The sequence below is a fragment of the Nocardia anaemiae NBRC 100462 genome (assembly GCF_001612725.1).
GTDB lineage: Bacteria > Actinomycetota > Actinomycetes > Mycobacteriales > Mycobacteriaceae > Nocardia > Nocardia anaemiae.
Window position 1 is genome coordinate 114,567 of the sequence record NZ_BDAZ01000019.1, and the last position, 41,436, is coordinate 156,002.

Below are 41,436 nucleotides of genomic sequence, written 5' to 3' on the forward strand. Positions count from 1 at the left end.
CAACTGGTCGGGGTCCAGACCACGGCGTCGAACTGATGCAGCCGATCGTTGTGGAACAGACTGCAATTCACCGTGGCGACGCCGTGCGGGCTGACCGGATCCTTCCAGGTGCGCAGCCAGTCGATCAGCGCCCGCTCGGCATTGGTGCCTGCCGGGTTCTGTACTCGCACGAGCATTCGCGACCGCCCTTCACGTCATCACTCGATGGTGGCAAGGATACGGACAACACGGCCCGCTTCGCCGCGCCTATGACCAGACGCGGCGTGTCACTGCGGTTGTTCGGCGTCGATCTTTCCAGCCCGCACCGCATCGACCAATTCGGCGTGGTCGGCCTCGGTTCGATCGGCATAGCGAACGGCGAAGCGTGCGATGGCATCCTCGAACGCCTCGTCACCGTCGAAATACCCGGCGAGCAGGCGCGGATCGAGGGAACGCGAATGTGCCCTGGCCAGCAGCGCACCGGCCAGCCTGCCGTAATCGTCGAGATCGTCCGAAGACAGCTCCGCCGGATCGATACTGCCCTTCATATTGCGGAACTGGCGCACCGTGAACGGCAGTTCGTCGGTCGGCAAGCGCAGTGTGGTCCAGCCGAGCAGAATATCGGTCTCGGATTGAACCAGTCTGGCGCCCTGCACGATTCGCTCACCCTCATGCGCTGGCGGCGGTGCGGGCAGGAATGGCGCAAGGGCCGAAGGGTTTGCCTGTTTCAGCTGCAGCACCAGCGCCTCGCCATCATTGCCGTGCAGCAGCGCCACATAGCTGTGCAGTCCTACGCTTCCGGTGCCGACAATGCGGAAGGCGGTGTCGGACACCGCAAATCGGGCCAGCAGATTGCGTCGGGACTCGCGCAGGGTTTCGCCGTAGCGCTCCAACCCATCGATGATCTCCTCGGCGACCTCTGGGTCGACCGGCGTGAGAATCGGTGGGTCACTGACGAATCGGTGCCTGCTGATTCCGGTCTCGTGGTCCTCGAGATGTTCGGTCCACTTTTCGACCACCTTGGCGCTGGTGTTCTTGCGCGCCTTCTTCGCGGCCTTCTTGAAGTCGTCGAGCAGATCATCGGCCCTGGCCCTGCTGATGATCGATTCGTCAGGCAGCGCGCTCCACGATTCCATGAACGGTTGCTCGGCCAGATGATCGATGGCGAGGCGGTAGGACCGGGCCGCATCCCGCGCGGCTCGCAGGCAATCGTCCTCTGCCGCACCGCCTTCGCGGCCCGCCAGCACCAGACTGGCCGCAAGGCGCTCCAGATCCCACTCCCACGGGCCGACGATCGTTTCGTCGAAATCATTGATGTCCATGACGATTTCGCCGCGCGGCGTGCCGTACAGACCGAAATTCGCGGCGTGCGCGTCACCGCAGATCTGCGCGGGCACCCCGGTGTCCGGACTGCCCGCGAGATCGGCGGCCATCAGCCCGGCCGCACCGCGATAGAAGGTGAACGGCGAGGCGAGCATCCGACCGATCCGCAGCGGTATCAGATGCGGCAACCGACCGGCATTGCTCGCGGCAATGAAGTCGAGCACCTCCGGTCGCGTCGACCAGGTCACCGCTCGATCCCGGGCACTGACCGGAACCCGCTGACGCAGCGCCCGCCCGCGGGCGCGGACGTCCTCGGCAGGAACATACGAGCGTAGATCGATACCACTGTCCAACACTGTGTTTATTTTGCAGCGCCTGCGGCGCTGCGTGTTCGCGGCCCCCTATGTCTCGCGTCCGAGCCGTCGAGACTCGCGCCTGCGGCGCATGCGCTTCGACGGCTCGGACGCGAGACGGGCCGCGAACTCCTCGCTCGTAAGATTCGCTCCGTGGTGGTCGCGGAGGCGGGTATCGGTGCTTCTGATGTATCCGGATCGGTCAGGTAGCTGGCACTGCGGGATCGACCGGTGTGATCGGCAGTCGCAGCGCACCCGGGGCGGAGGCGGGCACCGTTGGATGCTTCGGCGCGACGGGGGAGATCCGCTGATACACCGAACCCAGTTCCGGGCGCGGATCGGCCTCGTCCTTATTGGGCCAGAAGGCCATCGCGCGCTCGGCCTGTGCGGTGATCGTCAGCGACGGATTGACACCGAGGTTCGCGGTCACCGCCGAACCGTCCGCGACATGCAAGCCAGGATGTCCGAATACCCGCTGGTACGGATCGACCACACCGGCCTGTGGATCCTCGCCGATCACACAACCGCCGATGTAATGCGCGGTGGCCGGGATATTCAGCACATCCATGATCAGGCCGTGCGTATCGCCGTTCACCTTGGCGCCGAACCGGCGGCCGATATCGTGCGCCAGCGGAATCCAGGTCGGATTCGGTTCGCCGGTGCCCTGTTTGGTTTTCAACTGCCCGCGCTTGCGGTAGGAGGTCAGCGAATTGTCCAGCGACTGCATCACCAGCAGGATCACCGACTTCTCCGAGGCATGGCGAGCATTGAGGCTGCGCAGGAATACCAACGGGTGCAAAACGATTGCCAGCAGGAAGCGCAGGAATCGGAACGCGCCGCCGTCCACGATCGGCACCGACATCGGGAACAGCGCATTCTGGCCTTTCCCGTAGTGGCAGACCTCGATGTGGGTATCGGCCTCGGGATGGATCGAGGACGTGATCGCGATGCCCTCGGCAAAATCGCGGCGCGAGCGGCTGACCACATTGAGGATCGCCTCGGAATTACTGCGGGTCAATTCACCGAGGCGCGGAGACAGATTCGGCAGTATCGCCTCGTCGCGCATCTTGTGCAGCAACTTCTGCGTGCCGAGCGCCGCACCGGCGAATACCACCTGTTCGGCGGTGAAGGTATTGCGCTGCTTGCGGATCCAGCGATCCGAACGCTCGGTGTCGACCGCATAGCCGCCGCCGGACAGCGGCCGAACCGCGGTCGCGGTGGTCAGCGGATGTACCTCGGCTCCGGCCTTTTCGGCCAGATACAGGTAATTCGTCGTGGTGGTGTTCTTGGCATTGTTCGGGCAGCCGGTGAAACATTGCGCGCAATGCACGCAGCCGCGCCGGTGCGGACCCGCGCCGCCGAAGTACGGATCCTCGACCTCGGCGCCCGGATCGGCCTCGTTGAAGAAGACGCCCACATTGGTCGGGTGGAAGGTATTGCCTACGCCGAGATCGTCGGCGATCTCCTTGATCACCTCGTCGGCAGGCGTCATCCGCGGATTCGGGGCCACGCCGAGCATCCGCTGCGCCTGGTCGTAATACGGCGCCAGTTCGGCCTTCCAGTCGGTGATATGGGCCCACTGCTTATCGGTGTAGAAGTTCGGCAGTGGCTCGTAGAGGGTATTGCCGTAGATCAGCGAACCACCGCCGACACCCGCACCGGAGAAGACCGCGCATTTACCGAGCACACTGATCCGCTGCGGTCCGGTCAAGCCGAGTCGCGGAGCCCAGATCGATTTGCGCACATTCCAATTCGTCTTCGGAATATCCTCGGCGGGCCAGCGCCGCCCGGCCTCGAGCACCCCGACCCGGTAGCCCTTCTCGGTCAAGCGCAGCGCACTGACGCTGCCGCCGAATCCGGAGCCGATCACTACCACGTCGTAGTCGAATGCTGGCATGGTTTCCCTCTCTGAACCGTGCGACAACCATGTGAGATGGTTTCGCACTCATTCTGTCATCCCGGTCGGTGCGGCGTATCACACAGCAGGTCGGTACCCGAGAGTGTGCGCGACGGCGTGCCCGGATGGCGTAAACCGGGTCGGTGCGGTATGCACGGGCTGTGACAACCGAATCGGGGCAAACGGAACCGGGCGAGCGCGCCGGCTCCGGCGCGGACAACCCGGGAAATGCGGGCGATCCGGCCGCGGGCGGCGTCTTCGCCGACCGCATCTTCACCGTCCCCAACATCCTGAGCGTGTTGCGACTGGCCGGTGTGCCGCTGTTTCTGTGGTTGCTGCTGGTGGTGCGCGCCGACGGCTGGGCATTCGCCCTGCTGGTGCTCAGCGGCGTCACCGACTTCCTGGACGGGAAGCTGGCCCGCCTGCTCGACCAGTCGTCGCGACTGGGCGCACTGCTCGACCCGTTCGTGGATCGGCTGTACCTGGTGACCACCCTGGCCGCATTCGTGATCCGCGGTTTGCTGCCCTGGTGGGTCGCAGTGATCCTGATCGCCCGTGACGCCGTCCTCGCCTTGACTCTTTCGGTGTACAAACGCCGTGACCTGGACCCACCCGAGGTCATCTACCTGGGTAAAGCCGCCACCTTCAGTTTGATGTCGGCGCTGCCGTGGTTGCTGGCCGGTCAGATGGATTGGGCGCTGGCAGGTTTCGGCCGCGCCTTCGGTGGGGCATTCCTGGTCTGGGGCACGGCGGTGTATGTGTGGACCGGCGTGCTCTACATCTGGAAGGCTTTCGCCGTCGCGCGAGCGATACCGGCTGTGCCACACCGTGGTGAGTAGCGATTAGAGTTGCGTCGAGTCGACGACGAAAGGACGGCCTGTGACCCAGACCCCCGAGGATCTGCGCTACACCGAGGAGCACGAATGGGTGCGGCGGATCGGGCCGACCCGGGTTCGGGTGGGCATCACCGACTACGCCCAGTCTCAACTCGGTGACGTTGTGTTCGTGCAGTTGCCCGAAGTCGACAAAGAGGTGGCCGCCGCGGACAGCATCGCCGAGGTGGAGTCGACCAAGAGTGTGTCCGATATCTACGCCCCGCTCGCCGCGAAAGTCGTTGCGGTGAACGATGTTCTGGACTCGGCGCCGGAAACGCTGAACACCGATCCCTACGGCGATGGGTGGATCTTCGAGCTCGAATTGAGCGACGAGACGAGCGTGGATGCCGCGCTCGGTGAACTGCTGGATGCCGCCGGTTATCAAGGAGTTATCGGGGGCTGACCCAGCCTTCCCAGTTCTACCTGCACGGGTACGCCCTAGCAGGGTACGGTCAATGCCAACAGATGTGCCGGTGCTTGGCAGCCGGTGTTCTAGCGCCAGGATCCCCAGGTCGTGGCGGTGAAGGCAGCACCTGCTTGCATGGATAATCAGGTTCGAGGAGGAGAGAAACGGTGAGCGAGAACAAAGACCCGGGTTACGGGGAGACCGCGGCCGAGACGACGTCGGTCTTCCGCGCGGATTTCCTGAACGAGGTCGACGCGTCGCGCTCCGCTGAGGCGACCGGCGAACAGCCGGTCCAAGGGGTCGAGGGTCTGCCGGTTGGTGCTGCCCTCTTGGTCGTGAAGCGAGGCCCGAATGCGGGCTCGCGGTTCCTGCTCGATCAGCCGACCACGTCGGCGGGCCGCCATCCCGACAGTGACATCTTTCTCGATGATGTCACCGTCAGCCGTCGGCATGCCGAATTCCGGCAGGACGACGATTCCTTCCAGGTGGTCGACGTGGGCAGCCTCAACGGCACCTATGTCAACCGGGAGCCGGTGGACTCTTCGGAGTTGCAGAACGGTGACGAGGTACAGATCGGCAAGTTCCGCCTCGTGTTCCTCACCGGTCCGCGGGTCGAGTCGAGCGATTCGTCGGCAGGTGCGGGCAGCCTGTGACATCAACGGCACGGATTTCGCGTGTCGGGACTGTTGACAGGGAAGAACGCTGTGTCATGAAAGACTCGGTGCTATGACGGGCGCGGCGCAGTGGGCTCGCGGAGGCATGTCGATCGGCTCCGTGCTCGACCTGCTGCGACCGGACTTTCCGGATATCACCATCTCGAAGATCCGTTTCCTCGAGGCCGAGGGGCTGATCCGACCCGAGCGCACACCGTCGGGTTATCGCAGGTTCTCGATCGCGGACTGCGAGCGGCTCAGATTCGTGCTGACCGCCCAACGTGATCAGTACCTGCCCTTGAAGGTGATCAAGGAGCAGCTCGAAGCGATCGACAGCGGTGCGGCGACGCTCGGTGTGCGGGAAGCCCGCGCCCGAGCGCACTCCGGCCGCAACGGTGCGCCGGAGTCCGGGCACCCGCTGCTCGACTCCGAGTCCACCGCCGCACCCGCGGCGCACAGTTCCGCACGTGCCGCGGTGCCGCGCAGACTCGGTGTCGTGCCCGGTGAAATCTCGCCCGACGAGCTGCGATTCGATCACGAAATCCGGCTCACCCGGTCCGATCTGCTCGCCAGGGCCGAGATCGATGAGAAGTTCCTCGCCGATCTGATCCGGGCCAATCTGATCACGCCGGGCGCCGCTGGTTTCTTCGACGAGGATGCGGTGACGCTGGCCAAGACCGCCAAGGCGATGGCCGAATTCGGCCTGGAGGCAAGGCATTTGCGGGCCTTCAAGCTGGCGGCGGATCGTGAGGCCGCACTGGTGGCGCAGATCGCCGCCCCGATCGCCAAGAGTCGTGATGCCGGTGCGCGGGCCCGTGCGGAGGAGACGGTGCGCGAGTTGGCCGCATTGTCGCTGACACTGCACACCTGCCTGGTGAAAGCGTCGGTGCGATCCTCGCTCGGCGGCTGAGTTCGGCGGGTGCCTGGGAAGTTCGTTTTGCGTTCCAGACGGACAACACGCCGATTTCGGCTGTGCACAGGGAATGCTGCACGCCTCGGGCTTCGCTTAGACTCGTGGTACGGCGAGCTCTGCAGCGGTCATGCCGGGCGGCCGGCGAGTCATTGGGAGGCAGTGCGATGAGTGAGATGCGCGTTATCGGCATTCGTGTCGAGCAGCCACAGAACCAGCCCGTGCTGTTGCTCCGCGAGGTGTCCGGAGACAGGTATCTGCCGATCTGGATCGGGCAGGCCGAGGCGACCGCGATCGTGCTCGAACAAGAGGGGGTGACCCCGATCCGTCCGCTGACTCACGATCTGATCAAGATCTTGATCGCCGACCTCGGGCACACCCTCAAGGAAGTGCGAATCGTGGATCTGCAGGAGGGCACCTTCTACGCGGATCTGGTCTTCGACAACGATCTGCGGATCTCGGCGCGGCCATCGGATTCGGTAGCGATCGCTTTGCGGGTCGGTTGCCCGATCTATGCCGAGGAGCCGGTGCTCGAGGAGGCGGGGCTGGTCATGCCGGACGAACGCGAGGATGAGGTGGAGAAGTTCAAGGAGTTCCTCGAGTCGGTCTCGCCGGACGATTTCAAGGCCACCGATAGCTGAGTTCTCTTGGCAGACTGGCGTTGTCGGTCCGGCGTGCCCATATTTCTGCTCGCTCTAAAGTAGAGGTCGAGACTCTTACCGCGCGTCGCGTTTGGTCGGATGATGCGGCTCCCGGGAGAATCAGGGGGAGTAATCTCGATAGTTGGGCCACGTCCGTTATGGCCGGTCGTTGGTCGTTACGGAGCCGGGTCATCGATGAGGCAAGGCGTCGGCGAAGCAAGGGAGTGGTCAGTGGCAGAGCAATCGCAGGATGTGGTACAGCCAGGCCTGTTCCCGGATGATTCGGTACCCGACGATTTGGTCGGCTACCGTGTGCCAAGCGCATGCCAGGTGGCCGGGATCACCTACCGCCAGCTCGACTATTGGGCGCGGACCGGACTGGTCGTGCCCTCCATTCGAGGTGCGGCGGGGTCGGGCAGTCAACGGCTGTATTCGTTCAAGGACATTCTGGTCCTGAAAATCGTGAAGCGACTATTGGACGCTGGCATCTCGCTGCAGAACATCCGCATCGCGGTCGATCACCTGCGCAGCCGCGGCGTGCAGGATCTGGCGGGTATCACGCTGTTCTCCGATGGCACGTCGGTGTACGAATGCACCTCGCCCGAGGAGGTAGTCGATTTACTGCAGGGTGGGCAGGGCGTCTTCGGAATCGCGGTCAGCGGCGCCATGCGGGAACTGACCGGAGCCATCGCCAACTTCCCGGCCGAGCGCGCGGTGAGCGGCAGTGCGAGCGAACGTCCGGAGGACGAACTGTCCTTCCGGCGTAAGGCTCGGATGAACCGGAAGACCGGCTAGATCTCGTCTCGAGTGCCCGTCGCTATCGCGGCGGGCACTTGTCATATTTACCGGAGTGATGAGCGCTACACGCCATTCCGGGGTCCGGTGGCGTCATTCGTTGCGCGCGCGACATAAACTGGCGATGCGTCGCCGCCGTGCGGGAGAGTTCCGGACTTCACAAGAGTTCGGGCGCCGAAGGAGCAGCACCTCCCCGTCAATCTCTCAGGCAAACGGACCGTACGGGCTTCGACGTCTCTGGAAAGTGGTGTTTGGCGCACAACGCGGCGATCGCCCGCCCATGGGGAAAGGGGTCCCGGGCCCTGTCCGTTCGAGACAGGGTGTCGCGGCGTCCGAATCTCTCAGGCTCCACGACAGAGGGGGAGGGCTGGTACCCGTCGACCGCGTTGGTCGACCCCGCCCGACCTTGGAGCTGCCGTGACTCGATCATTCGCCGACCGCCATATCGGACCCGACCGGGCTGAACTCGCCCGGATTCTGGACGTCGTCGGCGTCGGCTCGCTGGACGAGCTCGCTGCCGCGGCGCTGCCGGCGAGCATTCTGGACGGCTCCGGCCTGGAGGTGCTGCCGCCCGCGGCCACCGAGCACGAGGTGCTCGCCGAACTCGCGGAGCTCGCGCACGCCAATTCCGTCGCCACCTCGATGATCGGGCTCGGCTACTACGACACGCTCACCCCGCCGGTGCTGGTGCGCAGCCTGCTGGAGAATCCGGCCTGGTACACCGCCTACACGCCGTACCAGCCCGAGATCAGCCAGGGGCGGCTCGAGGCGCTGCTCAACTTCCAGACCATGGTCTCGGATCTCACCGGGATGGAGGTGGCCAATGCGTCCATGTTGGACGAGGCCACCGCCGCCGCCGAGGCGATGACCCTGCTGCGCCGCGCGGGTAAGTCCAAGTCCGCGCGTCTGCTCATCGACGACGATCTGTTCCCGCAGACCAAGACCGTGCTCTACACCCGGGCCGAGCCGCTGGGCATCGAGATCGTCTCGGCGGATCTATCCGATGGTGAGTTGCCCGATGGCGAGTTCTTCGGCGTGCTGGTTCAGGTTCCGGGTGCGTCCGGCCGGATCGTGGACTGGCGGCCGGTGATCGAGGCGGCGCACGAGCGTGGTGCATTGGTGGCGGTGGGCGCGGATCTGCTTGCGCTGACATTGATTACGCCGCCGGGGGAGCAGGGCGCCGACGTATGTTTCGGCACCACACAGCGTTTCGGTGTCCCGATGGGCTTCGGCGGTCCGCATGCCGGATATCTGTCGGTGCACACCAAACATGCGCGGCAGCTGCCCGGCCGGTTGGTCGGGGTGTCCGTGGACGTTGATGGCAACAAGGCGTACCGGCTCGCGCTGCAGACCCGGGAGCAGCACATTCGCCGGGAGAAGGCGACCTCGAATATCTGTACCGCACAGGTGCTGCTGGCCATTGTCGCCGCGATGTACGCGAGTTATCACGGCGCCGACGGGCTACGTGCGATCGCCCGCCGCGTTCATGCCCGCGCCGCCGCCATCGCGGCCGGGCTCGATGGTGTTGTGGTGTACGAGAATTTCTTCGACACCCTGCTGGTGCGCGTGCCCGGCGGTGCGGAATCTGTTGTCGCGAAGGCGAAGTCGAGCGGGATCAATCTGCGGCTGGTGGATGCCGATCACGTCGGCATCGCCTGCGACGAGGCCACCACCGAGGCGCATGTCACCGCGGTGCTGGAATCCTTCAGCACCGGACTGCCATCGGGCGTCGGCGATCCGGGCGATGCGCCGAGCGTACCCGACGGTTCGATCGAGACCCGCACCTCGGAATTCCTCACCCACCCGGCCTTCACCAGCTATCACACCGAAACCGCGATGCTGCGCTATCTGCGCAGACTCTCCGATAAGGACATCGCGCTCGATCGCAGCATGATTCCGCTGGGCTCCTGCACCATGAAGCTCAATGCCACCGCGGAGATGGAGGCCATCACCTGGCCCGGTTTCGCGCGGATACATCCGTACGCGCCGGTCGAGGATGCGCCCGGACTGCTGCGGGTGATCACCGATCTGGAGGACTGGCTCTCGGCCATCACCGGGTACGACCAGGTGAGCCTGCAGCCGAACGCGGGCAGTCAGGGCGAGTACGCCGGACTGCTGGCCATTCGGCGCTATCACCTGGACCGTGGTGATACCCACCGGGATACCTGCCTCATTCCGTCCAGTGCGCACGGCACCAACGCGGCCTCGGCCACCATGGCCGGATTGCGCGTGGAGGTCGTGAAGTGCCGGGAGAACGGCGATGTGGACCTCGATGATCTGCGCGCCAAGATCGCCGACCACGCCGACCGGCTGGCCTGCATCATGATCACCTACCCGTCCACGCACGGGGTGTACGAGCACGAGGTCGCCGAGTTGTGCGCGCTGGTGCACGATGCGGGCGGTCAGGTGTATGTCGATGGTGCGAATCTGAATGCCCTTGTCGGCCTTGCCCGTCCGGGACGATTCGGCGGCGATGTCAGCCATCTGAACCTGCACAAGACCTTCTGCATTCCGCATGGCGGCGGCGGGCCGGGCGTTGGTCCGGTTGCGGTGCGCTCGCATCTGGCGCCGTATCTGCCCGGTGACCCGCTCGAGCAGGGTTCGCACGCGGTGTCGGCGGCGAAGTACGGTTCCGCGTCGATCCTGCCGATCACCTGGGCCTATATCCGGATGATGGGTGCGGATGGTCTGCGCAAGGCCACGTTGACCGCGATCGCCTCGGCCAACTACATCGCGCGCCGGTTGAACGAGCATTTCCCGGTGCTGTACACCGGTGAGAATTCGATGGTCGCGCACGAATGCATTCTGGATCTACGCGAGATCAGCAAGCACACCGGTGTGACCGTCGATGATGTGGCAAAGCGGTTGGCCGACTATGGATTCCACGCGCCGACCATGAGCTTCCCGGTGGCTGGCACGCTGATGGTGGAGCCCACCGAGAGCGAAAACCTGGCCGAGCTCGACGAATTCGTCCTCGCTATGACGGCGATCCGTGCCGAGATCGATCAGGTCGCCGCGGGTGTGTGGCCGGTGGAAGACAACCCGCTGCGCGGTGCTCCGCATACCGCGGCCTGCCTGGTCGGGGAGTGGGAGCACCCGTACAGCCGGGAGGTCGCGGTGTATCCGCAGGGGCTGGATCCGGCGCGGGGCAAGGTGTGGCCCCCGGTCCGGCGCATCGACGGCGCCTACGGTGACCGCAATCTCGTCTGCTCCTGCCCGCCGCTGGACGCGTACTGAAGGCTACCGAGCCGCACCTCGACCCCGTTGCAGGTGCGGCTCGGCAGCCACCTTCACTGTGCCGCAGCCGCTTTGGCGTAGGTATTGACCAGATCCGGCCAGCCGCCCTCGCTCTGCACGCTGTCGCGCATGGATTCCCAACCCGCGCCGTGCTTTTCGAAGCCAGAATGCACCAGGGTGACGGCTGTGCGGTCGGCGGTGACGGCTGCGAAGGTGACATCGACGCGGCTGGCGCGGTCCGGATCGGTTTCGTGCTGCCAGGCCAGGCTGATCTCCCAGGAGAACGCGAAATGCCGCGGTGGATCCCAGACGAGCACGGTTCCCCAAGGACATTCGGTGCCGTCGGCTTCCCTGCCGAAACAGCGCCCGCCCTCGCGCGGCTCGATAACCTCCTGTGCGAGTTCGCCCTTGCCGATGTGATGTGCTCGCGGCCACCAACTGTCGATCCCATTGGTGAATACGTCGTACGCCTTCTCGATCGGTGCGTCGACGACGAGTTCGACCCGAACTTCCTTATCGCTCAATTGCTGTGTCATGACTTCTCCTTCGCGGAGGTGTCCGCCGTTCGCTCGGTCGCGACCCGCCGGTTCACCTCGTCCTGAAAGGCCGACATCGCCGTCGACCAGAACTGCGTGAAGTACTCCCGAAGTCCATCGATTCCCTGCGGGTTCAGCCGATACACCCGCCTGGTTCCCACCGCTACATCGGTAACCAGCCCCGCCGCCTTGAGCACCTTCAAATGCTGGGAAACCGCGGGCCGACTGACCGGCAATCCCTCAGCCAGTTCCCCAACCGAACACGGCCCTTCCCCGAGCCGCTCGAAGATCGCGCGCCGCATCGGATCCCCCAGGGCATCCAACGCGGCATCTCGGTAAGCCTCCACGAACCGTAAGTTTACGCTTACGGAAGGTGTGGCTGTCCACTGCCTTCGAGTGGCTCCATGCCGGAGGTCGTGGCCGAATCCGAGCCGCCCCGAGCGGGGTCAGGCCGGGTCCGGCACCGACTCGGGTTCGATTTCCGGGATCTCGCTGAGGGCTTCGATTCCCAGTTCCGACCGCGTTGCGTCGATGACGGCGCGTTCGTCCTGGACGGTATTAGCAATTGCCTTGTGCCACAGTGCGCGGATCGCGTTGACGTCGTCCATGGTTGCCTCGTGGTCGAGTTCGACCTTGAGGCGCTGCACGGTGATGCTCTGGGCCGCGGTGAGGGTGCGGAGCAGATCTTCGCAGCGCGCCGGGATCTTGGGGTTCGACAGGACGCGCAGCCGGGTGATGTAGCCGTTGCACGCGGAGATGCTCTGCTGTACTTCCTTGCCGAAACTGTCCACCTCCTCGACGGATTCGGCTTTCCAATCGAGGGTGTCCCACAGGGTTTGGCGGACGTCGGCGGCGGCGAGCAGCACCGAGGAGATCGCGGTCAGAATCGAGTCGCGTCGCCATTTGTCCTGTTCGCGGCGTTCTGCGGCGGCGTTGGCGTTGTCGATGTTGCGTTGCGCGGCGGCGTGGGTTGCCTCGATATTCTGCTGTGCGGCATCGAGTGTGGTCCGGTTGCGCTCGTCGGCTGCGGTGATCGCGTTGCGGTTCGTCCGGTTGTTGATCAGGACGCCGATGAGCGCCGCGGCGGCGACGATGAGCGAGCTGAGAAGCGGAAGCCAGGAAGTCACCGGGTCATCATTGCATTGCGGGGTGCTCCACTGTGCCCCGATCGGTGCTCGAGAGCCACCACCGCGTGCCGCGTCCGGTCCGGCATCACCCGCAAGGACCGTGTATTGCGTGGTCAGCGGTTCGGTCGGGTAGCAGATCGGCGCCACGGGAGGCGAGCAATCTGCGTGAAAACAGTTTGCCGCACAAGCAGTTCCTACCTCGCACAACGTATACCTTGTGCGCGATAGCCAATGTCTATGCGAGGCAATCGATACGACCGATGCTCACGGGGTGGTCAGCGCGTGCATTATCGCGGTTCCGAAGCTGACGTCGTCGGAGGTGGGCAGCCGGGTGTATGTGCCTCCGGTTCGCTGAGCGGCGGTTTGGAGGGTCTCGGTGCCATTGCCGCCGATGACGATCACATCGATGCGAACCGGGTGGGCCGGATCGGCGGCGGAGGTCAGCTCGGTCAGCAGTTTCGCTCCGGTGATGGTCGAGTCGTCATCCGGGCCGTCGGTAATGAGCAGGACCGAATTGGTCAGCCCCGCGGTGTATCCGCGAATAGCTGAGCGGTAGGCGGCGATCAGTGACGGATATGCCTGGTCGGTGCGCGATTCGGTGGGCTTGACCGCCTCCAGCGCCGTATCCAACGCAGTGCGCTGCTGATTGTTCAGTGGCGCGGTGGGAGTGTGGATCTTGTACGGCGTTGTCCCGTCGAGGTTTTTGCCGAATGTCCACACGCCGAGTCCGAAGTCCGGCGGCATCACATTCATCGTGGAGCGGATCGCGCCGAGTGCGTTAGCGAGCCGGGTGACGGACCCGTCGCTATTGCCCATCGAGGACGATACGTCCAGCAACACCGTAGCCTGCACGCCGAGAACAGGATTGGCGAGTGTCGCGCGCACCTTGTCCAGAGCGGTCCGCGGTGCCGAGGGTGCGGCGGTGGCCGGTGCAGCGCCGAATCCGGCGGCGGTGAAGGCCGAGGACTGCTGAGGTGCGCGCAGGTAGTCGGCGAACAGCGATGCGATCAGATTCTGGGTCTTGTCCACCCATGCGCCGGACATCAAGGCGGCGGGATGATCGGCGACCGGGGCGGTACCCGCGGGCCGAAACGCCGACATACCACCGAGAGCCTTCAGTTGCTGCTCAGTAGCGGCTACCGCGTGAACGGGCGAATTCGCCGCACCGATCGCGGCCAATGCGGCCGTGGTGTCCACCGCCTGCGGCGCCTTCGCGGCGAGACCGGAGATCGCCGCGACAACCTGACCGGACTGCGCGACCTCATCGGTGAGCGGGTCGGTCCCCGACACCGCGGAGCCGACCGCTGCCGCCGCCGCCAGTGTCGAATCCCCGGCGGGCAGCGCCATCCGCAACCCACCCCACCCGGACAGGCCGAGCTCATCCAGCGAACCCTGTTGCAGCCGTGGCAGATCCGCCCAGGTGATCTTGGCCTGCTCGAGCGCGTTGCGCAGATCGTCCGGAACGGCGACCACGATCGGGGTCAACGCGACCGGCGCCGGTGTGCCCTCGATCAGGCCGGGCACCCGCATGGATTCGATGGAACGCATCGAATCGGCGATCCACAGCCCCGGCTGCGGGCCGAGCGCACCGTTCCACGGCGTGCCCGCGGTGAACCCGGCTACGATGGCGGCCGACGGCTGGGCCGTCACCACAACTTTCGCACAATGATCGCGCACCTTCGGATTGGTCGCGTTGTAGTGCTCCGCCGCGGCCCGCACCGGATCGGCGATATCCGGATCGACCGTCACGAACAGCGTCGACGGCCCCTCCTTACATTCCGCCGCGGCCGACTTGTCCCGGTTCGCGGCGCGATCACTGAGTTGAAAAAACGCGAAGACCGCCGCGACTAGCAGCAAAACGGCAACCACTGCGATAACCGGACCTTTGCTGACGCCCCGGGACCTGGTTCCGCTGCGATGTGTGCCCACGATCCTCAGTGTATGTTCACGCGAGATTTGCCGTGCCGGTGTGTCCGGTGCGGCGCACCGGCACGGCGTGGCGCGGACATCCGACTAGGGTCGGATCATCCGTCCGCGGTCGAACTCGTGGCCGCCCCAGACTCCGGACTGTCCGGTGCGCGCGGCGAATTCACCGCAGGCATCCCGGATCGGGCAGCCCGCGCAAACTTCACGCGCGTACTCGAAGTCCTGTGACGGGTACGGGAACCACGCTTCGTGATTCGGATCACCTCGACAGGCCGCCCGATGCCACTCTCGGGAATCCGAGAGCGGGAGCAGGTCGGTCAGATCGACAACCGCGCTGGTCTCCAATTCGACGGTCATTTCGAGCCTTCTCCTTTCTCTCTCGGCTCAAGTGGTGGCCAATTGCTTCCAGATCCGCCGCTGATGCTTGGCCAGGTGATCGGGCGCCTTCGGCTGCCACAGCAACCGCATACCCGCCTCCTCCGGCGTCCGGTCGGCCTTGCTCGAGTTGCACGGCGCGCACGCGGCGATCAGGTTGTCCCAGGTATTCGGACCACCCCGGCTGCGCGGCCGGATGTGGTCGACGGTGCGCGCCCAGGACGCGCAGTACCCGCACCGGTGGTTGTCGCGACGCAGCACACCGGCCAGCGTCGCGCGGCTGCCGTCGTGTATTCGCGTCACATGGTCGAGGTAGACGTAGCGCAGCAGCCGGATCGTCTCCGGCAGCGCGAGCTCGAGGTGCTTGGACCGAATCGGGAAGCGCGGCTCCCGATCCGCGATCGACTCCGCGGCTCCGCCCATGAGCAGCACCACGGCCCGGTCGGCGCTGATCTCGGTGAGCGCCTCGTAGCTGGCGTTCAACACCAGTACCCGGGCGTGTATCCAGTTGTCGACAGTCGACACCACCGGATCGGTGGCACGGTGGAACGTCATGGGAGTCACCATGTTTCGAGAGAGCGAGCAGATCCGAAGGCGAGGGTCGGTCAGTTACCGGCCAGGAGGCGGCGCGGTTTCTGCTCGACGCGCGCGTCATACCGACGCGGGCTCGATACGACAATGGTCACGGCCGCCGCCTCCTTCCTCATGCTCGTGAGCACCCGCGGAATCGGGTGATCATCGTCGAAATCCATGGTGGCACAACGCACCCACCGCTGGCGAAGGGTTTTCAGGCCAGGCCGACCAGCCACTGCCGCAGCCACGAGGTGGCGGTGGCGCCGCTGGCATCCACGACGTAGGTCGGATAGTTCTGGTGCACGAACGAGTTGTAGAACCGCTCGAATTCCTGCTTGCGTTCGTTCATTTCCGGATCGGCGAGCTGGTTCTGGATGAGTGGGGCCACCCCGGTCGCCATCAGGTCGTTGAAGATGGCGAACGCCTCCTGCTGATAGCGCCACAACTGGGCCGGGTCGGGATCGGAGGCCTGGGCCAGGAATCCGGCGAAGCGGGTCGCGAAGTCGGTGGGCGGCGCGGCGCAGTAGAGGTCACCGACGGCGCAGATGGTCCGGGTCTTCGGGGTGAGCAAGCCGAAGCCGCCGATGCGCGGGCCGCCCGCACCGGCACCGTCGACCGGCGGGCCGATGAGCGCGTCGGTCGGGGAGCGGCGCGGATCCGAGATGAGTCCGACCGCGGCGATGCTTTCGGGCCGAACGGGACTCAATCCGGTGCCGATTTCGGCGGCGAGATCGCCCGCCGCATCCGCGCCCTGGCTGTAGCCGATCAGCGCGATCTTGGTCTCGGCGCACTGCTGGGCCATCGCCGTGACCAGGCCACGGGCATTATCGATGGCCTGCCGCTTGGACCGGCCGTAAACATCGGTCTCCCAGGGGAAAGCGGTCGCCGCGTAGGTCACGTAGTCGGTGCGGGTATTTCGCGGCAGGTTATCGGTGACGCTCGCCAGCATGCCTTCGCCGGGATTGGCGTCGGAGGTCTCCCACGTGCCGGGTATCGCCACGACATAGAGGTCGGGGCAGCCAGCGGGGGCCGCGGCTGTGGTACCGGCGCCGCCGACGGCGCCCATCGCACCTACCATGACGGTTCCTGCCACAGCGCCGATCATCTTGCGCATAAACATGGTCCACACCTCGGTGTTGCTAGTTCCGAAGCGGCCGGGGGCCGTACGCGACTGCCTGTCGTCGCGTCGGAGACAACCGTACGGTCTGACCAGGGGTTGATGCGGGAACAACCCGAGACAAATGCCGAACATTTTTAACAGAATGTGGCAATACCGACGATTCGCCCGGCGCGCCGGGATGAAGGAGCCGCGGGCGAGGGGGTGCGCGACTCCTTCATCGTGTCCGAGGGGCAGTCACCGCCTCGTCCACGGTTGTGTGGTGATCAGGACACCAATGACTCCCTCCCGTGCATCATCGTGTGCCCATCCATTGAACCCCGATCGGCGGGCCTTCGTCCCGGCTTCGAGCATTGCCGTTCGAGAAGTTGGTCAATCGATGGGGGTGTGGCCCAACAGAACTCGACCGGTGAATCGCGTCTGCTTGGCCCGCGGCAGCGGGTGGAACAGGCAGCCGTGCACGTCGCGATACCACATCTCCATCTCGCAACTGCGCGAAAAGCCAACGCCGCCAACGGTTTCGATGGCCAGCCGGACGGTATCGACGAGCGCGTCGGCGGCCACGGTCTTGCGGCTGAGGGTGCGTGCGCCATGGCCGTCGGTATTGTCGAAGCGCAGATTGTCCGAATCGGTGAACATGGCGGCGATCGAATCCGCAGCGGTGGTGTAGGCGTTCATCATCTCGCCCGCGAGCTGGAAGGTATGTGGTTCGGCGCGGTCGGCGACAAGTGCGGCGGCCAATTCGACTGCGGCGTCGGCGATGCCGAGGTAGGCCGCCATTACCAGCGGCATGGCAGCACCGATCACCACATTCAGCACCGGGGGCCATATGTCGGCGGGGCGGGTCAGCGAGATTGCGGCATCGGGGACGAAGACATCCTCGAAGACCACCGTATGGGAGCCACTGGCCCGCAAACCGAGAGTGTCCCAGGTCTTTTCGATGCGAACACCGGGCGCGTCCAACGGTATCGCGAAGTGCAGCACCTGGGGTCCGTCCGGCGCATCACCGCGGCGGATACTCGTCACCACCACATTGCCGACCTCGCAGCCGCTGGCGGGTGCCTTGCGCGCGCTCACCCGAAAGCCGCCGTCGACACGCTCGGCCCGGCCGTTGGATTCGACCCAGTCCGAAGCGCCGGTGCTGACCAGGATCGCGCCCGCGGCCACCTTGTGGAAGACCGCCGAGGCGTCGATGCCGTGGTTGTGCCGCCAAACCTGTGCGGCGACCAGATGGCTGTGCATGGCGAAGGCGACGGCGGTGGATGGATCGTGGCGGCCGAGTTCGCGCAGGATCTCGCCCATCTCGCGATGCGACACACCGCCGCCCCCGAACTCGATGGGTACCAGGGCGGCCGCGAGTCCTGAGGTCCGCAGCAGGTCGAAGGCGGCTACGGAGATGTCGCCGGTACGGTCGCGGGCGGCGACATCGGCGCGCAGGGTTTCCCCGGCCCGGCGTGCCAGGGCGATCCAGTCGGTGGTGGTGATGTCATGGGCGATAGTCGTCATGTTTCGAAGTTAGGAACGGCCGCGATAACCGAATAGTCCAGAAAGTGGACTCCAACGGTCCAGAAAATGGACCCCGGTTCGCGAGGTGACCATGACCAGCACGACCGCAAGCTATGGCCAATATTGTCCGATCTCCCGTGCGCTCGATGTGGTTGGTGAGCGTTGGTCGCTGCTCATCCTGCGCGATCTGCTCATCGGTACAACTCGCTTCAATGATCTGGCGCGCGGTCTGCCGGGTCTTTCACGCAGTCTGCTCGCCAAGCGGCTGCGCCGATTCGAGCGGGCCGGACTGATCGAGAAGGTGGGCAGCGAATACTTGCTCACCGCGGCCGGGCGGGAATTGGAGCCGATCCTGTTCGGCCTCGGCGAATGGGGTGCACGCCGGACCTTCGGTGAACCGCGGCCCGAGGAGTTGGATGCCGGGCTGCTGGTGTGGTGGATGCACTCACGTCTGGATACGTCCATGTTTCCGGGTAGGCGCCATGTGTTGTGCGTGCGGTTGACCGACGATCTTCGGCGCTATTGGATCGTCATCGAATCGGGTGTGCCTTCGGTGTGCGACGCCGATCCCGGCTACCCGGTCGACGTCACCATCAGCTCCGATGTCGAATCGCTGTACCAGGTTTGGTTGGGACGCATTCCGCTCTCGCACGCTATGCGAACCGGCCGAGTGGAATTCACCGGCCCGACTGCCCTCACCCGACGAATGCCCTCGGTGCTGCTGCTGAGTCCTGTTGCGGGATATGCGGATCCGGTCGTGCGTGCCTCGTGACCATTACGCGGAAGTCTCCCGCGCGTAGATGTAGTAGCGGTAGACGCCGTCACCCGGATCGGCGCTCAGCGGCCACTCTCCGTCGGCGAACCATGCCCATTCGAGCGTGCGGCCCGCGTCGTGTTCGGCGATCGACTTCGCCCGGTCCAACGAGCTGTCGGTTCCGAGACCCTGATCGTCGGTGCCGCAGAACTCGCAGCTGTGCACCCGTCGCACTTCGTATGCGATCACTCGGTTACCTCCGGGCATCCAGGTTAGTGCCGTTCGCCACCGTTGTGGGACAACTACGTTGCCACGGAGCCACCGCAAAAACCCGTTTGCGGATGACTGCGGCCACTGCTAACTTTCCGAAGGCCGTGCCAGAGAACGAGGAGGTGGTATCCGTGAACGCAGTATCGACATGGGTGCTCCCCTTCGGGGTCACGGTCAGGCGATAGGTCGTCCGGGAGCGCCGTTCAACAGCACTCCCGAAAGGCACGACCGTGCAATTCATTACCGAACAGCGCCTCGACGACGACATCCTCGAGCGCGAATTCACCCTCGGCGAAATCGCTGGCATCCTGTGGACGCCCGGATCCGCAGCCGAACCGATGCCGCTGATCCTGGTCGGCCCCCCTCCCCTCGGGTTGCGCAAGGCGTACCCGCGACTGCTGGTCAGGGCCCAGCACGCCGTGGCGGAGGGCTACGCCGTGGCCACCATCGAGCTCCCCGGGAGCGGTGACCGGCCCCGTTCGGCCGCCGCCGATCAGGCCCTCACCGACCTGCACCGCGCGCTGGCGGCTGGCGGGCCGGTCGACGACGAGATCGTCGACCGGCTCATCCTCCCGCTGGTCGACAAGGCGGTCCCGGAATGGCGGGCCGCCCTGGACGCCCTGCTCGCGCTGCCCGAGATCGGCGGCCCGGTCGGCTACTCGGGCGGGGTGATCTCCATCGGCACCCGGCTGGCGGTGGTCGAGCCGCGCATCGCGGCCGCTGTTCTGTTCGCCGGTAGTTTCGTGCCCCGCGCCATCCTCGAGCAGGCCCGGCAGGTCACCATTCCGCTGCATGTCCTGCTGCAGTGGGACGACGAAGGAAACGACCGGCAGGTGGCCCTGGACCTGTTCGACGCCTTCGGCTCCAAGGAGAAGACGTTGCACGCCAATATGGGCGGGCACACCGGCGTCCCGCAGTACGCCGGAGAGGAGGCGAACCGGTTCTTCGCCCGGCACCTGAAGTGAGGCCAGGCCGTCAGGCCAGCTGCAGACAATAGAGCCGTCGGCCAGGAGCCGCGTGGCCGTGCTGCTGAGCGTTCACCCGGTGACCGCTCAGCAGCGGGTCTCAGAGGTTGCCGACGATGTGTTCGAGGCGGCGGGCCACCAGTTCGCGGGCCTGTTCGCGCAGCGCGGGACGGTAGCCGCTGGGATAGACCGGGTCGCCGGGGGTGTAATCCTTCAGTACTTCCTTGGCGAGGGTGATCTTGTGGACCTCGGTGGGACCGTCGGCGATGGCCATGACCTCGGCGTAGTTCATCATGTCGACGAACGGGAGGTCCTGGCTGACGCCGATGGCGCCGTGCAGATGCAGTGCGCGCTGGGCGATATCGTGCATCACCTTCGGCATCGCCACCTTGATGGCGGCGATGTCCTTGCGCACCTTCAGATAGTCCTGCTCCTTATCGATGCGCCAGGCGGTGCGCAGGACGAGCAGGCGGAACTGCTCCATCTCGATCCAGCTGTCGGCGATGCGTTCCTGGGTCATCTGTAGACCCGCGAGCGGACCCTTGCGCATCGGCCGGGAGACGGCGCGTTCGGCCATCATGTCGAAGGCCTTGCGCACCAGTGCGACGGTGCGCATGGCGTGGTGTACCCGACCGCCCCCGAGGCGGGTCTGCGCGACGATGAAGCCCATACCCTCCTGGCCGAGCAGGTGGTCGGCGGGCACCCGGACATCGGTGAAGCGCAGATGTCCCTCGTGCTCGCTGAAACCGTGCACGTGGAAGTTCTTCACGATCTCCAGGCCGGGGGTGTCGGCGGGCACGATGAACATCGACATGCCCTGGTACGGACTGACATCCGGATTCGTGACCACCATGACGATATGGAAGCTGGCGAATTGCGCATTGGAGTTGAACCACTTTTCGCCATTGATGACCCAGGAGTCGCCGTCGCGCACCGCGCGGGTCTTGAACAGCGTCGGATCCGAGCCGCCGGTCGGTTCGGTCATGACATAGCAGGACCCGATCTCCCCGGCCAGCAAGGGCTCCAGATACTTGGCCTTCTGCTCGGGGGTGCCGTAATGCGCGAGGATTTCCGCATTACCGGAATCCGGTGCCTGGCAACCGAATACCGATGGCGCCCACACCGAAGTGCCGAGCACCTCGTTGAGCAGGCCGAGTTTCAGCTGCCCGTAGCCGGGGCCGCCCAGTTCCGGTCCGAGATGGCAGGCCCACAGACCCTGTTCCTTCACCTTCTCCTTGAGCGGCCGCATGAGCGCCATCGCCTCGGTATTGGTGCGGTCGTAGGGATTCGGGTAGAGCAGATCGAGGGGTTCCACCTCGGTGCGGACCAACTCCGCCGCCCAGTCCAACTTCTGCTGGTATTCCGGGTCGGTTTCGAAATCCCAAGCCATGGTCAGCCTTTCGTGTCGGTGATGCCGTCGAGAACGGTGGACGCCACAATGTCGGCGATTTCGTCGGGGGAGCGCCCGCCGTGCGGGCGGTACCAGAAGGTCACCATGTTCAGCATGCCGAGCACACTGTTGGTGACCACGTGATCGCTGGTGCGCAGCAGGCCCGCCGCATGACCGGCATCGATGACGCGCTGCCAGCAGGCCTGTATTTCGTCCCGCATTTCCTGTAGTTCCTCGCCGCGCTCGCCGGTCAGCGCGGTGACATCGCGCAATTGGATGGCGACCTCACGCCGATGCTCGATGATCAGCCCGACGTGGCTGTGGATCAGCTTGCGCAACTTGACGATCGGGTCGTCGATGCCGCGGGAGATCCGCTGTGCGTCGGTGAGCATGAGCTGGATGTAATCGCGCAGGATCTGCCAGAGCAGCTCTTCCTTGGAACCGATGTGGTAGTACAGCGCGCCCCGCTGCACCCCGGCCCGATCACCGATTTCCGCGACGCCGGTGCCGTGGAAACCCTGCTCCGCGAACAGTTCCACCGCCGCCGCCACGATGCGCGCCCTGGTCGCCTCGGCGGTGGTCTCCGCGGCCGGTGGACGACCGCGACGACGAGGTGAAGCGAAATCCGTCACCCGGCCACCATCCCTCGTCGAATCGCTGCGCGATGCCGCGGTCATCGGCGTGGATCCAGGACGACCTTGGAAACCTCGTCGGCACGGTCGGCGAACATGCGGTAGGCATTCGCACCGTCCGACATCGGGAAGCGATGTGTGACAACGGCTTCGGGCCGGATTCGTCCGGCCGCGGTGAGCCGCAGCAGGGCGGGCAGTTCGTATTGGATCGAGCAGAGTCCGATATGGAACTCGAGCTCCTTGACCTGCGCCAGCTGCATATGGAAGGGGAAGGCGCGGTTATGGCTGACGCCGACCACGCCGACTCGGCCGCGATGTCCGACGGCACTGATGGCGAGATTGATGGTCGCATCGGCGCCGACCGCCTCGATCGCGACATCCGCACCGCCGCTGAGCATCTCGCGGATGACGGTCTTCGGTTCGGCGGATTCGACTATCTCCGCACCCAATTCGGTGGCACGCTTACGGCGCTCGGCCACCAGATCCACGCCGAGCACCCGCGAAGCGCCCATCGCGAATGCCGATTGCACGGCCATCAGCCCGACCGGTCCGAGTCCGATCACCACCACGGTGTCACCCGGTGCCATGCGGGTGCGGCGCGCGCCGTACCAGGCGGTCGGCGCATTATCGGTGAGCACGATCGCCGCCTCATCGCTGACCGTATCGGGAAGCCGTACCAGATTTCCCTCGGCATGGGGTACGGCGAGATATTCCGCCTGCGCACCTGGGAGCGAGCCGCCGAGTCCGTAGCAGGCATCGGCGGGCATCGGATGGCGTTCGCAGGCCGCCACGATGCCTGCCTTGCATTTGGCGCAGCGGTTACAGCCGACGGACGCGGAGACGAGCACCCGCTCACCGACCGCGAATCCTTGTATGTCCGAACCCAATTCGACGATCTCACCGACCGCCTCGTGCCCGACGCTGTATCCGGTGCCGTCGGTGAAGCCGTGCCCGGCATAGATGTGCAGATCACTTCCGCAGATTCCGGCGGCGGTCACGCGAACGATGGCGCCGTCGCGGCCGGGCAGTATCGGATCGGGTACCTCGGTGTACCCGATCTGTTGTGGTCCTTGGTAAGTCAGGGCCTTCATCGCCACCCGCCGTCCAGTGCCAGGTTCGCGCCGGTGCAATACGCCGAGGCATCCGTCGCGAAGTACAGTGCCGCGCCGACAATCTCATCCGGGCGACCGATCCGTCCGAGCGCCATATGGCGAGTCAGTTCCGTCCGCAGCTCATCGGGCCACGCCTTGGCTATATCCGTCTCGAACGGACCGCATTGAATCGTGTTGACCCGCACCGTCGGTGCGAAACTCTGCGCGAGTCCGCTGGTGAGATTGGCCAATCCGGCTTTGGCGGCCGCGTAGGGGACCGCCAGCGGTTCCGGTCGCGTCGCCTCGATCGAGGAGATATTGATGATCGAACCGCCACCGGCTGCGGCCATCCGGGTACCGATCAAGCTCGACAAACGGAACGGGCCCTTGAGATTCACCGCGATCACCTTGTCGAACATCTGCTCGCTGACCTGATCCAGGCTCGGATACAGCAGCGACATCCCGGCATTGTTGACCAGCACGTCGACCTTGCCGAACTCCGCGTAGGCCGCCTCGACCAGCGCATCGCACTGCGCCCAGTCGCTGATATTGCACGCCACCGGCAATGCGCGCCGACCATGGGTGTTCTTTACCTCATCGGCGAGTTCGACGCACCCGTCGAGCTTGCGACCGGCGATCACCACATCCGCACCGGCGGCTGCGAAGGCCAGCACCATCTGGCGACCGAGCCCGCGGCTACCGCCCGTGACCAGCGCGACCTTATCCGCTAACGACTGTCCTGGCATTGCGCTCCATTGCTCCGGCTGCCGGTAATGTTCCAACCAGTACATTAATTCCGCCGGACGATACAATCAAGGCCCCGACACACCGTCACATCACTACCGATGGGTAACATTGGTTGCGATTTTTCCCACCCGGCTTTCTCAAAAGTGAGGCAGTAGATGACAGAGCGGATTCAGGTCGGCGGGCTCCAGGTGGCCAGCGTTCTCCACGAGTTCATCGAGAACGAGGCGCTCCCCGGAACCGGCGTAGATTCCGCCGCGTTCTGGGCCGGAGCCGAGCAGGTCATCAATGACCTCGCTCCGCGCAACCGCGCCCTGCTGGCCGAACGCGACGAGATCCAGGGCAAGCTCGATGCCTGGCACGCCGAACACCCCGGCGCGAACTACGACAAGGCCGCCTACAAGAGCTTCCTCGGCGATATCGGCTACCTGCGCGCGGAACCGGCCGACTTCCAGATCGCCACCCAGAATGTGGACGACGAGATCGCCACCACCGCGGGCCCGCAGCTGGTGGTGCCGGTGATGAACGCCCGCTTCGCGATCAATGCCGCGAACGCGCGCTGGGGCTCGCTCTACGACGCCCTCTACGGCACCGACGCCATCTCCGAGGCCGACGGCGGCGAAAAGGGCACCGGCTACAACCCAATTCGCGGTGGCCGCGTGATCGAATTCGCGCGCAAGTTCCTCGATACCGCCGCCCCGCTGGCCAACGGCTCGCACCAGTCCTCGACGCACTACGCGATCGATGGCGGCAAGCTGGCGGTCACGCTGAGCGACGACGGGGTCACCACGCTGGCCGCCGACGGCGCGGAACTGGTCGGCTACCTGGGCGACCCGGCCTCGCCGACCTCGATCCTGTTGAAGCACAACGGTTTGCACATCGACATCCAGATCGACTCCGCCTCGCCGATCGGCAAGACCGATCCGGCGGGGGTCAAGGATGTGGTGTTGGAGTCCGCGGTCACCACGATCATGGACTTCGAGGATTCGGTGGCCGCGGTGGACGCCGAGGACAAGGTGCTCTGCTACCACAACTGGCTCGGCCTGATGAAGGGCGAGCTGGCGGAGAAGGTGACCAAGGGCGACAAGACCTTCACCCGCACCATGAACCCGGACCGCGTCTACACCGCGCTCGGCGGTGGCGAGCTGGTGCTGCACGGCCGGTCGCTGCTGTTCGTGCGCAATGTCGGTCACCTGATGACCTCCGACGCGATCATCGATGCCGAGGGCAACGAGGTGCCCGAGGGCATCATGGACGGCCTGATCACCTCGCTGATCGCCAAGCACAGTCTGCTCGGCGACACGAAACTGAAGAACAGCCGCACCGGTTCGGTCTATATCGTGAAGCCGAAGATGCACGGCCCGGACGAGGTCGCCTTCACCAACGAACTGTTCGGCCGGATCGAGGACGTCCTCGGCCTGGCCCGCAACACCCTCAAGGTCGGCATCATGGACGAGGAGCGCCGCACCACGGTCAACCTCAAGGCCTGTATCCAGGCCGCCGCCGAGCGCGTGGTGTTCATCAACACCGGCTTCCTGGACCGCACCGGCGACGAGATCCACACCTCCATGGAGGCGGGGCCGATGGTCCGCAAGGCCGAGATGAAGACCCAGCAGTGGATCCTGTCCTACGAGGACTGGAACGTCGATACCGGTCTGGTCGCAGGGCTGCCCGGGAAGGCGCAGATCGGCAAGGGCATGTGGGCCATGCCGGATCTGATGCACGACATGCTCGAGCAGAAGATCGGCCACCCGCGTTCGGGTGCCAACACCGCCTGGGTGCCATCGCCGACCGCGGCCACGCTGCATGCGACGCACTACCACCAGGTCGATGTGTTCGAGCGGCAGCGGGAGATCGCCGCGGGCGGTCGTCGTGCCACCGTCGATCAGATCCTGGAGATTCCGCTTGCGGCCGATCCGAACTGGACCGATGAGGAGAAGCGGCAGGAGTTGGACAACAACTCCCAGAGCATCCTCGGCTATGTGGTGCGCTGGATCGACCAGGGCGTCGGCTGCTCCAAGGTGCCCGATATCCGGGATATCGGTCTCATGGAAGATCGTGCGACCCTGCGCATTTCGAGTCAGCTGATGGCGAACTGGCTGCGTCACGGCGTGGTCACCGCCGATCAGGTGGTGGCCAGCCTGGAGCGGATGGCGCCGGTGGTCGACAAGCAGAATGCGGGCGATCCGAACTACCGGCCGATGGCGCCGGACTTCGCGAGCAGCATCGCGTTCCAGGCCGCGAAGGAGCTGGTGCTGGAAGGCGCCAAGCAGCCGAACGGCTACACCGAGCCGATCCTGCACCGCCGTCGCCGCGAGGCCAAGGCGCTGGCCTGCGTCTAAGGCGTTGCGGGTCTGAGTAACTCGTGAAATCCCCCGCCCGGGAGCGTGCCGGGCGGGCGATTTCTTTACCACACGACGGCCGTCGACGGGGCGGATGATTGGTTTCGACCGACATAACGATCCGTTACCCTGGGCGCTGCACGAGGTAGTCGGATGTGAGGAAGTTTTATGGGAAGCGTTGTCCTTGATGTATTCGCCCTGGTTGTGAATCGCGCGGCGATGTTCTGGAACTGGATGGCCACCGGTTCGGCCGGGTTCCCGCCGCTGTAACAGCCGAGCTGAACATCTGGTACGACGACCCCCGGTCCTGGCCCCTCGATGGGATGCCGGTGCCGGGGGTCTCCTTCGTCCGGTGAAATATTTCCACCAGATGGTGCACCGATTCCCTTCGGGGACAGGGCAGGTCGACGTATCTTCTTTGGCATGAGCAGCGGCACCCGACCGACACCGTTGTGGTTCGAACTCTGGATGGGCGCCATCACCACCGTCATCGCGCTACTCTGCGCCGCGCTGTGCTGGGAATTGGCTGCTCAGGGCAGTTTTCCGGCCAAAGTGCTGCTGTGGGTGGGACTTTCGGTGGTCGGCTTGGTCGCGATCGTCTTCGCCATCCTCGGCCTGATCCGCTATCACGCCGTCCTCGTCAGCCTGACCGCACCGCTACTGATCGCCGCGCTCGCCGCGCTGGTGTGGTACGAGGTCCCCGAAACCACCGGTTGGCGGCTGTCCCGTCCCATCCTCGAAGATCAGGCCGTCGCCTGCGCCAACCCGGGCCACCGCACCCGCCTCGGCGTCTACACCGTCACCTATATCACCCGCCGCGACGGCGCCTGCCTGTTCTACGTCAGTGGCGGAGCCACCAATTCCGAAGGCTTCGCCTACTTCCCGGACAGTGCCCCGAGCACCGGTCCCGCCGGACCGGGCGGTATCGGCTACGAACCCTTCCACGGCCCCTGGTACCGGTTCACCGAAAAGACCTGACCGATCGACCCAGGCCGCTCAGTGCCCGACACCGACCAGCGTCCGGATGATCATGAAGATGGCGGCCATACCGAAACAGGCCAGTCCGATGACCCATACGGTGAACATCTGCCGCATCGGTATCAGGTTGTCCAGCCAGCCGACGTCGAGATCGACATCCTCCTGCTGGGTCTCGAAGACCGTGCCGTGTGCACCCCAGGTGCCCGCTCCGATCTGCTGCTGTTCGAACCGCTCCAGCCACAGCGCGTCCTTACGCTCGGCGAGGCGATGGCTGGCCATCAGCATGATCGAAATGATCGACACGATCAGCGCGAGTAGCGACGAGGCTATCCGCGCGATGGAATCGTTTCCCGCTCCCATGGAGATACTGAACAGGAACGCCTGGGCGGTCAGACTGAGCGTGGGAACCTGCCAGAGCAGGTTCTCGTATTGCAGACGTCGGTCCGCCACGGTCTGGTAGACCAACTCCAGATCGGCGGAAGGGCGGGCGGCTGGCTCGTCCACGGGCTCAGTCGTGCTCTGCACGCGAATGTTCTTTGATACCGGCGCGAGCCAGGATCAGACCGCTGACCACGAGCACCCACGCCGGGAAAGCCAGCGTCAGCCACTCGCTTGTTTCGCTGGCGATCAGCAGTGCCAGGGCCGCCAGATAGCTGAGAACGGTGAGCCAGCGGGGCATGAGCCCGGTCTTCAGCCAGATCGTCGCGAGCGAGATCATGAATACCGCCGCCATCCGCAGCGCGTAGGTCTGGCTCGCCGACACCACGACCATCTTGCCGAAGTCGACCACTTCGGCGCGGGCGGCCGGTTCGGCCACGTCGTGGTTGCTGGATACCAGACCGGCGGCCACGGCCGTGCCGACGAACATCATCGCCAGGAACAGCAGTCCACTGCCCAGAAATACCGATAGGAAGAACCGGTCTTCGTAGCGCCCGAGTCCGTCACGGACGACGCCGATGAACCATAAGAAGCTGATTCCGGCGAAGGGCATGAGCACGGTCGCTGTCCTGATGGAGTTGCGCTGGCTGTTCAGCCAATGAGTCGAGCCTTCGATGCCGCCAGGCATGTCGATACGGATCAAGATCAGCGTGGTACCGAAAAGGACCGCGAAGACCACTCCGGCGAGTGCGGCGGCTCGCGGTGTCGATAACCGGCGCGGGGTCGGCGCCGACTCGGTATGTTCCGGCGATGTCGACATGATGTGATTCTGTCAAATTCGAGCGTTGGTGGGCGGGAATTGCAATCATGTTGAATTTTCTAGGATGACCGGCGCACTTTCACCGCACCTACCTCGGTGATTACCACTGCTATCGGAGGTTTCGGTGTGCTGGGCCTAAGGCATAGCATGAGCAAAGTCCGGCCTTACTGTGATGGAAGGTGGGTGAAGATATGTCGATAACCGAACGTGACTGGAGTAAACCGGCGGCGATGGCCATCCCGGCGGAGGGCTATTTCGAGTTGGAGCGGGGAAGATACGGTCCGATCTATCCCCAGACGCCGTCCTGCTACGGATTCTCGATCATCGCCAAGGTAAAACCCGGCCGGGAAGAGGCCATTCGCGCGCACGGCAAGGAACTCGAAGCCGCAATAGCGGCTGATCCGGAGGTACTGGCACCGCTGCGACTGCACTATCTGCGGTGGCTGCTGTTCGATGTCGGATCGGGTCTGCATTTCCAATATCAAGGCATCTTCGACACCGATTTCGACAAATACACCGAGGATGCCGTCACGCTGTTCTCGCAGACCGGCATAACAACGGTTTTCACGAATCTCGAGGGGTTCCCGGAGGATTGGAAGGAAAATCCGGCATCGTTCGTGAAATACGTCCGCGAGCACCAATTTCCGAGCTTCCTCGAATACGGTGAGTATCCGTACGTCACCGGCGTCGAGATCAAAAAGGCGCTGCGACTGAAGGCGGCGTTCTCCGAAATGCTCGATCAGATGCAGTAATTACCTTGGCCCATGCTAGAACTCGACGATATTCAGCACATCCTGCTGACCCGGACCCCGGCGGTGACCGGCCGTTATGAGTTCCTGTCGTTCGACGATCCCGCGGGTGCTCGTGCTTGGTTGACTCCGCTGGTGGACCGCGTGCAATCGGCCGCGGACGTGCGCGCGACGATGGACAGTTCCGACCGCTGGGTCACGCTGGCCTTCACCTGGCACGGGCTGCGGGCGCTCGGCGTGCAGGAGGAAACGCTGGCCGCCTTCCCGGATGAGTTCCGCGAAGGTATGGCCGCACGCGCAGATATCCTCGGCGACACGGGCGCTGCTCATCCCGACAATTGGGTAGGCGGGCTGGCCGGTGACGAACTGCATGCCATCGCGATTCTGTTCGCCCGCACCGATGCCGAGCACAAGCGCTGCACAGCCGAACACCGGAAACTGGTCGCTCGTTGCTCGGGTGTGCGCGTGTTGTCGTTCCTGGATCTGAATGCGACGCCACCCTTCGACTACGCCCACGATCACTTCGGGTTCCGCGACCGGTTGTCCCAGCCGGTGATCGCCGGATCCGGTGAAACACCTACCCCCGGCTCGGGAGCAGCGCTGCAACCCGGTGAATTCATCCTGGGCTATCCGGACGAGGAAGGGCCACCCCGAGCGCTGCCGCGGCCGGAGGTGTTGTTCCGCAACGGAAGCTATATGGCCTACCGGCGGCTGCAAGAGCACGTCGGCGCGTTTCGGAACTATCTGCGCGAGCACGCGGACACCCCGGACGGGCAGGAATTGCTCGCCGCGAAGCTCATGGGGCGCTGGCGCAGCGGTGCACCCCTGGTTTTGGCTCCTGATCGCGATGATCCGGCGCTGGGCGCGGATCCCATGCGCAACAACGACTTCGACTACAAGGCAATGGATCCGCACGGCTACGCGGTCCCACTCGGCGCGCATGCGCGGCGCCTCAACCCTCGCGACACTGCGGTAAATATGAACCGCCGCAGGATGATTCGCCGCGGCGCCACCTACGGTCCCGCGCTACCCGAGGATGCCCCCGACGACGGGGTGGACCGCGGGATCGCCGCGTTCATCATCTGCGCCAGCCTGGTCCGCCAGTTCGAGTTCGCCCAAAACGTCTGGATCAACGACAAGACATTCCACGAACTCGGCAACGAACACGACCCGATCTGCGGCACCCAGGACGGCACCTACGACTTCACGATCCCCAAGCGACCCATTCGCAAGGTGCTCGCGGGACTGCCCGCCTTCACCACGCTCAGAGGCGGCGCGTACTTCTTCCTTCCGAGTATCAGCGCGCTTCGATACCTGGCAACGCTCGACAGCCGAGAGGTGACACCATGAGCACCAGTCCGCTGGCACGCACCTACAACCAGAGCCACATGCCGCGCGACCACGACGGGCGGCGACGGATCAGCATCTATTGGACGTGGAGCTATCCGTGGGAGGCCCAACGCGATCCCGCCGAGATGTATAACCGCTTCTCGACGATGACCGAGGTCCGCAACGTGCTGTGGCCGGGCTATGAAACTCCGGAATACGACGCCGCGCACTTCCTACAGGGCATCGCGGGCACCCTGGAGCTGTTCCATCGCTCGACGCTGGCGTTTCAACAACTTGCCGAAGAGGCCACCGGTCACCCCGTCGCGGTATTCCAGCGCATCGACCAGGCCGGTTACACCTTGCCGATCGACGAGCGGATTCTGGCCGATACCGACACCCTGATGGTTTTCGGGCTCGATCACGTTCTCTCCGAGCAGCAAGCCGCCTCGGAGGAGTGCGACGCGATCCGCGACTGGCTGCAACGCGAAGGCACCTGTCTGCTGCTGGCGCCGCACCACGACGTCGGGTGCACCGACGACTACGCCCAGCGACAAATGGAATTCGAGCATCACGGTGACCCGCTGGTGCCGCGGCAGCAACGATTCGGCCAGTACACACGCTCGCTCATGCGGGCCCTCGATGTTCCGGTGCACAACAAATGGGGTCTGCGACCCGCGGTCGTCGACGGCACCGATGAGATCGCACCCTTGACCGGGTTCCCTGATCTGGACGCACCCCGGTTGCTGGACAACGTCACGACATTCAACTTCCACCCTCATCTACCGCACTACGAGCTCACCGCGCCCGAATCCGACTCGCTCCGCGTCCTGGGCCGCCAGCGTGTCGACCCCGAGCGACCCCATCCGTTCACCGCCGCGGGCAACACGGAATTCAATGCGCTGATCTGGATGCCGCCCGCCGACGGGCGTGCCGGGGACATCGTGCTGATCGATTCCACCAACTTCACCACGTTGTTCGGCGGTACCGACAGCCTGCGGAACCTGTGGCGAAACCTGGCCACCATGAAGTAGCCCCAGCGCGTTCAGGGTTTGGGTTGGATCCAGAGCGCTTCGGCTACGGCGCAGAGGTCACCGGAGGCCGTGGCGAGGGCTATGCCGACAGTGTGTTTGCGACCCTGGTGGGCGATGGGCCAGGCGTAGGAAATATAGGGGGAGTCGGGGTAGATGGGCTGGAGTTGGGTGGCGGTGAGGGCCGCGGTCACGCCGCCGAAGCCCATGCCTTGTTTGCGCATGGCGGTCCAGCCGCCGGGGCAGTCCAGGGCGGACCAGACGACTTGCGGTGGGAGTCGGCCGGATTCGTCGGCCAACCCGGGATCGGGGGTCCAAGCGGCGATGACGAGATCGTGATCCGGTGTGTCCCAGGTGAGCAGGCGTAGCCCACGACCGGGTGCGCAGGCGGCGCCGCAGCCATAGCATTCAGTGACACGCCGCGACACCATGGCCGCGTCGGTGACGGCCTTCGCCTCGGCCCAACTCGGGGCGCTCGGCGCATCAATGGTCAGATCCGCCGGAGTCGATTCGGCGAGCAACGCGCCGTCGGTGTCGGTGAGCGCGTATCCACCGGACCTGTTCGGACGCAATGACATGGGGGTCTCGAGCGGCACCCTGGCACGGAAGTCGACGCGTATCTCAGCGGCCTCGCACGGCCCGGCCAGCAGACCAGCGACGTAGCCGCCGAATGCGACGTCGGGGTATCCGTGCACGTGTTCGGGAACGGTGACTGTCTCGGTCCGGATCACGTGTCGCTCGAGCCTTCCTCTGCCGTCGATTCGGATCGACCTTACCCCCGGCTTCGGACACATCGGAATCATCGTCTCCACAGAGCCGACCGCGCCGAACACCCGGCACTCTGAAGTAGCACCGCGTGGCCGACCCGCGTCCGACGGGGCACGGTTCGGCTATTGCGGTGCCTGACCACTGAGTTGGGCGAGCAGCACGCTGATCACACCGGCCTCCTGGCTCTGGCTCTGGAACATCGAGCGGGCGGTCTCCTTGACCGCACCCGAGGGCAGCAGTTCATCGGCGGCACGAGCCATAACCAATCCGCCCTGGTGATGACGCAACATCATTTGCAGGAACAGGATTTCGGCGTCGCGGCCGCGGGCCGCGGCCAGTGCATCGAGTTCGACGGTGGTCGCCATACCCGGCATCGCATCGCCGTCCGACGGGTTCGCACTCGGATGATGTTGCGAGGCAGCCGAATCGGCGTGCATCCACGCCATCGGATGCGACGAAAGCGGCGATGCATCGGCCAACCGCAGCCACCCCAGCATGGTCCCGATCTCGATGCGCTGCGCATCCGAAAGCTGTTGTGCCAACCGCAGTACGGTCGGATCCACGCCACGATCCAAGCGCTGCACCATGATCAGCGCCTGCTGATGATGTGCGGTCATATCCTGCGCGAATCCGATCTCGACCGCGCTGAGAACCGGTGCGGCCGTATGCCCTTCGGGCAGCACGAGCGGACGCAGCGCCGCCCCGAGCGCCATCAGGGTGAACGCAACAGAGGCGAGCGCCGCGACTCGGAACCAACGGGACACGGCTACGACCCGACGGTCGATTGCTGATTCTCGGGCACCGCATACACGTCGTTCTCGAGTTGCAGCACCATGAATCCGTTATCGGAGCAAGCCACATACAGCTGATCGCCGCGCCACTCCGGCGGCGAGAAGCACCAATCGGTGGAGACATCACCGAAGGCGAGCTTGCCGGTGCGCGGGGTGAGTGCGTCCATCGGATTGAATTGCCCCTCCAACACCGCGCGTGCGGCCGGTGGTGCGCTCATGAACGGCACGCCGATGATCGAGGCGAGGGCGTGCGGTGAGTTCCACAGGCTCAGGTTCTGGCCGGTTCGCGCGGGCGGATTGAAGTAGGCGATCTCGCGAATATTGTGCGGATCACGGACGTCGAAAACCCGGATGCCGGAGGAGATCCAGCCGCACGCGAGTGCGGTGGGGTCGTCCGGACGGTCGGCGGCACAGTAGTGCGATTCGTAGGCGAAGACCGAACCGCCCATCGAACTACCGATATTGCTGTCGATGTTCTGCAGCAGGTTGATCTCCAGCTTCACCTTCCCGGCGACCTTGGGTGCGGTGTCGTTGGAGATATCGATGAGTTTCACACCGCCGGAACCACCTTCGTCGACGGTGTAGAGGTAGGGCTTGCCGTCGTAGGTCACCGGGATGCTGTGCTGGGTGGCCCAGCCGTCGGTCCAGAAGGTGCGGCCGATATGGGTGACCTGCGGATTGGGGTCGCGGCGCTGCACCGCGCTGATATCGAGCACGGTGAATCCGCCGAGCGCGGACAGGTACATGCGGTTGCCGTCCGGACTGATGCCGAAGCCGTGCGCCTCGATCCCGGTCAACCCCTGCCAGATGACGTGGGGATTGGTCGGATCGGTGAGATCGACCGCGCTGACGAAACCGGGCGCGATTCCCGAGGCCCAGTAGGTGCGCCCGTCGGGGGACCAGCCGCCCTCGTGGGTGGTGATCGGCAGCGGCATCAGCAGATTCGTACCGGGGCCCGGATTGAGCAGCCTCGGATACGCGCAATCGGAGACGTCGTAGACCGACAGATAGCCGACGCCCTCGCCGACCGGCACACCCGTGCCGACCAGCAGTTTGCGTTCGGTATTGACCTTGAGACTCTCCCAGGTGCCCGCGAGCATCGCCGGTTCGGTCAGGGTGACCGTCGGGCGCGGGTGTGCCGGATCGGAGACGTCGAGCACCTGGACACCGCGGCCCTCGCTGATCAGGTCGCCGGGGAAGAACGAACCCATATACGCGCAATGATCGAAGCTGGTCGAGGTGATCCCCGCCCCCCGGCCTGCGTAATTGCCGACCATCGACATATTGCAGGTGTAGCCCTGAGTGCTGCGCCGATTGTCGCGGTCGGCGGCCGGAACATCGCCTTGCAGCCCGGTTTCCGGCATCGACCCGGGTCCGCAGTCCGCCCGGGGTACCGAGGTCCGGCCCACATCGAGGAACTCCTGAACCGCCGTGGCGATATCGTCTTGCAGATCGGCCGATGCGCTGCTCGGCAACATCATCGCGGCCACCACCACGGTGGCGAACAAAGTCAACGGCCGGGCACGGCGCAATGTCAGCTTCGGGTGCATCGTTGCATCCCAACTTTCCTCATCATGGGCACATACCGCGCCGACTCAGACGGAGCATAAACTGACTGAATGGTAGTAATGCGCAGTAACTTACGCGGAGGTTTCGGCGAAATGCCAGGTGGTCCGTGGGGCGCGCTGTGATGCTCAGCTGGCGGTGAGCGTCGCGGTGTCGTATGTCAGCAGCGATGTGCAGACGTCGAGTAGGGACTGTCTGAGTCCCACCGATCGCTCGGCCAATGCCGACTGCGCCCGGACGTATTCGGCACGCCCCGTCGGTGTTTCGATGCGGACCGGCTCATAGCCGTAATCGGTCAGGTCGTACGGGCTGGCGCGCATATCGAGTTCGCGTGCGGCGCAGGCGAACTCGAAGTAGTCGAGGAGCAGGTCGGAGGAGAGGAGCGGGGTCAGTTTGAAGCCCCATTTGTAGAGGTCCATATTGGCGTGCAGGCAACCGGGCTGTTCGCGAGCGACCTGGTCGGCGCGCGTCAACGATTCCGCGTTGCGGCCGACGGCATCCGGGGTGAAGAAGCGGAATGCGTCGAAGTGGGTGCAGCGCAAGGACATCGACTCGACGACCGCGTCGGTACCGGCGCCGCCCAGGCGCAGCGGCACCTGTTGGTGGCGGACCTCGTCGGTTTTGTACACCATCGCCCACTCGTGCAGGCCGAAGCAGGACAGTTGCGCCGGGCGGGAGGCGGTGGCGCGCAGCAGTTTTGCGATGAATTCGATGGTGTCACGACGTCGCCCGATGAACGCGGGGTCCGCTGTGTAGACAGCCGCGCCATGTTGGTGATATCCGCGAGCCCCGTCGTACTCCCGCGCTCCGGTCAATGCGACACCGAATCCAGGGTGCCAGCGTCGCAACTGGGCGGGTTTATGTCCGTAGTACGTGAACAGAAAATCGATGACCGGATGTGACGAACCCGCCGCGCGCCGTTCGAGATACGGTCCGACGAGTTCGTCCAGCCGAGCCCGGTGGGCGGCGGCCCTGGCCCGCCACTCGGACTCGGCCAGCACGATCATTCGATCACCCGGTGCGTCCCGTCGCGCACGGTGCCGACGAACTCTTCCACCAGATCCTCCAGCGCCACAATGCCCACCGTATTGCCGCGGGCGTCCACGACGCGGCCGAGGTGGGAGTTGGTGCGGCGCAAGCGGGCCAGCGCCTCGTACAGCGGCGTACCAGCGCTCACCGTCGGCAGCGGGCGAATATCGGTGCGCGGGATGGGCGTATTCGGTCCGGCGCTCTCGTCGGCGACCTTGTCGAGCACATCCTTGACATGCAGATACCCGACCAGCGAACCGTCGCTCGCCCGCACCGGATATCGGGAGAAGCCGGTTTCGGCGACCGCGCTTTCGATATCGCCGAGCGTGGTGCCGTTACCGCGCAACGGCACCGAGCGGGTCGTCGACAGCCGCACCATCACATCGCCGACCACGCGATCGGAGGTGCCGAGCGCCTGGGTCAGGCGGCGGTGCTCCTCCTCGTCGAGCAGTCCCTCCGAGCGGGATTCACCGATCATCTCGGCGAGCTCCACACTGGACACCGTCGCCTGCAGCTCATCCTTCGGCTCGATCCGCAACATGCGCAGCGACAGATTCGCGGCCAAGTTGTAGAGCGCGATGAGCGGGCGCGCCAAGCGCAACCACATCAGATGCACCGGAACAAGCAGCAGCGCACTGCGTTCCGGTCCGGCCAGCGCGATATTCTTCGGAATCATCTCGCCGAACAGAATGTGCAGGATCACCACGATCGCCAGCGCGATGGCGAAGGCTACGGGATGCAGCAGCTGTTCGGGCAGGCCGACCAGCTCGAACGGCCCCTCCAGCAGATGCGCCACCGCGGGTTCGCCGACCCGGCCGAGCAGGATCGAGCAGATGGTGATGCCGAGCTGTGCGGCGGCAAGCATCATCGATAGGTTCTCTCCAGCCCGAATGACCGTATTCGCCTTGCGCTTTCCCTGCGCGGCGAGCGCTTCCAGGCGGTCGCGGCGCGCGGAGATGAGGGCGAATTCGGCGGCGACGAAGAAGGCATTGCAGCCGAGCAGCACCACCGTGAACAGAACACCGAGGAGATCACCCATGGCTGTTCTCCTTGGCATTGTGCGAGTTCAGCACCGCGGCCGCGACCGGGACCAGCCGGATTCGATCGATGCGCCGCCCGTCCATCCGTTCGACCTTGGCGATCCAGCCACCCTCCTCGTCATCCGGATAGCGGTGCGACGATCGTGGATTCGGCAGGATCACCTCGTCACCGGTGACCGGGATGCGGCCCAGCCGAGTCAGCACCAGACCGCCGAGAGTCTCGTATTCGCCCTCGGGCGCGTCGTAGCCGGTGGCGCGGGACACCTCGTCGATGCGCAGCAGCCCCGAGCAGTCCCAGCCGTCGGCGACCCGGCGGACATCGCGTTCTTCCTCATCGTGCTCGTCGCGGACATCGCCGAGGATTTCCTCGATGAGATCCTCCATTGTGACGATGCCCGCGGTGCCGCCGTATTCGTCGACCACCAGCGCGACCTGCATGCCGTCGGCGCGCACCCGCTCGAGCACCTCGTCGCCGTCGAGGCTGGCGGGCACGATCGGCACCGGCCGGGCGAGCATATGCAGCGGGATGGTGTTGCGCACATTCGCCGGATGAGTGAACGCCTGTTTGACGTGCACCACGCCGAGGGTGTTGTCCAGATCGCCGTCGATTATCGGGAAGCGGGAGTAACCGGTGCGGCTGGCGGCCGCGATCAGGTCGGCGATGGTGTCGGACTTGTCCAGGGACTCGATCTTCACCCGCGGCGTCATCAACTCCTCGGCGCTGCGCTCACCGAATTGCAGCGATCGATCGACCAGCTGCGCGGTGCGGTGATCGAGTGCACCGCGCAGTGCGGAGGTACGCACCAGCGAGCCGAGTTCCTGCGGGGAGCGCGCCGAACGCAATTCCTCGGCCGGTTCCACACCCAGGCGGCGCACCACCCAGTTCGCGGTGCCGTTGAGGAAGTGGATCATCCACTTGAACACCACCGAGAAGGCGACCATCGGGCCCGCGGTCACCCGGGCGGTGCCGAGCGGCTTCGATATCGCGATGTTCTTCGGGACCAGCTCGCCGTAGATCATCGACAGCGAGGTGGCCAACAGCAGCGCCAGTGTCAGCGAGATGCCCTGCGCGGCACCCTCGCTCAGGCCGAGTGGGGTGAACAGCGGGGATAGGAGTCGGGCCAGCACAGGTTCGGCGATATAACCCGTGATCAGGGTGGTGATGGTGATACCGAGCTGGGCCCCGGAGAGCTGGAACGACAGCGTGGTATGCGCCTGCCGCACCATGCGCGAGCGGGCATCCCCGACGGTGCGCACATGCGATTCGACGGTGCTGCGTTCCAATGCGGTGAGTGAGAATTCGGCGGCAACGAACAATGCGGTGCCGACGGTGAGGGCGATGAACCCGATCAGGCTGAGCACGGTGAGCACGACGGACATCGTCAGCACCACCTGCGAAACATACGATGAGCTGAATCGGATCGGGCGGCTGTGGGACGGAGAGCGCCGGGTTTGTCACCCGGCTCGGTAGAGGAGCCCTCCTGTGCGGCGCCCTCGGACGCGGGTGACAACTTGTTCCTCTCGGCAAATGGGTTCCTGAAGCCGGAAACCGGCAACCACTATGTTACCGGCTGTGTCTAATGGCAGCGCCTTCGGCGCTGCGTGTTCGCGGCCCCCTGGTGTCTCGCGTCCGAGCCGTCGAGACTCGCGACTTCGTCGCATGCGCTTCGACGACTCGGACGCGAGACGGGCCGCGAACGGTCGCTCGTAAGACTCGCTCCGTGGTGGTTGGGGATGGCGGGATGTTCGGCACTTGGTGCACGCGTGCCGGTGGTCGAGTCCCAGGCCTGCGGCATGCGCTTCGATGGCTTGGCTGTGCCCGATAGCGGCGCCTGCGCGCGGACGCGAGACGCGCCGCGAACTCCTCGCGCGTAAGACTCGCTCCGTTGTGGTCGGTTGTGGCGGGCAGCCTTCGTCGTTATCCGTCGCTGAGCAGGGACTACCGTCTGTGGGGCTGGGCTGCCATTCGCGAGGAGCTATCGGCTGAGCTGCCCTTGTCGAGGGCCTACCAGCCGCTCGGCAGCGGGCGGCCTTCCGCGAAACCTGCCGCTGATTGCACGCCGAGCACCGCCTTGTCGTGGAACTCGGTGAGGCTGCGGGCACCCGCGTAGGTGCACGCGCTGCGGACGCCGGAGCAGATGTGGTCGATGAGGTCCTCGACGCCGGGGCGTTCCGGATCCAGACGCATACGCGAGCTGGAGATGCCCTCCTCGAACAGTGCCTTGCGGGCGCGATCGAAGCCGCTGTCGGTGGCGGTGCGGGCGGCGACGGCGCGCTTGGAGGCCATGCCGAAGCTCTCCTTGTAGGCATTGCCGTCGCGGTCGACGCGCAGGTCACCGGGGGATTCGTAGGTGCCTGCGAACCACGAGCCGATCATCACATTGGACGCGCCCGCGGCGAGTGCGAGAGCGACGTCGCGCGGGTGCCGGACACCGCCGTCGGCCCAGATGTGCACGCTGAGTTCCTTTGCGGCGGTGGCGCATTCGGCCACCGCGGAGAACTGCGGACGGCCGACGCCGGTCATCATGCGGGTGGTGCACATGGCGCCGGGGCCGACACCGACCTTGATGATGTCCGCGCCCGCCGCGGCCAGATCACGGGTGCCCTGCGCGGATACCACATTGCCCGCGACCAGCGGCACGCCGAGGCCGAGATCCCGGATGGCGCTGAGGGTTTCGAGCATTTTGGCCTGGTGGCCGTGCGCGGTATCGATGACGAGCAGATCCGCGCCCGCGTCGACGAGCGCCTTGGCCCTGGCCGCCACATCGCCGTTGATGCCGACCGCGGTGGCTACGCGCAACTGGTTGTCGGCGTCGACATTGGGCTGGTAGATCCCGGCGCGGATGGCGCCGGTGCGGGTCATCACGCCAGCGAGGCTGCCGTCTTCGGCGACGAGCACGGCGAGTTGCGCGTGCTTGGTCTCCAGCAGATCGAACAGATCGCGCGGCGAGGTGCTGGCCGGTGCCTGAACGAAGTCGGTGACCTCGACATCGCGCAGCCGGGCGAAGCGGTCCACATCGGTGCAGGACGCCTCGGTGACCACACCGACCGGCTTACCGCCGTCGACGACCACCACCGCGCCGTGTGCGCGCTTGTGCATCAGCGCGACGGCCTCGGAGACCGAACGCTCCGGATCCAGCGTGACCGGGGTATCCGCGGTGAGCGAGCGGCTCTTGACGAAGGCGATGGTTTCCGATGCCGCGGCGATCGGGAGATCCTGCGGCAGGACGACGATGCCGCCGCGACGGGCGACCGTCTCGGCCATCCGGCGTCCGGCGACCGCGGTCATATTCGCGACGACAATGGGAATGGTGGTGCCGGACCCGTCTGCGGTCGACAGATCCACATCGAACCGTGACGCGACATCCGTCCGATTCGGGACGAGGAAGAGGTCGTCGTAGGTCAGGTCGTACGGCGGCTGATGACCAGGGAGAAACTGCACTTAACCGATTCTAACCGGTGCGCCGTACTCCCGTGCAATCCCCCAGCATTCGGTCCCCACCTCGCCCGAAACGCGCGCCGCGGACTTCGGAATCAAGATCAGGTGGCACTGGTGGCGGGGTTTCTCGACCGATGCCGCCATGGATTCCACCTGATCTTGATCCGGTTGTCACGCGTCGGCTTGGGCGCGGGCGAGTTGGATTGTGGTGGCGCACATGATGATTACGGCTACGGCGATGACGGCGAGGCCGAGGGGGGTGGTGCGGAGGCGTTCGTCGAGGACGGTGATGCCGATGAAGGCGGCGGCCAGGGGCTCGGCGATGGTGACGGCGGGCAACGATGCGACGAGGGGGCCGGATTGGTATGCGCGTTGCTGTAGATAGAGGCCGATCACGCCGGAAGCGACCAGGGCCCAGGTCTGCCAGCTGCCCAGCACGTGAATGAGGCCGCCTTCGAAGAGTTCGGTCACATAGTCGGTGAGTGCGGCGGCCAAGCCGAACAGTGCACCGCCGACGGCGCCGAACAGGAGTGCGCGGCGCGTCGGGTCCGAGGTCGCGACGGCGATGACCGTGGCCACCGCAAGCAGGCCGAGCAGGGCGGCCAGCGGCGGGATCCAATCACGCAGGGGCGCATTGGAATTGCCCTGGGTCGGATCGCCGACGATCAAGAAGCAGGCGAGGGCAGCGGCGAGGGCGATGGCGGTCGCCCAGGTGCGCGGGGTGACGCGGCGGTGATTGAGTCGCGCGGAGAGCGGGAGCGCGAAGACCAGCATGCTGACCAGAATCGGCTGCACGAGCAGCACCGCACCCAGCGCCAACGCGGCGACCTGCATCGCGTAACCGCCCGTGTCCCCGACGATTCCGGCCCACCACCGCGGATTGCGCAGCAGTGCACGCATGAGCGACTCGTCCTGTGCGACCGCGGCCGCCGCATGCTGCTGCGCGACCGCGGCTACCGCGAAGAGCAATGCCGCGATCAGCGCACAGACGACGGCGCCAACCTGATGATTCGCCACCCGGTCAGTTTGCCCCGCGATTGCGGCCGCCCGGCACCCCCTGTGCCCGCCCGGCGCGTCGACGCGTGCGCCCGGGCGTGTCGCCGC

Annotated in this window: 40 protein-coding genes and 1 riboswitch (1 of these 41 cut by a window edge); of the genes, 14 read left to right on the plus strand and 26 right to left on the minus strand. The window is 65.3% G+C overall.

What is annotated here, in order from left to right; genetic code table 11:
* From NA5_RS13735 to NA5_RS13745, 3 genes are all read right to left on the minus strand, one after another.
* Nucleotides 1-176, minus strand: the beginning of a protein-coding gene (locus NA5_RS13735; protein WP_062985673.1) for a nuclease-related domain-containing protein. It extends 727 nt beyond the left edge of the window; 176 of the gene's 903 nt are visible here — the first part of the coding sequence; the start codon lies at nucleotides 174-176; its stop codon lies beyond the left edge, outside the window.
* 90 nt (nucleotides 177-266) lie between these two features.
* Complete coding sequence (locus tag NA5_RS13740) at nucleotides 267-1,658, minus strand: DUF2252 domain-containing protein (protein ID WP_062985675.1); 1,392 nt, start codon at nucleotides 1,656-1,658, stop codon at nucleotides 267-269.
* Between the two features lie 199 nt (nucleotides 1,659-1,857).
* Nucleotides 1,858-3,552: a GMC oxidoreductase gene (locus tag NA5_RS13745; protein ID WP_062985680.1), complete on the minus strand. Its 1,695-nt coding sequence runs from the start codon at nucleotides 3,550-3,552 to the stop codon at nucleotides 1,858-1,860.
* A gap of 269 nt (nucleotides 3,553-3,821) precedes the next feature.
* Between NA5_RS13745 and NA5_RS13750 the strand changes: the two genes are divergently transcribed.
* The 7 genes from NA5_RS13750 (at nucleotide 3,822) to gcvP (ending at nucleotide 11,069) form a co-directional block, all read left to right on the plus strand.
* Nucleotides 3,822-4,391 carry a CDP-alcohol phosphatidyltransferase family protein gene (locus NA5_RS13750; protein WP_062985784.1) on the plus strand — a complete coding sequence of 190 codons (570 nt, stop codon included), beginning with the start codon at nucleotides 3,822-3,824 and terminating at the stop codon, nucleotides 4,389-4,391.
* Between the two features lie 40 nt (nucleotides 4,392-4,431).
* On the plus strand, nucleotides 4,432-4,830 hold the full coding sequence (gene gcvH, locus NA5_RS13755; protein ID WP_062985687.1) for a glycine cleavage system protein GcvH: 399 nt from the start codon (nucleotides 4,432-4,434) through the stop codon (nucleotides 4,828-4,830).
* Between the two features lie 170 nt (nucleotides 4,831-5,000).
* Complete coding sequence (gene garA, locus NA5_RS13760; protein WP_062985688.1) at nucleotides 5,001-5,486, plus strand: glycogen accumulation regulator GarA; 486 nt, start codon at nucleotides 5,001-5,003, stop codon at nucleotides 5,484-5,486.
* Between the two features lie 73 nt (nucleotides 5,487-5,559).
* On the plus strand, nucleotides 5,560-6,396 hold the full coding sequence (gene ftsR / locus NA5_RS13765; protein ID WP_062985689.1) for a transcriptional regulator FtsR: 837 nt from the start codon (nucleotides 5,560-5,562) through the stop codon (nucleotides 6,394-6,396).
* Nucleotides 6,397-6,563: 167 nt separating this feature from the next.
* A complete protein-coding gene (locus tag NA5_RS13770; protein WP_062985690.1) occupies nucleotides 6,564-7,037 on the plus strand; it encodes a bifunctional nuclease family protein in 474 nt (157 codons plus the stop codon).
* Between the two features lie 195 nt (nucleotides 7,038-7,232).
* Complete coding sequence (locus tag NA5_RS13775) at nucleotides 7,233-7,832, plus strand: MerR family transcriptional regulator (protein WP_040689886.1); 600 nt, start codon at nucleotides 7,233-7,235, stop codon at nucleotides 7,830-7,832.
* A 130-nt stretch (nucleotides 7,833-7,962) separates the two neighbouring features.
* Nucleotides 7,963-8,062: riboswitch (glycine riboswitch) on the plus strand.
* A gap of 187 nt (nucleotides 8,063-8,249) precedes the next feature.
* Nucleotides 8,250-11,069: an aminomethyl-transferring glycine dehydrogenase gene (gene gcvP, locus NA5_RS13780; protein WP_062985692.1), complete on the plus strand. Its 2,820-nt coding sequence runs from the start codon at nucleotides 8,250-8,252 to the stop codon at nucleotides 11,067-11,069.
* A gap of 53 nt (nucleotides 11,070-11,122) precedes the next feature.
* Here gcvP and NA5_RS13785 read toward each other — a convergent pair whose 3' ends face one another.
* The 8 genes from NA5_RS13785 to NA5_RS13820 form a co-directional block, all read right to left on the minus strand.
* Entirely contained in the window at nucleotides 11,123-11,605 is a 483-nt protein-coding gene (locus NA5_RS13785; protein ID WP_062985693.1) for an SRPBCC family protein, read from the minus strand.
* On the minus strand, nucleotides 11,602-11,952 hold the full coding sequence (locus NA5_RS13790) for an ArsR/SmtB family transcription factor (RefSeq protein WP_157110389.1): 351 nt from the start codon (nucleotides 11,950-11,952) through the stop codon (nucleotides 11,602-11,604). Before NA5_RS13790 ends, NA5_RS13785 begins: the two co-directional genes overlap by 4 nt.
* A 99-nt stretch (nucleotides 11,953-12,051) precedes the next feature.
* Nucleotides 12,052-12,732 (minus strand): hypothetical protein, encoded by a 681-nt coding sequence (locus tag NA5_RS13795; protein WP_157110390.1) that lies wholly within the window; start codon nucleotides 12,730-12,732, stop codon nucleotides 12,052-12,054.
* A gap of 264 nt (nucleotides 12,733-12,996) precedes the next feature.
* A complete protein-coding gene (locus tag NA5_RS13800; protein ID WP_062985695.1) occupies nucleotides 12,997-14,601 on the minus strand; it encodes a VWA domain-containing protein in 1,605 nt (534 codons plus the stop codon).
* A 144-nt stretch (nucleotides 14,602-14,745) separates the two neighbouring features.
* A complete protein-coding gene (locus tag NA5_RS13805) occupies nucleotides 14,746-15,015 on the minus strand; it encodes a WhiB family transcriptional regulator (protein ID WP_062985697.1) in 270 nt (89 codons plus the stop codon).
* Between the two features lie 27 nt (nucleotides 15,016-15,042).
* Nucleotides 15,043-15,588, minus strand: coding sequence for an HNH endonuclease (locus NA5_RS13810; protein WP_062985699.1), 546 nt, complete (start codon nucleotides 15,586-15,588; stop codon nucleotides 15,043-15,045).
* A 232-nt stretch (nucleotides 15,589-15,820) separates the two neighbouring features.
* Nucleotides 15,821-16,720, minus strand: a complete 900-nt coding sequence (locus NA5_RS13815; protein ID WP_062985701.1) for a cutinase family protein — start codon at nucleotides 16,718-16,720, stop codon at nucleotides 15,821-15,823.
* A gap of 375 nt (nucleotides 16,721-17,095) precedes the next feature.
* The gene (locus NA5_RS13820) at nucleotides 17,096-18,229 is read right to left on the minus strand and encodes an acyl-CoA dehydrogenase family protein (RefSeq protein ID WP_062985704.1); all 1,134 of its coding nucleotides are present in this window, start codon (nucleotides 18,227-18,229) and stop codon (nucleotides 17,096-17,098) included.
* Between the two features lie 91 nt (nucleotides 18,230-18,320).
* On the opposite strand from NA5_RS13820, the gene NA5_RS13825 reads away from it, so the two are divergent.
* The gene (locus NA5_RS13825) at nucleotides 18,321-19,001 is read left to right on the plus strand and encodes a winged helix-turn-helix transcriptional regulator (protein WP_062985791.1); all 681 of its coding nucleotides are present in this window, start codon (nucleotides 18,321-18,323) and stop codon (nucleotides 18,999-19,001) included.
* 3 nt (nucleotides 19,002-19,004) lie between these two features.
* Here NA5_RS13825 and NA5_RS13830 read toward each other — a convergent pair whose 3' ends face one another.
* Entirely contained in the window at nucleotides 19,005-19,232 is a 228-nt protein-coding gene (locus tag NA5_RS13830; RefSeq protein WP_062985706.1) for a hypothetical protein, read from the minus strand.
* A gap of 251 nt (nucleotides 19,233-19,483) precedes the next feature.
* Here NA5_RS13830 and NA5_RS13835 point away from each other — a divergent pair, with 251 nt between their 5' ends.
* On the plus strand, nucleotides 19,484-20,218 hold the full coding sequence (locus NA5_RS13835) for a dienelactone hydrolase family protein (protein WP_062985708.1): 735 nt from the start codon (nucleotides 19,484-19,486) through the stop codon (nucleotides 20,216-20,218).
* 100 nt (nucleotides 20,219-20,318) lie between these two features.
* On the opposite strand, the gene NA5_RS13840 is transcribed toward NA5_RS13835, so the two are convergent.
* The 4 genes from NA5_RS13840 to NA5_RS13855 are packed head-to-tail and all read right to left on the minus strand — an operon-like array spanning nucleotide 20,319 to nucleotide 24,077.
* Nucleotides 20,319-21,608 (minus strand): acyl-CoA dehydrogenase family protein, encoded by a 1,290-nt coding sequence (locus tag NA5_RS13840; protein WP_062985711.1) that lies wholly within the window; start codon nucleotides 21,606-21,608, stop codon nucleotides 20,319-20,321.
* 2 nt (nucleotides 21,609-21,610) lie between these two features.
* Nucleotides 21,611-22,240, minus strand: a complete 630-nt coding sequence (locus NA5_RS13845) for a TetR/AcrR family transcriptional regulator (RefSeq protein WP_062985794.1) — start codon at nucleotides 22,238-22,240, stop codon at nucleotides 21,611-21,613.
* A 41-nt stretch (nucleotides 22,241-22,281) separates the two neighbouring features.
* The gene (locus tag NA5_RS13850; protein WP_062985799.1) at nucleotides 22,282-23,331 is read right to left on the minus strand and encodes an alcohol dehydrogenase catalytic domain-containing protein; all 1,050 of its coding nucleotides are present in this window, start codon (nucleotides 23,329-23,331) and stop codon (nucleotides 22,282-22,284) included.
* The gene (locus NA5_RS13855) at nucleotides 23,328-24,077 is read right to left on the minus strand and encodes an SDR family NAD(P)-dependent oxidoreductase (RefSeq protein WP_062985792.1); all 750 of its coding nucleotides are present in this window, start codon (nucleotides 24,075-24,077) and stop codon (nucleotides 23,328-23,330) included. Before NA5_RS13855 ends, NA5_RS13850 begins: the two co-directional genes overlap by 4 nt.
* Nucleotides 24,078-24,233: 156 nt before the next feature.
* Here NA5_RS13855 and NA5_RS13860 point away from each other — a divergent pair, with 156 nt between their 5' ends.
* Nucleotides 24,234-26,417: a malate synthase G gene (locus NA5_RS13860; RefSeq protein ID WP_062985712.1), complete on the plus strand. Its 2,184-nt coding sequence runs from the start codon at nucleotides 24,234-24,236 to the stop codon at nucleotides 26,415-26,417.
* 423 nt (nucleotides 26,418-26,840) lie between these two features.
* Nucleotides 26,841-27,395, plus strand: coding sequence for a hypothetical protein (locus tag NA5_RS13865; RefSeq protein WP_062985714.1), 555 nt, complete (start codon nucleotides 26,841-26,843; stop codon nucleotides 27,393-27,395).
* Nucleotides 27,396-27,413: 18 nt separating this feature from the next.
* Here NA5_RS13865 and NA5_RS13870 read toward each other — a convergent pair whose 3' ends face one another.
* Together NA5_RS13870 and NA5_RS13875 are read right to left on the minus strand one after the other, a co-directional pair.
* A complete protein-coding gene (locus NA5_RS13870; RefSeq protein WP_062985716.1) occupies nucleotides 27,414-27,899 on the minus strand; it encodes a hypothetical protein in 486 nt (161 codons plus the stop codon).
* A 4-nt stretch (nucleotides 27,900-27,903) separates the two neighbouring features.
* Nucleotides 27,904-28,593, minus strand: coding sequence for a hypothetical protein (locus NA5_RS13875; RefSeq protein WP_062985719.1), 690 nt, complete (start codon nucleotides 28,591-28,593; stop codon nucleotides 27,904-27,906).
* 191 nt (nucleotides 28,594-28,784) lie between these two features.
* Between NA5_RS13875 and NA5_RS13880 the strand changes: the two genes are divergently transcribed.
* From NA5_RS13880 to NA5_RS13890, 3 genes are read left to right on the plus strand one after another with little or no spacing between them, the layout of a single operon-like run.
* Nucleotides 28,785-29,345: a hypothetical protein gene (locus NA5_RS13880; protein ID WP_062985721.1), complete on the plus strand. Its 561-nt coding sequence runs from the start codon at nucleotides 28,785-28,787 to the stop codon at nucleotides 29,343-29,345.
* A gap of 12 nt (nucleotides 29,346-29,357) precedes the next feature.
* Nucleotides 29,358-30,692 carry a Dyp-type peroxidase gene (locus NA5_RS13885; protein ID WP_062985722.1) on the plus strand — a complete coding sequence of 445 codons (1,335 nt, stop codon included), beginning with the start codon at nucleotides 29,358-29,360 and terminating at the stop codon, nucleotides 30,690-30,692.
* Entirely contained in the window at nucleotides 30,689-31,702 is a 1,014-nt protein-coding gene (locus NA5_RS13890) for a hypothetical protein (RefSeq protein WP_062985724.1), read from the plus strand. Before NA5_RS13885 ends, NA5_RS13890 begins: the two co-directional genes overlap by 4 nt.
* A gap of 11 nt (nucleotides 31,703-31,713) precedes the next feature.
* On the opposite strand, the gene NA5_RS13895 is transcribed toward NA5_RS13890, so the two are convergent.
* The 8 genes from NA5_RS13895 to NA5_RS13930 all read right to left on the minus strand — a co-directional run bounded on the left by NA5_RS13895 (nucleotide 31,714) and on the right by NA5_RS13930 (nucleotide 41,349).
* Entirely contained in the window at nucleotides 31,714-32,430 is a 717-nt protein-coding gene (locus NA5_RS13895; RefSeq protein ID WP_062985726.1) for a hotdog fold domain-containing protein, read from the minus strand.
* 159 nt (nucleotides 32,431-32,589) lie between these two features.
* Complete coding sequence (locus tag NA5_RS13900) at nucleotides 32,590-33,180, minus strand: DUF305 domain-containing protein (RefSeq protein WP_062985803.1); 591 nt, start codon at nucleotides 33,178-33,180, stop codon at nucleotides 32,590-32,592.
* Nucleotides 33,181-33,233: 53 nt separating this feature from the next.
* Nucleotides 33,234-34,808 (minus strand): LVIVD repeat-containing protein, encoded by a 1,575-nt coding sequence (locus tag NA5_RS13905; RefSeq protein ID WP_157110394.1) that lies wholly within the window; start codon nucleotides 34,806-34,808, stop codon nucleotides 33,234-33,236.
* A 144-nt stretch (nucleotides 34,809-34,952) separates the two neighbouring features.
* Complete coding sequence (locus tag NA5_RS13910; protein WP_062985728.1) at nucleotides 34,953-35,831, minus strand: hypothetical protein; 879 nt, start codon at nucleotides 35,829-35,831, stop codon at nucleotides 34,953-34,955.
* Complete coding sequence (locus NA5_RS13915; RefSeq protein ID WP_062985730.1) at nucleotides 35,828-36,892, minus strand: hemolysin family protein; 1,065 nt, start codon at nucleotides 36,890-36,892, stop codon at nucleotides 35,828-35,830. The genes NA5_RS13910 and NA5_RS13915 overlap by 4 nt, the downstream gene beginning before the upstream one ends.
* Entirely contained in the window at nucleotides 36,885-38,273 is a 1,389-nt protein-coding gene (locus tag NA5_RS13920; protein ID WP_062985808.1) for a hemolysin family protein, read from the minus strand. Before NA5_RS13920 ends, NA5_RS13915 begins: the two co-directional genes overlap by 8 nt.
* A 625-nt stretch (nucleotides 38,274-38,898) precedes the next feature.
* On the minus strand, nucleotides 38,899-40,335 hold the full coding sequence (locus NA5_RS13925; RefSeq protein ID WP_062985732.1) for a GuaB1 family IMP dehydrogenase-related protein: 1,437 nt from the start codon (nucleotides 40,333-40,335) through the stop codon (nucleotides 38,899-38,901).
* A 168-nt stretch (nucleotides 40,336-40,503) separates the two neighbouring features.
* The gene (locus tag NA5_RS13930; protein ID WP_062985734.1) at nucleotides 40,504-41,349 is read right to left on the minus strand and encodes a DMT family transporter; all 846 of its coding nucleotides are present in this window, start codon (nucleotides 41,347-41,349) and stop codon (nucleotides 40,504-40,506) included.
* Nucleotides 41,350-41,436 lie beyond the last annotated feature (87 nt).

Coding starts and splice junctions, on each gene's coding strand:
- NA5_RS13745 (WP_062985680.1), bottom strand. CDS start 3,552: ATGCCAGCATTCGACTACGACGTGGTAGTGATCGGCTCCGGATTCGGC.
- ftsR (WP_062985689.1), top strand. CDS start 5,560: ATGACGGGCGCGGCGCAGTGGGCTCGCGGAGGCATGTCGATCGGCTCC.
- NA5_RS13770 (WP_062985690.1), top strand. CDS start 6,564: ATGAGTGAGATGCGCGTTATCGGCATTCGTGTCGAGCAGCCACAGAAC.
- NA5_RS13775 (WP_040689886.1), top strand. CDS start 7,233: ATGAGGCAAGGCGTCGGCGAAGCAAGGGAGTGGTCAGTGGCAGAGCAA.
- NA5_RS13785 (WP_062985693.1), bottom strand. CDS start 11,605: ATGACACAGCAATTGAGCGATAAGGAAGTTCGGGTCGAACTCGTCGTC.
- NA5_RS13805 (WP_062985697.1), bottom strand. CDS start 15,015: ATGACCGTCGAATTGGAGACCAGCGCGGTTGTCGATCTGACCGACCTG.
- NA5_RS13810 (WP_062985699.1), bottom strand. CDS start 15,588: ATGACGTTCCACCGTGCCACCGATCCGGTGGTGTCGACTGTCGACAAC.
- NA5_RS13815 (WP_062985701.1), bottom strand. CDS start 16,720: ATGCGCAAGATGATCGGCGCTGTGGCAGGAACCGTCATGGTAGGTGCG.
- NA5_RS13820 (WP_062985704.1), bottom strand. CDS start 18,229: ATGACGACTATCGCCCATGACATCACCACCACCGACTGGATCGCCCTG.
- NA5_RS13825 (WP_062985791.1), top strand. CDS start 18,321: ATGACCAGCACGACCGCAAGCTATGGCCAATATTGTCCGATCTCCCGT.
- NA5_RS13840 (WP_062985711.1), bottom strand. CDS start 21,608: ATGGCTTGGGATTTCGAAACCGACCCGGAATACCAGCAGAAGTTGGAC.
- NA5_RS13850 (WP_062985799.1), bottom strand. CDS start 23,331: ATGAAGGCCCTGACTTACCAAGGACCACAACAGATCGGGTACACCGAG.
- NA5_RS13855 (WP_062985792.1), bottom strand. CDS start 24,077: ATGCCAGGACAGTCGTTAGCGGATAAGGTCGCGCTGGTCACGGGCGGT.
- NA5_RS13860 (WP_062985712.1), top strand. CDS start 24,234: ATGACAGAGCGGATTCAGGTCGGCGGGCTCCAGGTGGCCAGCGTTCTC.
- NA5_RS13865 (WP_062985714.1), top strand. CDS start 26,841: ATGAGCAGCGGCACCCGACCGACACCGTTGTGGTTCGAACTCTGGATG.
- NA5_RS13875 (WP_062985719.1), bottom strand. CDS start 28,593: ATGTCGACATCGCCGGAACATACCGAGTCGGCGCCGACCCCGCGCCGG.
- NA5_RS13880 (WP_062985721.1), top strand. CDS start 28,785: ATGTCGATAACCGAACGTGACTGGAGTAAACCGGCGGCGATGGCCATC.
- NA5_RS13885 (WP_062985722.1), top strand. CDS start 29,358: ATGCTAGAACTCGACGATATTCAGCACATCCTGCTGACCCGGACCCCG.
- NA5_RS13890 (WP_062985724.1), top strand. CDS start 30,689: ATGAGCACCAGTCCGCTGGCACGCACCTACAACCAGAGCCACATGCCG.
- NA5_RS13900 (WP_062985803.1), bottom strand. CDS start 33,180: ATGGCGCTCGGGGCGGCGCTGCGTCCGCTCGTGCTGCCCGAAGGGCAT.
- NA5_RS13905 (WP_157110394.1), bottom strand. CDS start 34,808: ATGCACCCGAAGCTGACATTGCGCCGTGCCCGGCCGTTGACTTTGTTC.
- NA5_RS13910 (WP_062985728.1), bottom strand. CDS start 35,831: ATGATCGTGCTGGCCGAGTCCGAGTGGCGGGCCAGGGCCGCCGCCCAC.
- NA5_RS13915 (WP_062985730.1), bottom strand. CDS start 36,892: ATGGGTGATCTCCTCGGTGTTCTGTTCACGGTGGTGCTGCTCGGCTGC.
- NA5_RS13920 (WP_062985808.1), bottom strand. CDS start 38,273: ATGTCCGTCGTGCTCACCGTGCTCAGCCTGATCGGGTTCATCGCCCTC.